Source organism: Streptomyces sp. NPDC030893, from assembly GCF_055571535.1.
The window spans coordinates 1-57,671 of sequence record NZ_JBVIFC010000001.1; the positions used below are offsets into that span (position 1 = coordinate 1).

The 57,671-nt window shown below is 72.9% G+C and carries 43 protein-coding genes, 1 other RNA gene and 2 pseudogenes (1 of these 46 running past the window's edge); 30 read left to right on the top strand and 16 right to left on the bottom strand.

The genetic code is table 11. The features are described from left to right. Positions 1-191 (bottom strand): annotated as a pseudogene (locus ACZ434_RS00005) (ABC transporter permease); the annotation flags it as partial. A gap of 144 nt (positions 192-335) precedes the next feature. On the opposite strand from ACZ434_RS00005, the gene ACZ434_RS00010 reads away from it, so the two are divergent. Then, entirely contained in the window at positions 336-968 is a 633-nt protein-coding gene (locus tag ACZ434_RS00010; protein WP_468450081.1) for a TetR/AcrR family transcriptional regulator, read from the top strand. A 49-nt stretch (positions 969-1,017) separates the two neighbouring features. Here the strand turns inward: ACZ434_RS00010 and ACZ434_RS00015 are convergent. The 3 genes and pseudogenes from ACZ434_RS00015 to ACZ434_RS00025 form a co-directional block, all read right to left on the bottom strand. Next, positions 1,018-1,942: pseudogene (locus ACZ434_RS00015) on the bottom strand (ADP-ribosylglycohydrolase family protein). 29 nt (positions 1,943-1,971) lie between these two features. After that, a complete protein-coding gene (locus ACZ434_RS00020; RefSeq protein ID WP_468450083.1) occupies positions 1,972-3,582 on the bottom strand; it encodes a glycosyltransferase family 2 protein in 1,611 nt (536 codons plus the stop codon). A gap of 84 nt (positions 3,583-3,666) precedes the next feature. Next, complete coding sequence (locus ACZ434_RS00025) at positions 3,667-4,161, bottom strand: MarR family winged helix-turn-helix transcriptional regulator (protein ID WP_468450085.1); 495 nt, start codon at positions 4,159-4,161, stop codon at positions 3,667-3,669. Between the two features lie 144 nt (positions 4,162-4,305). Here ACZ434_RS00025 and ACZ434_RS00030 point away from each other — a divergent pair, with 144 nt between their 5' ends. Beyond that, on the top strand, positions 4,306-4,719 hold the full coding sequence (locus ACZ434_RS00030) for an organic hydroperoxide resistance protein (RefSeq protein WP_468450087.1): 414 nt from the start codon (positions 4,306-4,308) through the stop codon (positions 4,717-4,719). 9 nt (positions 4,720-4,728) lie between these two features. Here ACZ434_RS00030 and ACZ434_RS00035 read toward each other — a convergent pair whose 3' ends face one another. From ACZ434_RS00035 to ACZ434_RS00070, 8 genes are all read right to left on the bottom strand, one after another. Next, on the bottom strand, positions 4,729-6,288 hold the full coding sequence (locus ACZ434_RS00035; protein WP_468450089.1) for a hypothetical protein: 1,560 nt from the start codon (positions 6,286-6,288) through the stop codon (positions 4,729-4,731). A gap of 104 nt (positions 6,289-6,392) precedes the next feature. Then, entirely contained in the window at positions 6,393-7,658 is a 1,266-nt protein-coding gene (locus ACZ434_RS00040; protein ID WP_468450091.1) for a hypothetical protein, read from the bottom strand. After that, entirely contained in the window at positions 7,655-9,868 is a 2,214-nt protein-coding gene (locus tag ACZ434_RS00045; RefSeq protein WP_468450093.1) for a bifunctional glycosyltransferase/CDP-glycerol:glycerophosphate glycerophosphotransferase, read from the bottom strand. Before ACZ434_RS00045 ends, ACZ434_RS00040 begins: the two co-directional genes overlap by 4 nt. A gap of 1 nt (position 9,869) precedes the next feature. Further along, complete coding sequence (locus tag ACZ434_RS00050; protein ID WP_468450095.1) at positions 9,870-12,080, bottom strand: bifunctional glycosyltransferase/CDP-glycerol:glycerophosphate glycerophosphotransferase; 2,211 nt, start codon at positions 12,078-12,080, stop codon at positions 9,870-9,872. 151 nt (positions 12,081-12,231) lie between these two features. Beyond that, on the bottom strand, positions 12,232-14,493 hold the full coding sequence (locus tag ACZ434_RS00055; protein ID WP_468450097.1) for a bifunctional glycosyltransferase/CDP-glycerol:glycerophosphate glycerophosphotransferase: 2,262 nt from the start codon (positions 14,491-14,493) through the stop codon (positions 12,232-12,234). Between the two features lie 147 nt (positions 14,494-14,640). Next, positions 14,641-15,540, bottom strand: coding sequence for a carbohydrate ABC transporter permease (locus ACZ434_RS00060; protein WP_468450099.1), 900 nt, complete (start codon positions 15,538-15,540; stop codon positions 14,641-14,643). Next, positions 15,537-16,886: a carbohydrate ABC transporter permease gene (locus tag ACZ434_RS00065; RefSeq protein ID WP_468450101.1), complete on the bottom strand. Its 1,350-nt coding sequence runs from the start codon at positions 16,884-16,886 to the stop codon at positions 15,537-15,539. The genes ACZ434_RS00060 and ACZ434_RS00065 overlap by 4 nt, the downstream gene beginning before the upstream one ends. Before the next feature lie 7 nt (positions 16,887-16,893). Continuing rightward, positions 16,894-18,261 carry an ABC transporter substrate-binding protein gene (locus ACZ434_RS00070; RefSeq protein ID WP_468450103.1) on the bottom strand — a complete coding sequence of 456 codons (1,368 nt, stop codon included), beginning with the start codon at positions 18,259-18,261 and terminating at the stop codon, positions 16,894-16,896. Positions 18,262-18,526: 265 nt separating this feature from the next. Between ACZ434_RS00070 and ACZ434_RS00075 the strand changes: the two genes are divergently transcribed. Continuing rightward, positions 18,527-19,126, top strand: a complete 600-nt coding sequence (locus tag ACZ434_RS00075; RefSeq protein WP_468450105.1) for a hypothetical protein — start codon at positions 18,527-18,529, stop codon at positions 19,124-19,126. A gap of 25 nt (positions 19,127-19,151) precedes the next feature. Here the strand turns inward: ACZ434_RS00075 and ACZ434_RS00080 are convergent, their stop codons facing one another. After that, positions 19,152-23,174, bottom strand: a complete 4,023-nt coding sequence (locus ACZ434_RS00080) for an FHA domain-containing protein (RefSeq protein ID WP_468451740.1) — start codon at positions 23,172-23,174, stop codon at positions 19,152-19,154. A gap of 489 nt (positions 23,175-23,663) precedes the next feature. Between ACZ434_RS00080 and ACZ434_RS00085 the strand changes: the two genes are divergently transcribed. From ACZ434_RS00085 to ACZ434_RS00100, 4 genes are all read left to right on the top strand, one after another. After that, on the top strand, positions 23,664-25,343 hold the full coding sequence (locus tag ACZ434_RS00085) for a serine/threonine-protein kinase (protein ID WP_468450107.1): 1,680 nt from the start codon (positions 23,664-23,666) through the stop codon (positions 25,341-25,343). A 109-nt stretch (positions 25,344-25,452) separates the two neighbouring features. After that, the gene (locus tag ACZ434_RS00090) at positions 25,453-26,688 is read left to right on the top strand and encodes a serine/threonine-protein kinase (protein ID WP_468450109.1); all 1,236 of its coding nucleotides are present in this window, start codon (positions 25,453-25,455) and stop codon (positions 26,686-26,688) included. Between the two features lie 202 nt (positions 26,689-26,890). After that, complete coding sequence (prfB, locus tag ACZ434_RS00095) at positions 26,891-27,997, top strand: peptide chain release factor 2 (protein WP_468450111.1); 1,107 nt, start codon at positions 26,891-26,893, stop codon at positions 27,995-27,997. Between the two features lie 306 nt (positions 27,998-28,303). Continuing rightward, positions 28,304-28,927: a hypothetical protein gene (locus tag ACZ434_RS00100; protein WP_468450113.1), complete on the top strand. Its 624-nt coding sequence runs from the start codon at positions 28,304-28,306 to the stop codon at positions 28,925-28,927. Positions 28,928-29,030: 103 nt separating this feature from the next. Here ACZ434_RS00100 and ACZ434_RS00105 read toward each other — a convergent pair whose 3' ends face one another. Continuing rightward, entirely contained in the window at positions 29,031-29,222 is a 192-nt protein-coding gene (locus ACZ434_RS00105; RefSeq protein ID WP_468450115.1) for a hypothetical protein, read from the bottom strand. A gap of 301 nt (positions 29,223-29,523) precedes the next feature. Between ACZ434_RS00105 and ftsE the strand changes: the two genes are divergently transcribed. The 5 genes from ftsE to ssrA all read left to right on the top strand — a co-directional run bounded on the left by ftsE (position 29,524) and on the right by ssrA (position 33,508). Next, positions 29,524-30,213 (top strand): cell division ATP-binding protein FtsE, encoded by a 690-nt coding sequence (gene ftsE / locus ACZ434_RS00110; protein WP_030868506.1) that lies wholly within the window; start codon positions 29,524-29,526, stop codon positions 30,211-30,213. 29 nt (positions 30,214-30,242) lie between these two features. Then, positions 30,243-31,160 (top strand): permease-like cell division protein FtsX, encoded by a 918-nt coding sequence (ftsX, locus tag ACZ434_RS00115; RefSeq protein WP_468450118.1) that lies wholly within the window; start codon positions 30,243-30,245, stop codon positions 31,158-31,160. A 67-nt stretch (positions 31,161-31,227) separates the two neighbouring features. Next, positions 31,228-32,394, top strand: coding sequence for a S41 family peptidase (locus ACZ434_RS00120; RefSeq protein ID WP_468450120.1), 1,167 nt, complete (start codon positions 31,228-31,230; stop codon positions 32,392-32,394). Positions 32,395-32,461: 67 nt separating this feature from the next. Then, positions 32,462-32,941, top strand: coding sequence for an SsrA-binding protein SmpB (gene smpB / locus ACZ434_RS00125; protein WP_030834350.1), 480 nt, complete (start codon positions 32,462-32,464; stop codon positions 32,939-32,941). 163 nt (positions 32,942-33,104) lie between these two features. Further along, positions 33,105-33,508, top strand: a transfer-messenger RNA (tmRNA) gene (ssrA, locus tag ACZ434_RS00130). Positions 33,509-33,666: 158 nt separating this feature from the next. Here the strand turns inward: ssrA and ACZ434_RS00135 are convergent. Further along, positions 33,667-34,974, bottom strand: coding sequence for an MFS transporter (locus tag ACZ434_RS00135; RefSeq protein WP_468450122.1), 1,308 nt, complete (start codon positions 34,972-34,974; stop codon positions 33,667-33,669). An 83-nt stretch (positions 34,975-35,057) separates the two neighbouring features. Here ACZ434_RS00135 and ACZ434_RS00140 point away from each other — a divergent pair, with 83 nt between their 5' ends. The 12 genes from ACZ434_RS00140 to ACZ434_RS00195 all read left to right on the top strand — a co-directional run bounded on the left by ACZ434_RS00140 (position 35,058) and on the right by ACZ434_RS00195 (position 51,220). After that, a complete protein-coding gene (locus ACZ434_RS00140) occupies positions 35,058-36,026 on the top strand; it encodes a LysR family transcriptional regulator (RefSeq protein WP_468450124.1) in 969 nt (322 codons plus the stop codon). Between the two features lie 1,025 nt (positions 36,027-37,051). Then, positions 37,052-38,014 carry a hypothetical protein gene (locus tag ACZ434_RS00145; RefSeq protein WP_468450126.1) on the top strand — a complete coding sequence of 321 codons (963 nt, stop codon included), beginning with the start codon at positions 37,052-37,054 and terminating at the stop codon, positions 38,012-38,014. Further along, positions 38,014-40,167, top strand: coding sequence for a polysaccharide deacetylase family protein (locus ACZ434_RS00150; protein ID WP_468450128.1), 2,154 nt, complete (start codon positions 38,014-38,016; stop codon positions 40,165-40,167). Before ACZ434_RS00145 ends, ACZ434_RS00150 begins: the two co-directional genes overlap by 1 nt. Positions 40,168-40,274: 107 nt before the next feature. After that, positions 40,275-41,177, top strand: coding sequence for a hypothetical protein (locus tag ACZ434_RS00155; RefSeq protein WP_468450130.1), 903 nt, complete (start codon positions 40,275-40,277; stop codon positions 41,175-41,177). A gap of 162 nt (positions 41,178-41,339) precedes the next feature. Then, positions 41,340-42,698 (top strand): nitrate/nitrite transporter, encoded by a 1,359-nt coding sequence (locus ACZ434_RS00160; protein ID WP_468450132.1) that lies wholly within the window; start codon positions 41,340-41,342, stop codon positions 42,696-42,698. A 120-nt stretch (positions 42,699-42,818) separates the two neighbouring features. After that, positions 42,819-43,976, top strand: coding sequence for a uroporphyrinogen-III synthase (locus ACZ434_RS00165; protein WP_468450134.1), 1,158 nt, complete (start codon positions 42,819-42,821; stop codon positions 43,974-43,976). Positions 43,977-44,084: 108 nt separating this feature from the next. Then, positions 44,085-44,681, top strand: coding sequence for a CGNR zinc finger domain-containing protein (locus tag ACZ434_RS00170; protein ID WP_468450136.1), 597 nt, complete (start codon positions 44,085-44,087; stop codon positions 44,679-44,681). Between the two features lie 294 nt (positions 44,682-44,975). Further along, positions 44,976-45,560, top strand: coding sequence for a sigma-70 family RNA polymerase sigma factor (locus ACZ434_RS00175; RefSeq protein WP_004930798.1), 585 nt, complete (start codon positions 44,976-44,978; stop codon positions 45,558-45,560). 74 nt (positions 45,561-45,634) lie between these two features. Continuing rightward, positions 45,635-46,399, top strand: a complete 765-nt coding sequence (locus tag ACZ434_RS00180; protein ID WP_468450138.1) for an anti-sigma factor family protein — start codon at positions 45,635-45,637, stop codon at positions 46,397-46,399. A gap of 60 nt (positions 46,400-46,459) precedes the next feature. Next, the gene (locus ACZ434_RS00185) at positions 46,460-48,757 is read left to right on the top strand and encodes a HelD family protein (protein WP_468450140.1); all 2,298 of its coding nucleotides are present in this window, start codon (positions 46,460-46,462) and stop codon (positions 48,755-48,757) included. Between the two features lie 375 nt (positions 48,758-49,132). After that, positions 49,133-50,542: an NAD-dependent malic enzyme gene (locus tag ACZ434_RS00190; protein WP_468450142.1), complete on the top strand. Its 1,410-nt coding sequence runs from the start codon at positions 49,133-49,135 to the stop codon at positions 50,540-50,542. Between the two features lie 396 nt (positions 50,543-50,938). Continuing rightward, complete coding sequence (locus ACZ434_RS00195; RefSeq protein WP_004987462.1) at positions 50,939-51,220, top strand: HU family DNA-binding protein; 282 nt, start codon at positions 50,939-50,941, stop codon at positions 51,218-51,220. A gap of 154 nt (positions 51,221-51,374) precedes the next feature. Here the strand turns inward: ACZ434_RS00195 and murA are convergent, their stop codons facing one another. Continuing rightward, the gene (gene murA / locus ACZ434_RS00200) at positions 51,375-52,721 is read right to left on the bottom strand and encodes a UDP-N-acetylglucosamine 1-carboxyvinyltransferase (RefSeq protein ID WP_468450145.1); all 1,347 of its coding nucleotides are present in this window, start codon (positions 52,719-52,721) and stop codon (positions 51,375-51,377) included. Between the two features lie 236 nt (positions 52,722-52,957). Here murA and ACZ434_RS00205 point away from each other — a divergent pair, with 236 nt between their 5' ends. From ACZ434_RS00205 to ACZ434_RS00230, 6 genes are all read left to right on the top strand, one after another. Continuing rightward, on the top strand, positions 52,958-53,530 hold the full coding sequence (locus ACZ434_RS00205; RefSeq protein ID WP_468450147.1) for a YqgE/AlgH family protein: 573 nt from the start codon (positions 52,958-52,960) through the stop codon (positions 53,528-53,530). Between the two features lie 30 nt (positions 53,531-53,560). Continuing rightward, positions 53,561-53,848, top strand: a complete 288-nt coding sequence (locus ACZ434_RS00210) for a DUF3039 domain-containing protein (RefSeq protein ID WP_019754409.1) — start codon at positions 53,561-53,563, stop codon at positions 53,846-53,848. A 264-nt stretch (positions 53,849-54,112) separates the two neighbouring features. Next, positions 54,113-55,405, top strand: a complete 1,293-nt coding sequence (locus ACZ434_RS00215; RefSeq protein ID WP_468450149.1) for an extracellular solute-binding protein — start codon at positions 54,113-54,115, stop codon at positions 55,403-55,405. A 38-nt stretch (positions 55,406-55,443) separates the two neighbouring features. Then, complete coding sequence (locus ACZ434_RS00220) at positions 55,444-56,388, top strand: carbohydrate ABC transporter permease (protein WP_468451742.1); 945 nt, start codon at positions 55,444-55,446, stop codon at positions 56,386-56,388. A 29-nt stretch (positions 56,389-56,417) separates the two neighbouring features. Further along, the gene (locus tag ACZ434_RS00225; protein WP_468450151.1) at positions 56,418-57,263 is read left to right on the top strand and encodes a carbohydrate ABC transporter permease; all 846 of its coding nucleotides are present in this window, start codon (positions 56,418-56,420) and stop codon (positions 57,261-57,263) included. A gap of 1 nt (position 57,264) precedes the next feature. Further along, positions 57,265-57,671: the start of a beta-N-acetylhexosaminidase gene (locus ACZ434_RS00230; RefSeq protein ID WP_468450153.1), read on the top strand. It continues 1,264 nt past the right edge of the window; 407 of the gene's 1,671 nt are visible here — the first part of the coding sequence; its start codon is at positions 57,265-57,267; its stop codon lies beyond the right edge, outside the window.

The window sequence follows — 57,671 nt, forward strand, 5'->3', positions numbered from 1 at the left end:
GCGGTGAGCTTGGCCCGGGAGAAGGCGAGGATGAAGTGCCGCCGGCCCCAGAGCTGACGGACGTACTCGACGAGGGACGGCCGTGCGCCGCTGACCGTGAGGCCGTGCCGGGCGGCCAGGGCCGCGAGGTCGGCCTCGCCCGGTGACGGGCGCGCCGGTGCGGGGGGCGGTGTGTGAAGGGCCTGACTCACGTCCGCTGCTTTCGCTAGGGGGAGGGGGGCAACGGGGTTTGACGTCGGGACGGGACCGTATCGTCGTAACGGGAGACTAGGTCGAATGTACGTCGGAACGCAACCGTTTCGTCGTGTCGGCGGCGGCTGCCTATGCTGGTCGGCATGACGACGAACGCAGACGAGCCCGAGCCCCGTCCGCGTCCGCGCCGCCGGGCCCCCGCCGGGGCCGCCGTACTGCGGGAGGACGTCACGGAGGCCATCCGGGCGGCCGTCTTCGAGGAGCTCGCGGCCGTCGGCTACGCGCGGATGTCGATCGAGGGGATCGCGCGCCGCGCGGGCGTCGGCAAGACCGCGGTGTACCGCCGCTGGCGTTCCAAGCTGCACCTGGTCCTCGACCTGGTGTCCGCGATCGCCGTCCAGGGCCTGCCCGCGCCGGACACCGGCTCCCTGGAGGGCGACCTGCGCCTGCTGTACGAGGTCACCTCCCGCGCCCTGCGCCACCCGGTCGCCTCCCAGGTCCTCCCCGACCTCCAGGCCGAGGCCGCCCGCAACCCCGACATCGCCGAAGCCCTCCGCAAGGCCCTGCGCGAGGGTCAGGACGGCGTCGCCAAGGGCATCGTCGCGGCGGCGGAGACCCGCGGCGAACTCCGTCCCGGCGTCGACCACGCCCTGGCCCTGGACCTCATCTCGGGCCCCCTGTACTGGCGCTCGGTCGTCATCCGCAACCCGAAGCTCCCGAAGGGCTACCTGGCGGCTCTGGCCCGGGCCACGACGGAGGCGCTGAAGGCCCTGTGAGCGGGCCCCGGCGCCGGCGGCGGGCCCGCCGGCCGTCCCCGCGGCCCGCTCAGCCGCACAACCGCCGGGTGAGGGCGGTCAGGTCGGTTGTGGACAGGACCCGGCCGGCGAAGCCCGGGAGCGGCACGTGCAGGGGTTCGGTCCAGCGGGCGGGCAGGGCGCCTGCGCCGTGCACCGCACCCGCCAGGCCGCCCGTGACGGCCGCCACCGTGTCCGTGTCGCCGCCCAGGTCGATCGCCGCGCGTACGGCGTCCTCGTAGGTGTGCGTCGTGCGCAGCGCCCGGAGCGCGGAACCGAGGCAGGGCCACACCGCGCCGTTGAACTCGGTGGCCGGGTCCGGGTGCCGGTCGGGGGCGAGGACGGTGGCGTAGCGCTCGCGGTGGCCGGGATGCACGGCGGCGAGGGGGTCGCCGCCGTTCAGGGCGCCGCGGATCAGTTCGTGGAAGACGGCCGTGCCCTCCCATGCCGCACGGTCGCCGTGGGTCAGGGCGGCGATGCGGCGGGCGGCGTCCATGGTGGCGTCGCGGCCGAAGGGCGCGAAGTGCACGGCCGAGGGGTGCGGCCCGCATCAGCGCGCCGTTGCCGGCGGCGCGCCCGCCGGCCTGGAAGTGCAGCGCGGCGGCCAGGTCCCACGGGTCGCCGCCGCTCAGCACCGCCTCCGTCGCGAGGCCGATGTCCTTCGGCCCGGCCGCCGCCCACCGCTGGAACCGGCGGAAGACGTCGGGCAGGTCCAGGCCGCCGCGTTCCAGCAGTGACTCGGCGACGAGCACCGCCATCTGCGTGTCGTCGGTCGCCTCCCCCGGCTCCCAGCCGCCGCCCCCGCACATCTCGCCGCCCGCCCCCGCCGCCGGGAAACGGGCGGAGAAGGCGCCCTCGGGACCGAACTCGAAGGGCGCCCCCAGGGCGTCACCGACGGCGGAACCGACGACGGCGCCCAGTGCGCGCTCGATACGGGAAGGGGAGGGCGAGGCCATGCGGGCAGGCTAGCCGGGGGCGCGGCGGGTCAGCGGAGCAGCAGGCGGTGGAGGCGGTGGCGCAGGAGCGGGGTGATGCCGTGTGCGCCCGTCGCCAGGCGCAGGGCCAGGGAGCCGGAGTGGGTGGCGTACGGGCGTACGAGGACGACGCCGTGCCGGGTGCTCGGTACCGCGCGGCGGCGCAGCAGGCCGGGACCCGCGAGGGCGTGGGCGGTGACGCGGCGGGAGGAGCCGTCCCGGAAGCGCAGCCGCAGCCGCAGGTCCCAGGCGCCCGGGGCGAGGGTCGCCAGCCGGTCCAGGGGCAGGGAGGTCTCCGCCGTCCAGGTGCCCCCGGCGGACGACGCCCGCAGCGGCACCGTACGGCGCACGGCCACCCCGGCCCGGTCCCGGTGGCGCCACTCCACCTCCACCTCCGCCGGGCCCGCCGGGGCCGCCCTGCCGTACAGCTCGTGCAGGCGCAGCCGCAGGTGGCCCGCGCGGGGGCGCAGTTCCGCGTCCACGGCGAGGGGGAGCTGCGGCACCGGACGGGTCAGCAGGGGCTCCAGGGTGATGCCCGGCAGGTCCGTCGACCAGCAGGGTGTGCCGTCCGGCGCGCGGACGTACGGCGGCCGGAGCCGGGCCGGCCGGGCCGCGAGCTCCCGCAGCCGGGCCAGGTCGCGCGGCTCGGGGGAGGCCAGCACGACCCGCGCGATGAGCCGTCCCGGGGCGACCGGGTCGCGGGAGAGGTCGGCGGCGTCGTAGTCCGCGAGGAACGCCCGCGTGTGCGCCCACCACTCCCGCCGGTGGGCCTCGTCGCGCAACGGCAACTCCCGCGCGTACATGCGCAGCTCGTGGTCGAGGAACTTGGCCCGGGCCCTGCGCGCCAGCCGTTTCTCCCCGGCGTCCAGCAGGATCCCGTGGGCGGTGCCGCACGCGTGGGTGCGGGAGCGCCAGTTGTCGACGCCCGCGCGGGCCAGCGAGATCGACAGCCGCCGCGCGGAGCGGCGCACGTGCCAGACGTACACCCGGTCGGGGACCAGCGCCACGCGCGGGGCGGCGGCCCACACCCGCGCGGTGAAGACGATGTCCTCGTACGGGAAGCGGCCCTCGGGGAAGCGGATGCCGTGCTCCCGCAGGAACGCCGTGGCGTAGAGCTTGTTGACGCAGAGGGTGTCGTGCACCAGGCGCGGGCGGCGCGCGGGGTGGGGGAGGACGGCGGGCGAGGCGTACAGGCCGGGCTCCCACGGCACCTCGCGGCCCGACGGCAGCTCCCGGCGTACGCACAGGCCGCCCGTGACCTCGGCGCCCGCCCCGGTCGCGGCCGTGAGCAGCGCGTCCACGGCCCCGGACGGCAGGACGTCGTCGCTGTCCAGGAACATCACATAGGGCGCGGTCACCGCGTCCAGGCCGGTATTGCGCGGGGTGCCGCAGCCACCGCTGTTGGCCGGGAGCCGGATCACCCGCAGCCGGGGCTCGTCGGCGGCCAGCCGCTCCAGCAGGCCGGCGCTGCCGTCCGTGGAGCAGTCGTCGACGGCGACGACCTCGCGCACCGCGGGACCCTGCCCGAGCGCCGAGCGCACGGCGTCGCCCACGTGTGCGGCGTCGTCGTATCCGATGACCACGACGGAGACGGCGGCGGGCGGGAGGTGATGGGGGCGCATGACATCCTCGGGCAGTTATGGGCTGTTCATACCCTTTGCCCGCCCGAGGGGGTCTCCTACCCGGCGGGCGCCTCCGGCCCCCCGTCAGGCGCCGTCCGCCGCCGCCCTGTCCAGTGCCGTGGTCAGCTCGTGCAGCCGGGCGCTCAGGGAGCGGATCTCCTCGCCCTGGAAGCCGGTCGCGGCGAGGATCCGGCGCGGTACCTCCTGGGCCCGCTCGCGCAGCGCGGTGCCCTCCTCCGTCGGCCGGACCTCCACCGACCGCTCGTCGCGCGCGCTGCGCTCCCGGCGCACGAGGCCGGCCGTCTCCAGCCGCTTGAGCAGCGGGGACAGCGTGCCGGAGTCGAGTCGCAGATGCTCGCCGAGCTTCTTCACCGGCAGGGTGCCGTGCTCCCACAGCACCAGCATGACCAGGTACTGCGGGTAGGTGAGTCCGAGGTCCTTGAGCACCACCCGGTAGACGCCGTTGAAGGCGCGCGAGGCGGCGTGCAGGCTGAAGCAGATCTGCCGGTCGAGGCGGAGCCAGTCGTCCGCGGCGCCCGGCAGCGGGGGTGTCGCGGGTGGGCTCGGAGTGGCGGTCATGACTCCAGGTTAGCTCTCGCGGGCCATACGGTTGCCAGCAATTCAGTTGCGCACAATTTAATGGCGTGCTCTACTTGTGCTCGCAAGGCGGCCGGAGCCCCTCACCGGGACCCGGCCCCGTCACGCTTCGAGAGGGGTCTTCCCATGGACGCGCTCTACACCGCTGTCGCCACCGCCACCCACGGCCGCGAGGGCCGCGCCGTCACCTCCGACGGCACGCTGGACCTCGGCCTGAGCGCCCCCGTGGAGCTGGGCGGCAACGGGCAGGGCACCAACCCCGAGCAGCTGTTCGCCGCCGGGTACGCGGCCTGCTTCGGCAGCGCCCTCGGCCTGGTCGGCCGGGCCGCGAAGGTCGACGTCAGCGAGGCCGCGGTGACCGCCGAGGTCGGCATCGGCAAGCAGGGCGAGGGCTTCGCGCTCGCCGTGACGCTGCGCATCGAACTGCCCGACAGCGTGGACGAGGCGACCGGCCGCAAGCTGGTCGAGCAGGCCCACCAGGTCTGCCCCTACTCCAACGCCACCCGCGGCAACGTCCCGGTCGACCTCGTCATCGAGTAGCCCCGCCGCTCAGCTCCCGACCCGCGCCAGCACCTCCCCCGTCCGCCGGCTCCACGTCACCACCACCGCCTCCTCCGGCACCCGCTGCCAGGGCGTCAGCAGCAGCCAGCGCGCGTGGTACCGGCGGACGACCGCGGCCCGCTCGGCGCGGGTCGAGCCGGGGTCCAGGTACGCGCGCACGTCGTCCGCCCGCCGCAGCCGCTCCCGCTCGTCCAGCGCCGCGTCCGGCCAGGCCGGCGCCGCGAGGTTCGGCCCGTACCCGGCGAGCGCGTGCACCGCGTGATAGCCGTCGGTGATCACCACCTCGCCCGGACCGACGTACCGCGCGGCCCAGTCGTACGACGGCCAGTCGGGCGGCTGTTCGAAGCCCACCGGATCCGCCGCCGGCGGCACCACCGCCCCCGCGTGCACGGTCAGGAACCCGGCGCACGCGCCCGCGGCCGCCGCCCCGCCCAGCACCCTGCGCCACACCGGCCACGGCCGGGCCGCCGCCAGCTCCACCGCCAGCGCGAACTGCAGCGGCACCAGCGTCAGCCCCAGCACCCTGCCGTAGGTGTAGTGCCCGCTGACCCAGCCGTACGCCACCACCAGGCAGTGCAGCACGAACATCAGCACCAGCGGATCGCGCCACGAGGTGCGCCGCGCCCGCAGCCACAGCACCGGCAGCCCCAGCAGCGCCAGCCCGAACTGACCGGCGAGGTCCAGGTACAGCCGCCGGTGCATCCCGTCCACGCTGCCGTCCCCGGCCAGCGCGAGGACGTCGAAGTACGGCCAGCACGCGGCCACCAGCAGCGCGACGGCGCCGGTCAGCGCCCACCGCGCGGCCACCGCCCACGACCACCCCCGCTGCCATCCCGCGACCAGCGCCACCGCCCCCAGCGCCGCCGCGACCGCCGTGATCGGATGCACCAGCAGGATCAGCCCGTACAGCACGCCCAGCGCCGCGTACCCCGGCAGCGGACGCAGCCCGCCCGGCCCCACGTACCGCACGGCCGCCGCGTCCCGGGCCCACGCGCCCGTCAGCGACCAGGCCCAGAAGGCGAGCCCGATCGCGAACGCCGACGGGTAGGAGAGATTGCCCGTCATCGACATCAGGTTCAGATAGCCGCTCCACCAGGCCCGCTCCACCCCCCACAGCAGCGTCATCGCGGCCAGCGCCAGCACCGGCGCCCACGGGCGCGGGGTCAGCACCCGTACGAAACGGCCGATCCCGGTGAGCAGCACCAGCAGGTTCAGCGGCCCGGTGAGCTTGAGCACCTCCCAGCCGCCGAGACCGGTCAGCCGGGCCACCACCCCCTGCGCCAGCGCGAACGGCGAGTAATAGGGGCTGCCCGCCCCCGGCAGGTCCGCCATCGGATGCCGGGGGTTCAGCAGATCGTCCTTGAGGCGCTCGACGACCGCCGCGTGCTGGCCGGCGTCGCAGCACAGCGGCACCCTCCAGTACGCCAGCGACATCACGAGCCAGAACAGGAAGCCGAAGAGCTGGTACGGGGTGGGGCGCCAGGCCCCGCCGCCGCGCAGCGCCGTGGCACCGCTCACGGTCCGCCGTACGAGGACTCCGGCGCTCATCGGGTGACGGGGAACGAGGGCATTCGGGACATCTGCCGTATGTTCCCGGAGACGTCAGAGGCATGACCCCCTGTCACCTCTTCGAGTGACCCCCGTCCCACCGGTCAGTGGACCCGCTCCAGCGGCGCCCCCTGCGCCGGCACCACGAGCCGCCGCGCCGCCGGCTCCAGCAGCAGCGGCACGCCCAGCACCGGCAGCAGCCAGGCCAGCGTGATCAGCCGGTCGCCCCAGATGTTGATGTCCGGATGCCCGGCCTGGTTGAGGAACCCCGTACAGGCCGCGGCGACCAGGAAGGCGCCGAACGCCGGCCGCCGCCGCGCGCCCAGCGCGCCGGCCGCCAGCGCCGCCACGAACAGCGGCTCCCACAGCTGCCTGCGCAGCCACTCCATCCAGAAGTTCCCCTGGAGCTGGAAGAACTCCGCCCACGGACGCTCCCGGTCGGGGCGGGCGAAGTGATCCGTCAGCAGGTCCTGCACGCTCTCCGACACCGACGGATAGTGCAGCAGCCGGGACAGCAGCACCGTGCCCAGCATCCCCGCGCACCCCGCCCCGGCCGCCGCGAGCACCCCGCGCCCCGCCGGGAGGCCCCGCCACCGGCGCCGTACGGCGACCGCCGTTCCCGCGCCCGCCAGGCACAGCCCGAGGAACAGCGCCTGCGAGTGCTTCACCGCGAACAGCGCGGCCACCGCGGCGCACACGAGCACCGGGCCCGCCCGTCCGCCGCGTCCCTCCAGCACCAGCGCACAGCCCCACAGCGCGGCCAGGGTGAGGGCCAGCAGCAGCCCCTCGGTCATCGGGCGCATCGCCGTCGTCCCGCACGGCAGGACGTAGAACAGCACCTGCCCGGTGAGCGCGAGCGGCACCGGCACCGACAGGGTGCGCAGCACCAGGAAGGCCAGCACCCCGCCCGCGCAGGTGATCACCACGCCCGCCGCCCACAGGCCCCACGTCGCCCCCAGGAGGCCGACGAACGGCACCAGGAACACCGGGTAACCGGGACGCACCTCGAAGATCCGCATGAACCGCTCCGGCATGAACGGCACGGTGTGCCCGGCGCTCTGCCCGGCCGCCAGCCCGGCCTCGACCGCCCGCCACTCCTGCTCCCGGCACTCCTGAAGGACCCGCGGGGCGGGGTCCGGGGCGTGGAAGCGCACCACGTCCACGTTCTGGTCGCGGTGGGCGATCGCCGCCCGGCCCGCGCAGTAGTGGTCGATCGTGACGGCCGCCGCCTCCCGCTTGCCGGCGCCGCCCAGACTCAGCGCGTACGAGAGGTAGTTCTTGCTGTCGGGGGTGTCCCGGCCGGAGACGTTCGCCAGCTGCAGCAGGGCGAAGACCGCGGCCAGGAGCAGCATCCAGGTACGCGGCCTCACGACGCGACCGGCCTGCCCCGGCCGGCGGTCTGGGCGGGCACCAGGGCGGCGTCCGGCTCCCGTTCGGGCAGCGGCTCGCCCAGCATCAGGGTCCGCACCACCCGCTCGGCGGCCCGCCCGTCGTCGAACTCGCAGTACCGCCGGCGGAACGCGGACCGCAGCCGCGCCGCCTCCTCGTCCCGCCAGGTCCCCGAGTCGAACAGCCACGCCAGCTCCCGGTAGGAGCGCGCCACATGGCCCGGCGCCTCGGCGACGATGTCGAGGTAGGCGCCCCGGCTGGCCCGGTAGGCGTCCCAGTCGTCGGCGTGGAGGACGATCGGGCGGTCCAGGTTGGCGTAGTCGAACATCAGGGCCGAGTAGTCGGTGACCAGGACGTCGGCGGCGAGCAGCACGTCCTGCACCTCCGGTTCGTCCGTGGCGTCCACGAGCACACCGCGCCGGTGCAGCTCCGCGAGGCCGAGACCGCGCGCCGGTCCGTCGGCGAGCGAGGGGTGCAGCCGGACCACGAGGGTGCGGCCCTCGCCCAGGTCGGCGGCGAACCGGGCCAGGTCGATCCGCTCCACCAGCCCGTCCCTGCGGTAGTCCCGGCGGGTCGGCGCGTACAGCACCACCGTGTCGCCCTCCGGGATGCCGAGCCGCGCGCGGACCGCACGGCCGCTGTCGGGGCCCGCGCCGACCAGGACGTCGTTGCGGGGGCTGCCGGAGCGCAGGGAGGTGAAGTGGCAGGGGAAGGCCCGCTCCCACACCAGCTCGGAGTGCCGGTTGGCGACCAGGCTGTGGTCCCAGCGGTCGGACCGGCGCAGCATCTGCGGCACGTCGAAGCCGTGCCGGGCGCCGGGCTTGCCCAGCAGGTCGGCGCCCATGAACTTCAGCGGCGTGCCCTGATGGGTGTGGATGTGCACACTCCCCGGGCGTTTGACCAGCGCCCCGGACCAGTTGACGTTGTTGACGAAGAAGGTGGCCCGCTCGGTCACCCTGCGGTATCCGGGCGAGTCGAGCAGCACGTACTCGGTGCCGGGCGGCAGCCCGGCCGCCCTCTCCTCGTCGGCCAGCACCCAGACGCCCCTGATGTGCGGGGCGACGTCGCGCGCCGCGCGGTGGATCGCCGCCGGGTCGCCGAGCACCCCCCGGTGGGAGAACGCCGAGTACACGGCGAGGTCGGGGTCCAGCGGGCGGCGCAGCGCCGACCGGGCCCGTACCGCCCGGGCCGCCGTCGCCGTACGCGCCCGGCGGGCCCGCCGCCCCAGCTCCCGGCCCGCCCGCCCGGCCTGCCGCCGCAGCACGTAACCGGCGTAGCTCCCCTCCAGCACCCGCAGCTCGGCGGGGACCCGGACGCCCTCGGGCCGGTGGGCGTGGAACATCTCGGCCGTACGGCGGAAGAACTCGGCCTTGTCGGACGGGGGCAGCCGGTCCGGTTTGGAGAGGATGTCGAGACAGTGCTCGCCCATCTTGGCGTGCAGGAACGGCCGCCAGTGCGCCAGCGCCGGGCGGGCGTCGACGAAGCGGAACACCCGCGCGTACTGCTCGTGGACGTCGAAGTGCTTGCGGCTGGTGGTGGACAGGATGCTGCCCTGACGGCGCTGCCGGTAGTACAGGCAGATCCGGTCCAGCGTGGCGATGCGCTCCGCGCTGAGCAGCACCGGGAACGTCCAGGGCGTGTCCTCGTAGTAGCCGGGCGGGAAGCTGAATTCCTCCCGTTCGACGAAGTCGCGGCGGTAGGCCTTGTTCCACACCACCATCAGCAGATCGAGGATCTCCGGCCGTTCGGCGGCCGTGAAGGTGGAGTCCGGTCCCGCCAGGACGTGGGCCAGGGCGTTGCGGCGGGTGCCGCCCCACCAGTAGGTGCGGGCGTAGTCGAAGACCAGGACGTCCGGGTCGCCGGTCTCGTCGAGCCGGTCGGCCAGGGCGCGCAGCGCGCCCGGGGTGAGGGTGTCGTCGCTGTCCAGGAAGAGCAGGTAGTCACCCGTCGCGTGCGGCATCCCGGCGTTGCGGGCCCGCCCGAGGCCCACGTTCTCCGGCAGGTGCAGCACCCGGACCCGCTCGTCGCGGGCCGCGTACGCGTCGAGGATCGCCCCGCAGCCGTCGGGGGAGCGGTCGTCGACGGCGATCACCTCGATGTCCCGGTACGACTGCCCGAGCACCGAGTCGAGACAGGCGTGCAGGTACGCCTGCACGTTGTGGACGGGGACGATGACGCTGAAGCGGGGCACGTCAGCTCCTCACCGGGGTGGCGGCGGCCGCGGGCGCGGGGACACGCTCCGCGAGCGGGATCACGGGGGGCAGCGCCTCGGGCGGCTCGCCGAGCAGCACCCGGCGCACGACCCGCTCGGCGGCCCGGCCGTCGTCGAAGGCGCAGAACCGCTCCCGGAACCGGGCCCGCAGCGCGGCCGACTCCGCGCCCGCGTACGAGCCGTCGCGGAACACCCGGGCCAGCTCGTCGGGGGTGCGCACGACCGGCCCCGGCGGTACGTCCATCAGGTCGAAGCAGACGCCCCGGACCTCCCGGTAGACGTCCCAGTCGTCGGCGTAGACCACGATCGGGCGGTCCAGGGCGGCGTAGTCGAACATGATCGACGAGTAGTCGGTGATCAGCGCGTCGGCGGCCAGGCACACGTCCTCCGAGGAGCGGTGCGCGGACACGTCGATGACCCGGGTGTTCCGGCCGCTCTCGCGTGCGCCCCGGTCGTAGAAGTAGTGGGCGCGCAGCAGCACCACGACGTCCTCGCCGGCCGCCGCGCAGAACGCCTCCAGGTCGAGGCCGGGCTCGAAGCCGGTGTGGTGGTCGCGGTGGGTGGGCGCGTACAGCACGGCCGTCGCGCCCTCGGGGACGCCCAGCTCCGCGCGGACGCGCGCCACGTCGCCGGCCGTGGCGGTCAGATACACGTCGTTGCGCGGATAGCCGTACTCCAGGTGCTCGTAGGCGCCGGGGAAGGCGCGCTCCCACACCCGGGTGGAGTGCGGGTTGGAGGACAGGTTGTAGTCCCAGCGGTCCACCCGGCCCAGCAGCTTGGTGAAGCTGCCGGTCGCCGCGGCCACCACCGGGTACGTCGACTGGTCGACGCCCATGGTCTTCAGCGGGGTGCCGTGCTGCGTCTGGAGGTGGACGCTGCCCGGCCGTTTGACGACGCCCTCCGCGAAGTTGGCGTTGTTGACGAGGTACTTGGCGCGGGCCAGCACCTCCCAGTAGCGGCGGCTGCCGATGACCGCGTACGCGACGCCGTCCGGCACGGTGTGCGCCTGGTCGGCCTCGACCAGGAACACCGAGCGGATGTGCGGGGCGAGTTCCCGGGCCTTCGCGTGGATCGCGGCCGGGTTGCAGGCGTAGCCGCGGCCCCAGTACGCGCAGTACACGGCGAGGTTCGGATCCAGCGGGCGGCGCAGGTGCAGCCGGTACAGCAGCCGGGTGCGCAGGCCCCGGGGCCGCGGCAGTGCCGCCACCGCGCGGGACGCCGTACGGCGGGCGCCGCGCAGGGCGGCGAAGGCCGCGTAGGACCCGGCCGCCAGCAGCCGGTGCTGCACGCCGAGGCTGCCGCCCGGGGGCCGGAACCCGGCGGGGCGGTGGCGGCGGTACAGGGCGCTCGCCCGGCGGAAGAAGGCCCGGCGGCCGGACGGGAGCCGCCGGGGGTGGGCGGCCGTCTTCAGGATGATGGCGAACAGCTGCTCGAACAGCGGTCCCGACCGGTCCGCGGGCAGCTCCAGGTCGGCGGCCCGGGAGAGCACCAGCCCGGCCTGGTCCAGCAGGTCGCCGTGGTGCTCGCCGGGCAGGTTCAGCCGGTTGCCCTGCCGGCGCACCTGATGCCGTACGGCCACCGCGCGGAGCACCGCCACGCGTTCGGCGGCGAGCAGGGCGAGTCCGCCCCAGCCGATGTCGGTGAAGTGCCCCGGCGGGAAGGCCAGGCACTGCTCGGCGGCGAAGGCACGGCGCCAGGCCGCGCTCCACGCCGGGAGGTGCACGCCGGTGAGCCGGGGGGCCCGCCCGGGTGCGAAGGCGCCGTCCGGGGCGCCCGCGAGCAGGGGGGCGGCCGGATTGGTGGGCTCGCCCTCCCACCAGGGCACCCGTTCGTGTTCGAAGAGGAGCACGTCCACCTGCCCGGTCTCCTCCAGCCGCGCGTCCAGGGCGGCCAGCGCGCCCGGGACCAGGACGTCGTCGCCGTCGAGGAACAGCAGATACGTCCCGGTCGCCGCCCGCATCCCCGCGTTGCGCGCCCCCGCCAGCCCTTGCGACGGCGGCGCGTGCACGGGCGCCACCCGGGAATCCCGCTCGGCGTGCCGGGCGGCCACGTCGGCCGCCGGGGACCCGGGGGCGTCACAGACCGGGATCAGCTCGAAGTCACCGAAGGACTGGGCGCGGACCGAGTCCAGCGCCTGGCCCAGCCGACCTGCGACCCCGTGGGACGGGACGATGATGCTGAAGCGGGGCATTCTGCTCTTTCCGTAGGGGATGGCGTGGCGCGGCCGTCTCAGCGTGCGGGGCGCCGGCCGGGCCGCCCCGCCGGCCGCCAGGTGCGCGGCCGGGCCGGGGCGGGCCGCGACGAGCCGGGGGGCATGGGATCTCCCGAGGGGGGAACGACGGTCAGCCGCCGTCGGTGACGGTCAGCAGTCCGGCGGCCCGCCGCGGCGGCACCGGCGCGAGCGGCGGCACCTCGATCACGGCGGCGGCCGGCGGGGCGGGGAGCCGCTCGTCCAGCGGTACGACCGGGGGGACGGCCGTCTCCCCGAGCACGACCCGGCGCACGACCCGCTCGGCGGCCCGGCCGTCGTCGTGCGGGCAGAAACGGTCACGGAACGCCGCGCGCAGCCGCGCGGAGCGGGCTCCGCACCAGTGGCCGGAGGAGAAGACGTCGATCAGCTCGTCCTCGCTGCCGGCGACGGCGCCCGGCGGGGAGCACCGCGGATCGAAGTAGAGGCCGTGGGCCGCCTCGTACGCCTCCCAGTCGTCGGCGTGCAGGACGACCGGCCGGTTCAGGACCGCGTAGTCGCACATCAGCGGGGAGAAGTCGGTGACCAGGGCGTCGGAGGCCAGGCAGAGCGCGGTCACGTCCGGATGCCCGCTCACGTCCAGCACCCGGTCGGAGGCGGCCTCCAGCGGCCCGTCGTGGGGCCGGCCGGCGCGGGCCAGGACGACGAACCGCGGGCCGAGCCGGCGCGCCACGCGCTCCAGGTCGAGCAGCCGGGGCTGGGTGCGGACGTAGTCGCGGTGGGCCGGCGCGTACAGGATCGCCACCGCACCCTTCGGGATGCCCAGCGACTCGCGCAGCAGCGCGACGTCCGCGCCGGTCGCGGTGTGGAAGCGGTCGGTGCGCGGCCTGCCGTACTCCAGGGTGGTGTAGCGGCCGGGGTGCACGCGTTCCCAGGTCAGGGTGGAGTGGCGGTCGGCGGAGACGACGTAGTCCCACTGGTCGACGTCCCGCAGCAGCCGGGCGAAGTCGGTGCGGCGGGCCGCCGCCGGACGCTCCTGGAGGTCCAGGCCCACATGCCCGAGCGGGGTGCCGTCCTGCACCCGGACCAGGGTCTGGCCCCCGCGCTTGACCAGGCCGGGCTCCGTCTCCGTGTCGGTCACCAGGTACGCGGCCCGGGCGAGCGCGGTCCAGTGGGCGGCCGTGCCGGGGACGAGACGCTGGGTGCCCGGCGCGAGGGTGTGATGGTGTTCGGGACCGGCCGCCCAGGCGGTGCGGATGTGCGGGGCGAGGTCGCGCACCGCGGCCTCCAGGGCGCCCGGGTCGCCGCCGCGTCCCGCGCGGGCGGTGAACAGGGCGAGGTCGGTGCGCAGCGGGAGCAGCCGCTGGAGGCGGTAGTGCCCGCGCAGTGCGGCGCGGCGCAGGACGCCCAGCAGCCGCCCGGTGGTGCGGGCCGTGCCGCGGCTCGCGGACGCCGTCAGCCGCAGGGCCCGGTAGGTGCGGTGCAGGCCGAACCGGACCAGTGTGTGGTGGACACGGGCGCGCGCCGGGACGGGCGCGCCGGGTGCCCGGTGGCGCCAGTACTGGGCCCGGGCCCGGCGCAGGAACGCGGCCCGCGAACCCTGCGGCAGCCGGTCCCGACGGGTGTACACCGTCACCAGGTGGTCCACCATGCGGCGGAACAGCACCGGGCGCCAGCGCTCCAGTTCGGGCCGCCCGTCGAGGAACGCGAAGACCCGGTCGTACTGGGCGAAGACGTCGAAGTGCCGGTCACTGGTGGTGCGCAGGATGCAGCCGGTCCGCCGCTGCCGGTAGTGCACGCACACCCGGTCGAGCGTGGCGATCGACTCGGCCGTCATCAGGGCCGGGTACGTCCACGGGGTGTCCTCGTAGTAGCCGGGCGGGAAGGCGAGGCCCGAGCGCTGGACGAACTCCCGCCGGTAGGCCTTGTTCCAGGCCACCATCAGCAGGTTCATCAGCCCCGGCCGGTCGGTGAGCCGGAACGGCGCAGGGCCCCGCTCGGTGAGTTCGGCGGCGACCCGGTTGCGCACGGTCTCGCCCGACCAGTACGTGCGCGCGTAGTCGTAGACCAGGACGTCCGGGTCGCCGGTCTCCTTCAGCCGGTCGGCGAGGGCGAGCAGCGCGTCGGGGGTGAGGGTGTCGTCGCCGTCGAGGAAGACCAGGTAGTCGCCGGTCGCCCGCTCGATCCCCGCGTTGCGGGCCCGCCCGAGCCCGGTGTTCTCCGGCAGGTGCACGACCCGCACGCGAGGGTCACGGGCCGCGAACTCGTCGATCACCGCGCCGCAGGCGTCCGGCGAGCAGTCGTCGACGGCGATCAGTTCCAGATCGGGGTACGACTGCGACAGCACCGATTCCAGGCACTCGTGCAGATACGCCTGAACCTGGTACGCGGGGACAATGACACTGAACCTGGGCAAGAGGCATCCAACGGTCGGTGCGGGCGTTCTGCCCGGCAACGGCCGCTGGGCCGACTTGGTTACGCCCCCTGCGGCATCCGGGGGACGCCCGTCACACGAAGGGGCGGATCTCGCCGGTCCGCCCCTCCAACTGCGTAACCCCGACCGCTACTTGACGGCGCCCGCCATCACGCCGGAGACGAACTGCCGCTGGAACGCGAAGAACACGACCAGCGGGACCACCATGGAGATGAACGCGCCGGGCGCCAGGACGTCGATGTTGTTGCCGAACTGCCGTACCTGGGTCTGGAGGGCGACCGTGATCGGCTGGCTCCCCGAGTCGGTGAAGATCAGCGCGACCAGCATGTCGTTCCACACCCACAGGAACTGGAAGATGCCGAGCGCGGCGATGGCCGGACCGGCGAGCGGCATCACGACCCGCACGAACAGCCGCAGTTCGCCCGCGCCGTCCAGCCGGGCCGCCTCCAGCAGCTCCTTCGGGATCTCCGCGAAGAAGTTCCGCAGCAGGAACACCGCGAACGGCAGTCCGAAACCGACGTGGAAGAGGACCACACCGGTCAGGGAGCCGAAGATGCCCAGGTTGCCGAAGAGTTCGGCGATCGGGATCAGCGCCACCTGCACCGGCACCACCAGCAGCCCCACGACCGCAAGGAACCACCAGTCGCGGCCCGGGAACTCCATCCAGGCGAAGGCGTAGCCGGCGAGCGAGCCGATCACCACCACCAGCACGGTCGCCGGGACGGTGATGTACACCGTGTTCAGCAGCGAGCCGGTGATGTCGTCGTTCTCCAGCAGCGTCTCGTAGGCGCCGAAGGTGAGTCGGGAGGGCTCGGTGAACACCGTCCACCAGCCGTCGGCGGCCATGTCCTGCGGGGTGCGCAGGCTGGCCAGCAGCAGCCCGATCGTCGGCACCAGCCAGAACAGGCCGACGACGATCAGGAACACCCGGACCAGACCGCCGCTCACCCACTGACCGAGCCGCGAGCCCAGCGACGGCTCCGCCTTGACGGTGGGGACGGCCGGGGCACCGGCCTTGGTGGCACTCATCGCCTGACCTCCCGCCGCAGCCGCCGTACGTTGAACCACATCACCGGGATCACCAGCAGCAGCAGGAACACCGCGATGGCGCTGGCGATGCCCGGCTGGTCCGCCGAGAAGCCCTGGCGGTAGAGCTCCAGCGCCAGCACGTTGGCGTCGTCCTGGGAGGAGCCCGGGGCGATGATGAAGACCAGGTCGAACACCTTCAGCACGTTGATCATCAGGGTGACGGTGACCACCGCGAGGACCGGAGCCAGCAGGGGCACCGTGACCCGTCTGAACACCTGCCACTCGTTCGCGCCGTCCACCCGCGCGGCCTCCAGCAGCTCCCGCGGCAGCCCCGCGAGCCCGGCCGCGATCAGCACCATCGCGAACCCCGCCCACATCCAGATGTACGAGCCGATGATCGCCGGCGTGACCAGCGACGGGCCCAGCCAGTCGAGCCCGTTGTACGGCGCGTCGAAGTTGTCGGCCGGGAGCCGCAGCCGCGCCCCGTCGGCCTTCGACGACAGGGAGAACGTGCCGTCGCCGCCCGCCGTGGCCGTCTCCACCACCTCGCCGTCCTTGACGGCCTCGATCCGCATCCCCGGATAGCCCAGCTCGGAGGAGTCGACCTGGTTCAGCGTGCCGACGCCCTCGCCGCGGGTGAAGTCCTGCCAGGTCGTGCCGGTGATCCGGTCGTCCTCCGGCTTCGGCGCCGCCGCCGGCTTCGCGTCGTCCGGCATCAGATCGGGGGCGACCCCGACCAGCGGCAGCGTGACCGTGTCACCGGCGCTCACCGTGCCCCTGGTGATGAACGCGCCCCCGCCGGCCGGTTCCAGCGGCGACTCGCGGCCCGGGTGCGCCTTGGGGAACGCCGAGGACTGGGCGAAGGTGTCGTGCACCCCCACCCACACCGCGTTCGCGACGCCCTTGTCCGGGTCCTGGTCGTACACCAGGCGGAAGATGATCCCGGCCGCCAGCATGGAGATCGCCATCGGCATGAAGACGACCAGTTTGAACGCGGTGCCCCAGCGCACCCGTTCAGTCAGCACCGCGAAGATCAGTCCGAGCGCGGTCGCGACCGTCGGCGCGAACACCACCCAGATGATGTTGTTCTTCAGGGCGGTGCGGATGCCGTCGTCGGTGAACAGCGCCTGGTAGTTGTCGAATCCGGCGAACCCGTCGCCGGACTGGTCGTAGAAGCTGCGGACGACGGAGTACCCGATCGGGTAGACCACGAGCGCACCGAGCAGCACGAGCGCGGGCAGCAGGAACAGCGCCGCGACCGTTCTCCGGGTGCCGGTGACGCTCTTGCGCGACTTGGGAGCGGCAGGGGCCGTCTTCCGGGCCCCCGCCGCCGTGTCCGACGCCATCGCCGGATCAGTTCCCGTACGCCGCGGCCGCGTCGGCCTCCAGCTTGGCCTGCGTCCCCGCGACGTCCTCCGGGTTCTTCAGGAAGTCCTGGAGCGCCTTCCACTCGCCCTTGCCGGGCGTCCCGCCGAAGGCCTGCGGGGCCTGGTCGGACATGTCGAAGCGGAAGTCGTCCCCGGCGTCGATCAGCGCCTTGGCCATCTTCTGCTGGACCTCGTTGGGGTACGCGGAGTTCGGCACGTTCTTGTTCGGCGAGAGGTAGCCGCCGAGCTTCGCCTGGATGGCCGCCGCGTCCGGGGAGGCGAGGAAGGTCGCCAGCGCCTGTGCCGCGGGCGAGTCCTCGAGGATCACCGCCGCGTCGCCGCCGGACACCACGGGCGGGGCGTCGCCGACCGCCGGGAACGGGAACACCTTCGCGTCCGTGCCCACCTCGGCCTCGGTCTCGGCGATGTTCACCTGCACGAAGTCGCCCTCGTAGACCATGCCGGCCTTGGGCTGGTCGCCGCCGGTGAACGTCTGGGTGACGGACGCCGGGAACTCCGTCTGCAGCGCGCCGGAGGCACCGCCCGCGACGTAGTCCTGCTTGCCCCAGATCCCGGCGAGCGTGGTCAGGGCCTCCGCGACGGAGGGGTCCGTCCACTTGATCTCGTGCCTGGCCAGCTGGTCGTACTTCTCCGGTCCCGCCTGGGAGAGGTACACGTTCTCGAACCAGTCGGTCAGCGTCCAGCCGTCGGCGCCGCCGACGGAGAACGGGGTGACACCGGAGTCGTACACCGTCTGCGCGGTGGTGAGCAGTTCGTCCCATGTGGTGGGCTCGGCGGCGCCGGCGTTCTCGAAGACCTGGGCGTTGTACCAGATCAGCGACTTGTTGGCGGCCTTGTAGTAGACGCCGTACTGCTCGCCGTCGACCTTGCCGATGTCCTGCCAGCCCTGCGAGTAGTTCTCGGTGAGCTCCTTGGTCGCCTCCGGGCCCAGCGGTTTCGCCCAGTCCTTCTCCACGGCCTGCTTGATGGCGCCCGGCTGCGGCAGCATCGCCACGTCCGGCGGGGCGCCACCCGCGATCTTCGAACCGAGGAAGTTGATGATCGGGTCCTGGGCGGGGACGAAGGTCACCTTGGCGCCGGTGCGCTTCTCGAACTCCGCGAGGACCTTCTTGAAGTTCTCCTGCTCGGTGCCGGTCCACACGGCGGCGACCTCCAGGGTCTCGCCGTCCAGTTTCGGCAGGGTGACGGTGGTGCCGGTGTCGCCGGTCCCTCCGCCCTTGTCGTCGTCGCCGCCGTCGTCGTCGCCTCCGCAGGCGGTGAGCGACACGGCGAGCACACCCGCGGCGAGCGCCGCGGCGGCTCTGGTGGCCCTGCGGGAGCGGGGGGTTGCCATGGGGTTGCCGGGCGACCTGCGTATCCGGATGATCCTGCTCGTCCTGCGCATCACTGCCCCGTTCTTCGTACTCCGTCGTACTCCGTCGTACTTCGCCGAACGTTCGAGCGCTGTCCCGTGCGCTCTGGTCTACGCCCGGGGGGTGGGGGTGGCAAGAGCGCGTCCCGTGTCAAGTCCGCGATCGTGACCCCGTCGTGACCAGGAGTCACGGCGGGTGAGTATCCGGGCTCATGACGCCCGCGGCGCGGGGCGGAATGCTGAGGGCATGTCGATCGGACGAACAGTCACCACGGTCGCTCTCCTCGCCGTCACCCTGACCGCGTGCGGGACCGAGCGGAGCGGCGGGCAGGCGGCACCGGCGGAGAGCCCCCGGCAGTCGGAGAGCCCCCGGCCGTCCTCCGGCGCCCGGCCGACGTGCGCGCGGCCCGCCGAGGCGCCCACGGTGCGCCCCTCGCCCTCCGCCGGGAACACGGACGGCCGGCCGGAGGGGAACGGGGACGGCGCTCCCCACTACGCCGAGAACCACGCCTACCGGATGCCGGCGCCGCTGACCCCGGAGAAGCGGGCCTGGGGAGAGGCGTCGGCGAAGCTCGTCCGCGCGGAACTGGAAAAGGTGCGCGAGGAGGGCGGGGCCGGCGCGTACGGCGCCTACGCCGAGGAGCGGATCGCCGCGGCCCTGGCCCGCCTCGGCTGCGGCGAGGAGCACGGGATCCACATCAACAACGGCTTCTACAGCGTCCACACCGGGGCGGCCTGTGTCTCCGGGCGGGTGACGGAGGACGAACTGACCACCGAGGTGCACGGCGCCTACATCGAGCCCCAGCCCGGGACCGGCCCCTGTGTGAGGAACCGGGGAGGCCACTGACCGGACTCGGGCCCGCTCCGGCCGGTCACAGCAGGGACGGCACCTCCGCCGCCGAGACCTGACGGGCCGCCCGCTCCAGCGCGCTGGCCAGCAGCGCCAGATCGGTCGGGCCGTTGCCGAGTTCGCGGACCTGGCGGCGGGCCGGGGGGTCGCCCATCCGGTGCCACTCCAGGGGGACGACCGTCGGCCGCAGCGTCGCCGTGCGCGGGATGCGGCCGGTCACCCGGCCGCCCTGGAACGCCGTCCCCCCACCGTCCGGGAGGGTCAGCCGGCCACGGCCCGGCGCCGGGTCGTCCGGGCCGCCGCCCGGCACGGGCGCGTCGAGCGCGACCCGCAGCGACGCCTGCCGCACCGGCTCGGTCTGCGCCGTGCGGGCACAGGGACCGGTCGCCGCGACCAGGTGCACACCCAGCCGCTCGCCGTCCCGCGCCACGGCCTCCAGCGCCCGCATCACCGACCCGGCGGCGGGCCGCCCCGGCGAGCCGAGCGCGGGCGACACCAGCGCGTCCAGGTCGTCCACGACCACCACCAGCCGGGGCAGCGGCGGCGCGGCCTCCGTCTTGCGCCGGTCCGCTCCCGGCCGCAGCCGCAGGGTCGTACTCGGCGGGGCGTCCAGGTCGCCGTTCTGCTCGCCCGCTCCCGCGCGGGAGACGGCCGTGCGCTGGGCGACCATACGGTCCGACAGTTCGCGTCCGGTGTGCCACTCCGCGAAGTCCGAACGGCCCAGCAGCTCCGCGCGCCGCTTCAGCTCGGCGCTCAGCGACTGCGCGAACTCCCGCATCCGCACCGGGTCGTTGGCGCACAGGTGCGTGGTGACGTGCGGTACGTCCGTACACACCCGCAGGCCTTCACCGTGCCCGGTGCCCGGCGTGGGGCCGCCCCTGCCGTCGACCAGCACGATGGCCAGCCGGTCGGGGCGCTCGGCGGCGGCCAGCGAGGCGACGACCGCCCGCAGCAGTTCCGTACGGCCGCTGCCGGGCGGCCCCTCGACCAGCAGATGCGGTCCGTCGGCGGCGAGGTCGGTGACGACCGGGCCGCGCGGTCCGGCGCCCAGTATGGCGGTGACACGCCCGCCGAGCGCCTGGGTGTCGTCGGCCGCGTCCGCCCAGCGGGCCATCAGCGAGGCCGGGGTGGCCCGGGCCAGGCCCAGCTCGTCCAGCAGCCGTGCCGCCCGGGGCAGCGGGGCGGACACACGCGCGTGCCGCTCGCCGGGGGAGCCGTCGGTGCGCAGCGGCGCGAGCGCCCGCGCGAACCGCTCGGCCCAGGCGGGGGAGACCGCGTCGACGGTGGCGAGGGTGCCGTGGCCCACGGGCCCCGGAGGCGTCCCGGAGCCGCTGCCGGCCACCCGCAGCAGCCGCAGCGCGGTCGCCACGTCACCGCTGAGCAGGGCGACCGCCCCGCACGCGCGGAACGACGGCGCCACCGCGCAGGCCGCCTCGTACGTCTCCGTCACCGGGGACGCGGGGGAGGCGGCGGCCGTCTCGGCGAGGCACACCACGTGGATCCCGGCCCGCGGGCCGTCCAGGGCCAGCCGGTCCACCGCCTCGCGGACCTCCGCACCACCGGGGTCGCCGTCCACCACGACCACGGTGTACGGCCCGTCGCCGCGCGGTGCGGGCGCGCCCGCGTGGTCGTGGTCCGCCAGGCGGCGCAGCAGCTCGTCCGCGCGGGCCGCGGCCTGCTCGCGGTCGTGCGCCAGCAGCAGGCGGCAGTCCTGGCCGTGCCCCGGGCGCAGATGGGGAAGCCAGCCCAGCCAGGACCACTCCGCGGTGCGCTCCGCCGGCGGGCGGGAGTGGTCGGCGGCGATCAGGACGATCTCCAGGGAGTCGGGGGAGTGCAGCGCGGCGAGCTGGGCCAGCACCGCGCGGGCCAGCCCGGCGAGGCGGTCACGCGGTCCGGCCAGGCCCAGCGCGCCCACCTCGCGCAGGTCCGACGTCACCGGCACGGCGGGCAGCAGGCCCGAGCCGTCCGGCGCGGACCGGTCCGTGGTGCCGAGCCGCACGGTGAGCGCCTCGGGGTGACCCGGCCCGCGCTCCCACAGCCGGGGGCCGGGACCGAGCGCGGTCAGCAGCAGCGTGGCGGGGTCCGGCCAGGTCTCGGGCTGTACGGGGGCGGCGGGGGCCGACTGCGGCGCGGGCCCGTCCGGCCGCGCGGCGTACGCGTCCCGCACGCCCGCCGTGGCGTCCCGCTCCGCCCGGCCCCCGGTCAGGCGCCGGGCCCAGGCCCCGATCCCGCCCCGCTTCCGCCCGACGGGGGGCTCGGGGAGGTCGGTGCCGCGGAGGGGGGTGCCCTTGCGGCGGGGCGCGTCGGCGCCGGTTCCACGCGGGCGCGGGGAGTCGGGTCCGGCCCCGGCCGCATCGCCGTACCGCCCGTCACGCACCGGACCCGTCGTGCCGGCGGTGGGGCCCTGGGGGGTGCGGGGGGTGCCGTGGTGCCTGTCGGGTGTCGGGGTGGCTGTGCGGGCGGTGTCGTAGGGCCCGTGGCCGGTTGAGCCGGCGGTCGGTGCGTTGGGGGTGTGGGCCGGGGAGGGAGGTGTGCCGTGGTGTCCGTCGGGGGTCGGGTCGGCTGTGTGGGTGTCGTGGTGCCCGTGGCGGGTCGAGCCGCTGGTGGGTCCTCCGGGTGCGCGACCAGGGGAGGCGGATGTGCCGTGGTGTCCGTCGCGTGCATCGCCGGCCGTGGGGGCGGTGCCGTAGCGCCCGTGGCCGGTTGAGCCGCGGCTCGGTCCTCCGGGTGCCCGGGCGGGGGAGGGCGTCGTGCCGTGGTCACCGTCGCGTGCATCGCCGGTTGTGCGGGCGGTGTCGTAGGGCCCGTGGCCGGTGGAGCTGCCGGTCGGTGCGCTGGGGGAGGGGGTCGGACCTCCGGGTGTGTGGGCCGGGAAGGGCGGTGTGTCGTCGCGCCCGTCGTGTGTCGTGCCGTCGGGGAGGGATCCGGGCGCCCGACCGGCGCCGGGTGCCTCGCCGTGAACGGCGTCGGGGGCCCGGTGCCCCGCGGCACCGGCACCGGCGTCGAGAGGCCCGCGCCCCGTCTCGCCGGTCACCGGCCTCGGCTGCGAGACGCGCCGCCCCTTCGGCACCCGGGGCACATCACCGCGCGTGGCGATCCGCACCGTACGGTCCCCGGAGCCGCTTCCCCGCCGCTCGACCGCCGGTGCCCCGCCCTGCCCCGGCACCAGCGGCCCCTCACCCGCGTAAGAGCCGCCCACGGCCTGCCCCTGGGCAGCGCCTCCGTCGGGACCCTCGCTCACCGCCCAGCTCGCCGAGCCGTACGCGTGATGGGTCCGTCCCCGCGGTACGTCCGCCGGCCGCCCCCGTGTGCCCGGGCCCTCCGCGCCGGCTTCCGTCCGTTCGGACGTCCCGGCGCCGCCCCCCGGCAGCCGAGGTCCCGGCACCCGGACGTGCCCCTCCCCGTCCGGTGTCGTCACCGCCCGCGCGTGCGGTCCCGCCGCCGGTGTCAGGCGCAGCGCCGACTCGCCGATGCGCAGCAGCGCGCCCGGGGTCAGCCGGACCGGGCGGGGGCCCACGCGACGTCCGTCCAGGGTCGTGCCGTTGGTGGAGCCGAGGTCGGCGACGGAGACGCGGCCGTCCGCCGCGACCGTCACCGCGCAGTGCAGCCGGGAGACGTCCGGGTCGTCGAGCGGTACGTCGGCGTCGGCCGAGCGGCCTATGCGGATCTCGCCGCCGTGCAACAGGTGCACCCCGCCCGCGTCCGGGCCGGCGACGACATGCAGCCGGGTCGGGGCCTCGTCCAGCTCGGGATGCGGTTCGGGCTCGCCGGGGGCGCCCACGGCCAGCACCGCCCCGTCGATCAGCGGCGGCTCGCCCAGCGTGCAGCGCTGCGCGTCGAGCCGCTGGTCGCCCGCGTACAGCACCGGCGCGCCCGTGGAGCCGGACGTGCCGTCGCCGCCGGAGACCGCGGAGGCCAGCGCGGAGGCCACCGCGGCGAGGGCCGTGCCCGCGGGCGCCGTGACCAGCACGTCGCAGCTCGTGGCCCGCTCCCGCGCGGGGGAGGAGGGGCCCAGCGGGTCTACGACGGTCAGCCGGATCTGCATCGCCGTCAGCGGTCCCTTCTGCGCGGGCGCCCGCGGCACGGGGGGACGAGAACCGCCCCGCGGTCCCCCAACCGCGGCCTTCCCCCACCGCCACACGCGCACGTACGGCCAGTACTGCACGCATCCTCGCACCTGACACCGACAACGCGCCCGCCGCCCGCCATTGAATGATCTTGATTGGTCGGCTCTGCCCGTAAAAGTGCCTGACCAGTGACGGGCCGATGATCGTTCCGGGCCCACTTGAGATCGGTCACGTCCGCCGCGCGGCAACCAACGGACCGAGTGGAGCGTCTTTCCTGCGAACCGTCGAACACCGACGGGAACCGGTACGTAAGACCCACCGAGACAGATCGGTCCGACCACCGGAAAGGCGGCCTCGAAGACGACCGGCCGGTATCCCGCGCGGCGGCACTACAGTGGGTCGGAACATTCCGCAGCAGGGTGGACCACGGTGTACGCCAGCCAAGCAAGCAGCAGGGAGCGCATGACGTGCGGCCGGTAGGGAGCAAGTACCTGCTCGAGGAGCCGCTCGGTCGCGGCGCCACGGGCACCGTCTGGCGAGCCCGCCAGCGGGAGACCGCGGGCGCCGAGGCGGCCGTACCGGGACAGCCCGGCGAGACCGTCGCGATCAAGGTCCTCAAGGAGGAGCTCGCGAGCGACGCCGACGTCGTGATGCGGTTCCTGCGCGAGCGCTCGGTCCTGCTGCGGCTCACCCACCCGAACATCGTCCGGGTCCGCGACCTGGTGGTCGAGGGTGACCTGCTGGCGCTGGTCATGGACCTCATCGAGGGTCCCGACCTGCACCGCCACCTCCGCGAGAACGGCCCGTTCACCCCGGTCGCCGCGGCCCTGCTGACCGCGCAGATCGCCGACGCGCTCGGCGCCAGCCACGCCGACGGCGTGGTGCACCGCGACCTGAAGCCCGCCAACGTCCTGCTGAAGCAGACCGGCGGCCAGATGCACCCGATGCTCACCGACTTCGGCATCGCCCGCCTCGCCGACTCCCCGGGCCTGACCCGCACCCACGAGTTCGTCGGCACGCCCGCGTACATCGCGCCCGAGTCCGCCGAGGGCCGCCCGCAGACCTCCGCCGTCGACATCTACGGCGCCGGCATCCTGCTGTACGAGCTGGTCACCGGCCGCCCGCCGTTCTCCGGGGGCTCCGCCCTCGAAGTGCTGCACCAGCATCTGAGCGCCGAACCGCGCCGCCCCTCCACGGTTCCCGACCCGCTGTGGACGGTCATCGAGCGCTGTCTGCGCAAGAACCCCGACGAGCGGCCCAGCGCGGAGAACCTCGCGCGCGGCCTGCGCGTCGTCGCCGAGGGCATCGGGGTGCACGCGAACTCCGCGCAGATCGGTGCCGCGGAAAACGTCGGCGCGCTCCTCGCCCCCGACCCGGCGCCCGCACCGGTGCCCGACGCCCCCGGTGCCGCGGACCCCACGCAGGTCCTGCCGCACGGCGCCGGCGCCTACGACCCCAACGGTGCCACCAGCGTCCTCCCGCAGACCGGCGGACCGGCCGGCGCCGCCGACCCGACGGCCGTGATGCCGCCGGTGCCGCCCGGGCAGCCGGGGCAGTCCGGCGGACCGGGACCCGAGGACCCGCACCCCTGGCAGAACCAGCTCCGCGCGGCCCGCGACCGCAACGAGCAGACCCAGGTCCAGTACCTCGACCCGAACCAGGACCCGCTGCGCCGCCGCCCCCAGCGGCAGGTCGCCCGGCCCCCGCAGCAGCCCCCGCAGCAGCCGCCGCAGCGCCGCCCCCAGCCGCAGCCGCAGCCCGGCCCGGGGTACGGCTACCCGCAGCAGCAGCACCAGCCCCAGCAGTACGCCCCGCCCCCGCCACCGCCTCAGCGGCCGCAGCAGCCCCAGCCGCAGCGGTACGCGCCGGAGCCGCAGCGCCCCGCGCGGGAGCCCCGGCCGCCCCGGCAGCGCAGCGCCAACCCGATGCGCATCCCCGGGCTCGGCTGCCTCAAGGGCTGCCTTTTCACGATCATCATCCTGTTCGTCGCGGGCTGGCTGATCTGGGAGCTGAGCCCGCTCCAGGACTGGATCGGCACCGGAAAGGGCTACTGGGAGCAGCTCAGCGACTGGTTCGGCTCGGTGACGGGCTGGATCGAGGACCTGGGCGGCCCCGACGAACCCTCGACGCCCTCCGGGACCAACTGAGCCTGTTCGTTGATTTGTCGACATCCGGAGGGTGATTTCCGTATCCCCGGTGAAGGCCGGCTGCCCGGACGCGTAGCTTTGGCGACAACACGCGTCGGTAGGAGCAGTCTTGGCACGGAGAATCGGCAGCCGGTACACCGCCCATCAGATCCTCGGGCGGGGCAGCGCCGGCACGGTGTGGCTGGGCGACGGCCCCGACGGGCCCGTCGCCATCAAGCTGCTGCGTGAGGATCTCTCCTCGGACCAGGAGCTCGTCGGCCGTTTCGTGCAGGAGCGGACGGCGCTGCTGGGCCTGGAGCACCCGCACGTCGTCTCGGTGCGCGACCTGGTGGTCGACGGCAACGATCTCGCGCTGGTCATGGACCTCGTCCGGGGCACGGACCTGCGCACCCGCCTCGACCGGGAACGCAGGCTGGCCCCGGAGGCCGCGGTGGCGATCGTCGCCGACGTCGCGGACGGTCTGGCGGCGGCGCACGCGGCCGGGGTCGTGCACCGCGACGTGAAGCCGGAGAACGTCCTGCTGGACATGCAGGGCCCGCTCGGCCCCGGCGGCTCGCACCGCGCCCTGCTCACGGACTTCGGCGTGGCGAAACTCATCGACACCCCGCGCCGCACCCGGGCCACCAAGATCATCGGCACGCCGGACTACCTGGCCCCGGAGATCGTCGAGGGCCTCCCCCCGCGCGCCTCGGTCGACATCTACGCCCTCGCCACGGTCCTGTACGAGCTGCTCGCGGGCTTCACACCGTTCGGCGGCGGACACCCGGGCGCGGTACTGCGCCGCCATGTCACCGAGACGGTCGTCCCCCTGCCCGGCATCCCGGACGAGCTGTGGCAGCTGCTGGTGCAGTGCCTGGCGAAGGCCCCGGCGTCCCGGCTGCGCGCCTCCGAGCTGGGCGCACGGCTGCGGGAGCTGCTGCCGCTGCTGGAGGGGATGCCCCCGCTGGACGTGGACGAGCCGGACACCGAGCCGGAGGACGCGCCGGGTGAGACGGCCGTCCCGTCCCCGGCCGCCGGTGAACCCGCGCGGCGCCGCGGAGCGGTCCCCCTGGTGCCGGGTGCCAAGCCGTCCGACTCCAACCGGGACACACATACGTCGATGAGGGTGCCCGCCCCCGACGAACTGGCCGGCGGCGCCCGCGGCACGGCCCGTGCCCCCCGCGCGTCCGGCTCCCCCCGCCCCGGCTCGGCCCGCAACCGCGCGGTGACCCGCCGACGCCGCCTGACCCTGGCGCTGGCGGCGGTCCTCCTGACCGCAGCCGGCGCGGCCACCTGGCTCGCCACCACCGACGACACCCCCACCCCACCCCAGGACACCCAGAACTCCGCCCCGACCACCCCCTGACCCCTCAGGGGCGCGGGGCTGTATCGATATGCGGCTCCGCCGCGTGGGCGCACGGGGGTCTGGGGGCGAAGCCCCCAGGGACGGGACGGGAAGGGGCGGCGGGGGCGAACAAAGCCCTGCGCCCACCCCCGGCCCTCCCACCCCCCGCTCCCCGCCCTCCGCCCGGCAAGGGCCACCGCGTGGAACCGTTACGCTGGAGGGCGTGGCAGTCGTCGATGTATCCGAAGAGCTGAAGTCCCTCTCCTCGACCATGGAGTCGATCGAGGCCGTCCTGGACCTCGACAGGATGAGGGCAGACATCGCCGTGCTCGAGGAGCAGGCGGCCGCGCCGTCCCTCTGGGACAACCCGGAAGAGGCGCAGAAGATCACGAGCAGGCTCTCCCACCTCCAGGCCGAGGTGCGCAAGGCCGAGGCGCTGCGCGGCCGGATCGACGATCTCGCCGTGCTCTTCGAGATGGCCGAGGAGGAGGACGACCCGGACACCCGCGAGGAGGCCGAGGCCGAGCTCGCCCTCGTCAAGAAGGCGCTGGACGAGATGGAGGTCCGGACGCTGCTCAGCGGTGAGTACGACGCGCGTGAGGCGCTCGTCAACATCCGCGCGGAGGCCGGCGGCGTCGACGCCGCCGACTTCGCCGAGAAGCTCCAGCGCATGTACCTGCGCTGGGCCGAGCAGCACGGCTACAAGACCGAGGTCTACGAGACGTCGTACGCGGAAGAGGCCGGCATCAAGTCGACCACCTTCGCCGTCCAGGCGCCGTACGCCTACGGCACCCTCTCCGTCGAACAGGGCACGCACCGCCTGGTGCGCATCTCGCCGTTCGACAACCAGGGCCGCCGCCAGACCTCCTTCGCGGGCGTCGAGATCCTCCCCGTGGTCGAGCAGACCGACCACATCGACATCGACGAGTCCGAGCTGCGCGTGGACGTCTACCGCTCCTCCGGCCCCGGCGGGCAGGGCGTCAACACCACCGACTCCGCGGTGCGCCTCACCCACATCCCCACCGGCATCGTCGTCTCCTGCCAGAACGAGCGGTCGCAGATCCAGAACAAGGCCACCGCGATGAACGTCCTCCAGGCCAAGCTGCTGGAGCGGCGCCGTCAGGAGGAGCAGGCCAAGATGGACGCCCTCAAGGGCGACGGCGGAAACTCCTGGGGCAACCAGATGCGTTCGTACGTGCTGCACCCGTACCAGATGGTCAAGGACCTGCGCACGGAGCACGAAGTCGGCAACCCCGAGGCCGTGTTCAACGGTGAGATCGACGCGTTCCTGGAGGCCGGGATTCGCTGGCGCAAGCAGCGGGAGAAGTAGGCCTCCACGCGAACAGTGATTTGTCGACAAGGCAACTGCCGCCCACCGGGCGGCAGTTGCCTTTCCGTGTCGGGGGTGCCGACGTTTACGTCACAGTCACGGCTTCCTTCTCTCCCAAAGCACGCTTAGCAGGACATCGCGTGCGCAACGGCCTTGACGTTCTTTTGGAAAGTGGGAAGGGTGAAGCGTGGCATGCGTATCTCTGGGGCGCATGTGGACCGGGGGGCGTTTCATCACAGGTACCCCCGTTGATCACGGCCCCGAGCGCCGCCTCATTGACGATCAGCTACTGGGGGTAGCACACACATGACGAAGAAGACGCGGATCCGCGTCGCACGCATCGCAGCCGGCGCCGTGATCGCCGCGGGTGCGTCGCTGATGGTGGCGGGCGTCGCCCAGGCGGACCCGAACGACCCGAGCTGCGGAATCGGAGCCGGCCCGGAATGCGAGAACCCGGACCAGCCGGGCAACCCGGACCCCGACCCGGACCCGGACCCGGACCCGGACCCGGACCCCGAGCCGGACCCGGAGCCGGAGATCCCCGAGATCCCCGAGATCCCCGAGGTCCCGGAGACTCCGGAGCAGCCGGAGACTCCCGAGACCCCGGAAGAGCCCGGCGGTGAGGACCCCGTAGAGGAGCCCACCGAGAAGCCGACCACCCCGGGTAACGGCAATGGTGGCGGCAACGGCGGCAACGCTGCCGACCCCGCCGGTGGCGCCTCGCCGCAGGAGAAGGGCTCCTCCGCCCTCACCGACACCGGCGACCCCGCCCCGGCCACCTCCGCCCAGGGCAACGGCAAGGAGCTCGCCGAGACCGGTGCCATGGAGACCACCTTCCTGGTGATCGGCGCCGCCACGATGATCGCCGGCGGTGTCGGCTTCCGTGTGCTCCCGCGCCTGATGACCGGCCGCGGCGGTGCCGCCGCCTGACGGTGGCGACACGCGTACGGACCGTACGCATGACGTAGCGAAGGGCCCGGAGCGCGAGCGCGCTCCGGGCCCTTCGTACATCCCTACGCCCCTGTCCCGGGCGTCAGACCGTGTGCTGGGCGAGCAGCGCCAACGCCGCGATCAGCACCGCCAGCAGGGCGATCAGCGCCATCGGGTTGAGTCCCGCGAAGAAGTTCTCCTGCTGCAGCCGCTCGCGGTTCGCGCGGCACACCGGGCACCGGCCCTCGCTCACGGGCGCGGCGCAGTTCGCGCACACCAGCCGGTCGTACGTCATGCGCTCGCCCTCCTCACACCGATTCCTGACACACAACGCCCACGTCCACGTGAACGTTCCCCCTACCCACTGTGCCAGGTTCCCGCGGAAGCTGCGCCGGGTCGCTCCGGGAGGGGTGGTTTCGGGGTTCTCGCGGCTGCGGCGGCGTGGGGGCTGGTCGCGCAGTTCCCCGCGCCCCTGGGAGTTTCCGGCACCCGGAACAAAGGGTGCATCTCTTACACAACCCCTCCGGTGACTGCGCTCGCCTCCCCGGTTCGCGTAGGGTCACGCTCATCTACCCCCGGCTACCCGTGGTGCATCCGTGATCCGATTCGACAACGTGTCCAAGGCCTACCCCAAACAGAACCGTCCAGCCCTCAGGGATGTCTCCCTGGAGGTCGAGAAGGGCGAGTTCGTGTTCCTCGTGGGGTCCTCCGGCTCCGGAAAGTCCACCTTCCTGCGGCTGATCCTCCGCGAGGAGCGGGCCAGCCACGGGCAGGTGCACGTCCTGGGCAAGGATCTCGCCCGCGTCTCCAACTGGAAGGTGCCGCAGATCCGGCGCCAGCTGGGGACCGTGTTCCAGGACTTCCGCCTGCTGCCGAACAAGACGGTCGCCGAGAACGTCGCCTTCGCGCAGGAGGTCATCGGCAAGTCGCGCGGTGAGATCCGCAAGTCCGTGCCGCAGGTGCTCGACCTCGTCGGGCTCGGCGGCAAGGAGGAGCGGATGCCGGGCGAGCTCTCCGGCGGTGAGCAGCAGCGCGTCGCCATCGCGCGGGCCTTCGTCAACCGGCCCAAGCTGCTCATCTGCGACGAGCCCACCGGCAACCTCGACCCGCAGACCTCCGTCGGCATCATGAAGCTGCTCGACCGGATCAACCGGACGGGCACCACCGTGGTGATGGCGACGCACGACCAGAACATCGTGGACCAGATGCGCAAGCGCGTCATCGAGCTGGAGAAGGGCCGTCTCGTCCGCGACCAGGCACGCGGCGTCTACGGCTACCAGCACTGACGCTCCACGGAAAGGCTTGATCAGACGCCATGCGCGCCCAGTTCGTCCTGTCGGAGATCGGCGTAGGTCTCCGCCGCAACCTGACGATGACCTTCGCCGTCGTCGTCTCCGTCGCCCTGTCGCTCGCCCTGTTCGGCGGGTCGCTCCTGATGAGCGACCAGGTCAACAGCATGAAGGGCTACTGGTACGACAAGGTCAACGTCTCCATCTTCCTGTGCAACAAGAGTGACGCCGAGTCCGACCCCAACTGCGCCAAGGGCGCGGTGACCGACGACCAGAAAGGCCTGATCAAGGCCGACCTGGAGAAGATGTCGGTCGTCGACACGGTGACGTACGAGTCGCAGGACGAGGCGTACAAGCACTACAAGGAGCAGTTCGGCGACTCGCCGCTGGCCAGTTCCCTCACGCCGGACCAGATGCAGGAGTCGTACCGCATCAAGCTGAAGGACCCGGAGAAGTACCAGGTCATCGCGACCGCCTTCGACGGGCGCGACGGCGTGCAGTCGGTGCAGGACCAGAAGGGCATCCTCGACAACCTCTTCGAGCTGCTGAACGGCATGAACTGGGCCGCCCGCATGGTGATGGCGCTGATGCTCGTGGTGGCCCTGATGCTGATCGTGAACACGGTGCGCGTCTCCGCGTTCAGCCGCCGCCGCGAGACCGGCATCATGCGGCTGGTCGGCGCGTCCGGCTTCTACATCCAGGCGCCGTTCATCATGGAGGCCGCGGTCGCCGGACTCATCGGCGGCACGCTCGCCTGCGGGTTCCTGCTGCTCGGGCGGTACTTCATCATCGACAACGGGCTGGCCCTGTCCGAGAAGCTGAACCTGATCAACTTCATCGGCTGGGACGCCGTGCTGACGAAGCTTCCGCTCATCCTCGCGACCAGTCTGCTGATGCCGGCGCTGGCCGCGTTCTTCGCGCTGCGCAAGTATCTGAAGGTGTGACTCTTGCCAAGAGGGGCGTGCGGCCAACCGGCCGTGCGCCCCTTCGCGTTGTCCTAGACTCACCGGCATGTCAGGTCGTGCCCTGTTCTGTCAGCCCCGCCGCATCGGCCGCGGGGCCGCCCTGACCTTGGTGTTCGCGAGCGTGCTGGCCGCCGGTGCGGCCACCGGCAGCCTTCCCGGCGCCGGCCGCGAGGACGTGGCGGACGGGGCCCCGCAGACCGCTCCCGTGAGCCGCCACTCGGAGGTCGCCCGCGCGGCCGAGGAGGCCGCCGCCCACGGCGCGTCGCCCATGGAGGCCGCCCAGCGGGCCGTCAGCCGCAGCGGGGACCGCTGGGCGGCCGTCTACTCCCCGGGCGAGTACGAGGAGTTCGAGCGGTCCCTGGACGGCCGCTACACCGGCGTCGGCCTGTGGGCCCGCGAGCGGGACGGCCGGATCGAGGTGACGAAGGTGGGCAGCGACACGCCCGCTGCCGAAGCGGGCATCCGCGCGGGGGACCGGCTGCGCAGCGTCGACGGCGAACGGGTCGACGGCCGGCCCGTCACCGAGGTCGTCTCCTTACTGCGCGGTGACACCGCGGGCGACAGCGCCGGCACCACCGTCCGCCTCGGTCTGGAACGCGGCACGCGCGAGTGGAGCGAGACCGTGCGACGGGCCCGGCTCTCCCGCGACACCGTCACCGTCCGCACCCTCGCCACCGGCGCCACCCTCCTCGAGGTCGGCGCCTTCACCCGGGGCTCCGGCGAGGAGGTCCGCACCGCCGTACGGCAGGCCCCGGCCGGTGCCGGGATCGTCCTCGACCTGCGGGGCAACTCCGGCGGGCTGGTCGCCGAGGCGGTCACCGCGGCCTCCGCCTTCCTCGACGGCGGCCTCGTCGCCACCTACGACGTCGACGGGGAGCAGCGCGCCCTGCACGCCGAGCCCGGCGGCGACACCTCCAGACCCCTGGTCGCGCTCGTCGACGGCGGGACGATGAGCGCGGCCGAGCTCCTCACCGGAGCCCTCCAGGACCGCGGACGGGCGGTCGTCGTGGGCTCCCGCACCTTCGGCAAGGGCTCGGTCCAGATGCCGACCGAGCTGCCCGACGGCTCCGTCGCCGAGCTGACCGTCGGCCACTACCGCACCCCCTCCGGCCGGGGCGTCGACGGCCAGGGCCTTACCCCCGACCTGGAGGCCGACGACGAGGCGCTCCAGCGGGCCGAGACGGTCCTCGGCGGACTCGGCAGCCAGGAGTGACCGTTCGGGACCGCCGGTAAATCGGCTTCCCGCCGACCCCCTCCGTAGTGCGAAAATGGGCGGCACTATGGCTAAGGAAAAAGGGCGCAAGCTGATCGCGCAGAACAAGAAGGCGCGGCACGACTACCTCATCATCGACACCTACGAGGCCGGCCTGGTCCTCACCGGCACCGAGGTGAAGTCCCTGCGTCAGGGGCGGGCGTCGCTGGTGGACGGCTTCGTCCAGCTGGACGGCAACGAGGCGTGGCTGCACAACGTGCACGTACCGGAGTACAGCCAGGGCACCTGGACCAACCACAGCGCGCGGCGCAAGCGCAAGCTGCTGCTGCACCGCGAGGAGATCGACAAGCTGGAGTCCAAGTCCCAGGAGACGGGGCACACGATCGTGCCGCTCGCCCTGTACTTCAAGGACGGCCGGGCGAAGGTGGAGATCGCGCTGGCCAAGGGCAAGAAGGAGTACGACAAGCGGCAGACGCTCCGGGAGAAGCAGGACCGGCGCGAGACCGAGCGGGCGATCTCGGCGGTGCGCAGGAAGCAGCGCGCCTGAGCGGGAACAACCCGGACCGGGCCCGCGTTGGACCCGGTGACGGTGGGAAGACCGCCGGAAAGCGGCGGGGTGACCGCCGGGAATGCGGTGGCATCGTCGGGCGTTGTTCACGTACGATGGCACCAGCACCTCACAGCGGGTGCGCACCTTGAGAAGAAAACATGGGGATGATCGGTTTCGACAGCGGCTGTCGAAGCAGGGGAAGCGTGTCGAGGAAGCGGCCATGATCTCGTAAACCACAGGCCGAAAAAAATAATCGCCAATTCCAAGCGATCTGTCTCCCAGGGCGAGCTCGCCCTCGCTGCCTGATTTTCAGGTAGCGAGCAGCGGCTCCCCTACTTAAGGGAGTGTCAGCCCGGGGATGTTCCCGACCCGGATCCTGGCATCAGCTAGGGGACTAAACCTTGATCCCGGTCACGGGGTGAAGAGGGAAACCAAACAGTGACTGGGCCCGTCGGAGACTTGTCGGCGTGATCTCCGGGGCCGAGAAAAGCACAGCCGACTGCACACGGAGAAGCCCTGGTTCCGCACCGTTGGACGCGGGTTCGATTCCCGCCATCTCCACTCATCCCATGTGGGCACAGGCCCCGTCGCTGCGAGCGACGGGGCCTTTGTCATGCGACCACATGGTCGGGGCCGGCCGTTGTGGGGCCCCGCCCCATACGGAGGGGTGGTTCACGCCTCTCCGTCGTGGCCCCGGCGCGCCGGGGCCACATCCGTGATCTTCACCATCGGGAGTCGCGGCTCGACGGCCCGAACGGGACGAGGACGCACAGGGCGACGAGGAGGGCGGTCGTTGCCGCCACCACCGGGACGCCGTACCCGGCCGTCGCCGAGACGTGCTCCACCGTCCAGCCGCCGGCCGCGCTGCCGCAGGCGATCCCGCCGAGCAGACCGGTGACCGCGAGCGTCATGCCCTCGTTCAGCCGCCCCTCGGGGGTGTACCGCTGCACCAGGGTCATGGTGGTCACCATCGTCGGCGCGGTCGCCATCCCGGCGACCAGGAGCGCCCCCGCCAGCACCGGCAGCGAGCCGGTGAGACCGGCCGCGAGCAGCGGCAGGGTCATCAGCACGGCCATCGCGGTCAGACACCACGGCAACAGGGAGCGCGCGGACCCGGCCGGGCGTACCGCCCCGTACAGCAGTCCCGCGGCACAGGAACCGGCCGCCTGGAGCGCGAGCACCACACCGGATGCCGCGCGGTGCCCCTGCGCGTCCGCGAACGCGATGGTCACGACCTCCATCGAGCCGAACACCGCACCCGTCGCCAGGCACACCGCCAGCAGCGGACGCATGCCGGGCGCCCGGAACGGCGCCCGCGCGGTGGAACGCCGGACGGCCGGCGGCTCGGTCGACCGCTGGGCGGTGAACAGGGCGACGCCCGTCAGCAGCAGCACGGTGCCCACGAGCGTGCCGGCCTCCGGGAAGAACGCCGTGCACAGGAAGGCCGCGAGGACCGGGCCGAGCATGAAGCACAGTTCGTCCGCGGCCTGTTCGAAGGAGTTGGCGGTGTGCAGCGCCTCGGGGTCCCCCTTCAGCAGATGCGCCCAGCGGGCCCGGGACATGCCGCCGGTGTTGGGAGTGGTGGCCGTGGCGGCGTACGAGACGAACAGGGCCCAGTCCGGGGCGCCGTGACGCACGCAGAGCACCAGCGCGAGGGAGCCGAGTACGGCGAACACCGTGGCGGGCAGGGCGACACGTGCCTGCCCGTACCGGTCGACCAGACGCGCGGTCCACGGCGCGACCACCGCCGTCGACGCCAGACCGGTCGCGGTGACGGCGCCGGCGAGGGCGTACGAATCCCGCGTCCCGGCGATCATCACCACCGCGCTCACCCCGAACATGCCCATCGGCAGCCGGGCGATCAGATTGCCCGCCGTGAAGGCGCGGGCGCCGGGCAGCGCGAGGAGACGGCGGTACGGGCCCTTCGCGCGGGGCTCGCTCCGGGCGCGCGGGCCGAAGTCGACGGCGACGAGGGTGTCGGCGGTGACCGTGAGCAGGGGAGTGTCCCGGGAGGTCGGCTGAGGAGGCATGACACCACCGTCGCCCCTGCCCGCACGGCCGGTCCAACACCTTCCCGGTGCCGATTCACGCGGCTGTGTTGTAAGTTCGCGGGATGTCCGCACCCGCTCACCTCGACCCGCGCCTGCTCCGCGCCTTCGTGACCGTCGCCGACGAACTGCACTTCACGCGTGCCGCCGCGCGCCTCTACGTCGCCCAGCAGGCGCTCAGCCGGGACGTACGGCGGCTGGAACGGGAACTGGGCAGCGAACTCTTCGTCCGGACCACGCGCCGGGTGACGCTCACCGCCGACGGCGAACGGCTGCTGCCGTACGCCCGCGCGGTGCTCCAGGCGCAGGACGACCTGCTCGCCGCCGCCGGACAGGCGCGTCCCCTGCTGGTCGACCTCAACTCCCCGGGACTCCGCACCCCGCGGCAGGTGCTGCACCGGGCCCGTGAACTCGCCCCCGGCCACGAGCTGATGGCCCGCTACGAGAGCGGGCTGGCCTGGGCGGCCGGGGAACTGCTCGCGGGGCGGCTCGACGCGTCATTCGGACGGTTCGCGGGTCTCGCCCCCGCGCTGCGGTCCGGACTCGACCAGCAGCCGGTGCGGTACGAGCCGATGGCGGTCGTGCTGCCCGAGGACCACCCGCTGGCCCCGCTGCCCGAGGTGCCGCTGGCCGCGCTGGCCGGCGAGACGGTGTACGCCGGGGCCGGGAACCCCCGGACGACGGAGTGGACCGACCTGGCCCGCCGGCTGTTCCAGGGGCGGGGCATCGCGCTCGCGCCGCCCGCTCCGCTGGCCGTCGGGGAGGAGGAGTTCGAGCGCGTCATGGCCAGGAGCCGTCACCCGATCCTCGCCGTCGTGGACTTCCCGCCGTTGACGGCGACCGTGCTGCGGCCTCTCGTGGACCCGGTTCCGCTGTCGCCCGTGTCCCTGGTCTGGCGGAAAGGGCTGACCCACCCCGGACTGCGGGCACTTCGGCGGGCCGCGGCGGTCGTCGGTGCGGAACAGGGCTGGTTGCGGGCGCCGGAGGAGGGATGGATTCCGGCCGACGACTCTGTCGTGATGGCGTCTTCATGATGTCCCGCATTTGATACGAACGGCTACACGGCAAACACGGAACCTCCGCGTGCGCTACATTCAATGTCCGAGCACAGTGTGATAAACGGGGCGCTCGGGGCGGGTGGGGGCCCGGTCCGGCGACGAGTGCTCAGGTCGTACGCGCACCCTGTTCTGTTCCTGGGGGGAAGTGCGTGCGCGTGGAGAAGTGGCGGAAAGACGCCCAACCCGGAGAGTTCGAGGACGCAACGGCGGCCGGGCTCCCGGACAGTGAAGAAGCAGACGGGGACTCCACGGAGACCGACTCGATCGAGGACCGCTGGGCCCGCATCGGAGTCTTCCCCACCGTGACCGGCAAGCCTCTGCGCGGCCCCGGCCGAGACGCGGACCACACGCTGACCCTGCGGGGCGACGCCCCGCGCGGGGAGCGTACACGGGACGCGGGGGACACCGGCCCCGCCGAACCGGCCGACGGTCCTGCACCGCGCGACCCGCGCACCGGGGACCACACCGTCCACCTCCGCGCGGACGCGGCGAAGACCCCGCGCGACGAGCCCGGGCCGGAGCCCGAGGCGCGGAATGAGGAGCCGGACGACGCCCGCGCGGGGGCGCGCCCGTCCGTCGCATCGCGCAAGCACCGCGCGGTCGCTCCGCGCGGTGAGTCGAAGCCCGGGGCGCGGGGCGAGGGACGGCCGGCGAAGCCGGGTGGTGCCCGCGCGAACGCCGGTGTGTCCGTTGCTCGGCGCGACGAGCGCCCGGCTGCCCCCGGCGGTGAGCCGGAAGCCGGTGCGCGGAGTGCGGGCGGGGCGGTGGGGCCGGGTGATGCCGGCGCGAACGCTGGTGTGTCCGTTGCGCGGCGCGGCGAGCGTTCGGTCGCCCCTGGTGGTGAGCCGGAAGCCGGTGCGCGGAGTGCGGGCGGGGTGGTGGGGCCGGGTGGTGCCCGCGCGAACAGCGGTGTGTCCGTTGCTCGGCGCGAGGAGCGTTCGGTTGTTCCGGGCGGTGCGGACCGGGCCGGGGACGGTACGGGTGAGGGTGGACGGACCGCCGTGTTCCGTAAGGAGCCCGCCGATGCCCCGCGCGGTGAGCGGGCGACCGGCTCGCGCGACGGCGGAGCGGGCCGGTCCCCGGCCGCGCGTGACAAGGACGCCGATCGCACCACCGTGCTGCGCGTTCCCGCCGCCGCCCCCGAGATCGCCGCGGGTGTCTCCGTCCGGGACCCGTGGCAGGACGAGCCCGCCGGTGAGCCCGTCGCGGTCACGCACGATCCGCACGAGGTGACCGTCCAGCTCGACGCCGTACAGATCGGCGAGGGCGGCGTGCTGCGCCGGGCCCCCGCCCGGCCGAACGGGGGCCAGGACAGCGCCGACGGGCCCGTGTTCGTCGACGAGTCCGGCCGCCGCAGCCGCAGATACCGCCGTATCGGCATGGCCGTCGGCCTCGCCTGCGCCGGCTACGCCGCCGTCATCGTCGCCACCCTGCTGTCCGGCAACTCCGACGCCCCCTGGCTGCCCGTACCCGGACAGCAGCCGAAGGAGCAGCCCGCGGGGAAGGTCGAGACGTCCCCGCAGCCCGGCGAGACCGACGCGACCCCCGGCTCCGGCACGAGCCTCCTGCCCGGAGGGTCCCCGAGCGCCGGCGCCCCCGCCCTCCCCGAGCCCGGCGCCACCGTCCCCGCGCCCGGTGCGACCGTCAGCCGGGACGAACCCGGCGCGGCCGGCGACCCGGAACCGACCCCGACCCGCGGGACCCAGCAGCCGCGCACCCCCGTCGGCGGCACCCCCACGCCGGAAGCCTCCGCGGAAACGCCGGGCACCCCGCCGGCCGCCCCGCCGCCCCCGCCGGCCGACGACCCCGCTCCGGCGACCAGCGCCCCCACGGGCGACGGCGGCACCGGCACCGACAACGCCGCCGCCCCCGCCGCGCAGCCGGCCGTCGCCGCCGAGAACCCCGGCGCCGGGCCCGCACCCTCCGCCACGTCCGCCGCACCGTCCCCGGAGTACGTCCTCTGATGGCATCCCGAACCCGCCGTCGCCGCCTGCCCCTGCGGCTGCTGCTTCCGGTGCTCTTCCTCGTCGCCCTGATGGCGATGCTCATGCTGCGCGGCTACGTGCACAGCGAGATCCTCGCCGACCACCGCGTCCAGTCCCCGGCCCCCGCCGACCAGGTGCCGGAGAAGGTCCTGGAGGGCGGCCCCGTCATAGACACCCGGGGCGGTCGCGCCGAGACCCTGCGCGTGCCCGACGGGCATGTCGTCCTCACCTTCGACGACGGCCCGGACCCGACCTGGACCCCCAAGGTCCTCGACGTACTGAAGAAGCACGACGCGCACGCCGTCTTCTTCGTCACCGGCACGATGGCCTCCCGCTACCCGGACCTGGTCCGCCGCATCGTCGACGAGGGCCACGAGGTCGGCCTGCACACCTTCAACCACCCCGACCTCTCCCTGCAGTCGAAGGACCGCATCGACTGGGAGCTGTCCCAGACCCAGCTCGCCATCACGGGCGCCGCGGGCATCCGCACCTCCCTGTTCCGGCCGCCGTACTCCTCCCAGGCCGGCGCCATGGACAACAGCACCTGGCCGGTCACCCAGTACATCGGCGACCGCGGCTACATCACCGTCGTCAACACCCAGGACAGCGAGGACTGGCGCAAGCCCGGCGTCGAGGAGATCATCCGCCGCTCCACGCCCGAGGACGGCAAGGGCGGAGTCGTCCTGATGCACGACTCCGGCGGCGACCGCGGGCAGACCGTCCAGGCGCTGGACCGGATGCTGCCCGACCTGAAGGACAAGGGCTACGCGTTCGAGAACCTCACCGAGACCCTCGACGCGCCGAGCGCGCACTCGCAAGTGACCGGCACGGAGCTGTGGAAGGGCAAGGCCTGGGTGTTCCTCGTCCAGGTCTCCGACAACCTCACCGCCGTCCTCGTCGTCGGCCTGGCGATCATCGGCTTCCTGGTCATCGCCCGCTTCGTGCTGATGCTCGTGCTGTCCGCCGTCCACGCCCGCAAGGTGCGCCGCAAGGACTTCAGCTGGGGGCCGGCGGTCACCGAACCGGTGACGGTGCTGGTGCCGGCGTACAACGAGGCGAAGTGCATCGAGAACACGGTGCGTTCCCTCGTGGCGAGCGACCACCCCGTCGAGGTCATCGTCGTCGACGACGGCTCCAGCGACGGCACCGCGCGGATCGTGGAGTCGCTCGGCCTGCCGGGCGTCCGGGTGGTCCGCCAGCTCAACGCCGGCAAGCCCGCGGCCCTCAACCGGGGTGTGGCCAACGCACGTCACGACCTCATCGTGATGATGGACGGCGACACCGTCTTCGAGCCGACCACCGTCCGCGAACTGGTGCAGCCCTTCGGCGACCCGCGCGTCGGCGCGGTCGCGGGCAACGCCAAGGTCGGCAACAAGGACAAGCTGATCGGCTCCTGGCAGCACATCGAGTACGTGATGGGCTTCAACCTCGACCGCCGGATGTACGACGTCCTGCAGTGCATGCCCACCATCCCCGGGGCGGTCGGCGCGTTCCGCCGCTCCGCGCTCGAGCGGGTCGGCGGCATGAGCGACGACACGCTGGCCGAGGACACCGACATCACCATGGCCATCCACCGCGACGGCTGGAAGGTCGTCTACGCGGAGAACGCCCGCGCGTGGACCGAGGCCCCCGAGTCGGTGCAGCAGCTGTGGTCCCAGCGCTACCGCTGGTCGTACGGCACCATGCAGGCGATCTGGAAGCACCGCCGCGCGGTGATCGAGCGGGGCCCCTCGGGCCGCTTCGGCCGGGTCGGACTGCCGCTGGTCTCGCTGTTCATGGTCCTCGCCCCGCTGCTGGCGCCGCTCATCGACGTGTTCCTCGTCTACGGCCTGATCTTCGGACCGACCGGCGAGACGATCCTGGCCTGGTTCGCCGTCCTCGCCCTCCAGGCGGCCTGCGCGGCCTACTCCTTCTTCCTCGACAAGGAGAGACTCACCCCGCTCCTGTCGCTGCCGTTGCAGCAGATCCTCTACCGGCAGCTGATGTACGTGGTGCTGCTCCAGTCGTGGATCACGGCGCTCACCGGTGGCCGGCTGCGCTGGCAGAAGCTGCGGCGCAAGGGAGGCGTCTCCGCCCCGCCGGGCGCCTCCGCCCAGCAGCCGCAGGCTGTGGGCGGCAGCCCGGTGGCGTGACGTCCACCGGCCGCCGGCCGGTACCGCCGGGGCGTACGCCCGTGCGAGACTGCCCCGGTTGCGAGGGTGAACCGGGGCGACCGGTCGGCACGGGGGAGCGGGTGCGGATGAGCAAGCGGCAGACGCGGAAGATGCTGCGGTTGATGGCGAGCGGGGAGCCGGTCGAGCTCACCAGCGCGATGGCGTCCGTGAAGAAGCTCGCCCGACTCGCCTTCATCGCCCAGCAGTTCGGGTACGAGTACGCGGACGTACGGCAGGGCGGCGGGAACAACAGCCAACTGAGGATGGTGATCGTGCCGGATCACAGCCCCCAGGCCCGCGCCCGCGCCGCGCAGAACTGGGCGCAGTACCCGAACGCCGGCGACGGGGTGTCGGTGCCGCCCCTGGTGCCGGACGCCTTCGAACTCCTCAAGGCCCGCATCAACTTCGACCTCACCGGCAAGAGCGCCGAGAAGCGGATGGGGTACGGGGCGATCGGCGTCACCATCGGCTGCGCGATCCTCGCCTTCCGGTTCGGGGGCGAGTCCACGGACTTCGCCGTCGCGGGCGTGATCTGGCTGGTCCTCATGGCCGTGTTCGGTGTCGGCCTCGCCGTCAACCGCAAGCGCAACGCCAAGTTCGCGGCCCGGCTCCAGGCGGCCGGATTCGCCCCGGTGACGGACGAGACGGGCCGGGTCCGCTACCTGCCCCCGGGCGGGCAGTTGCCGGGCGGGCAGGGCAATCCCTTCGGCGGCGGCCCGTACGGGCCCCCGGCGCCCGCACCGGGGATGCCGGCGCCCGCACCGGGGATGCCGGCACCGGCGCCGGGGATGCCGGCACCGGCGCCGGGGTACGGCTACGGTCACCAGCCCGCTCAGCCCCCGATGCCGTACGGACAGCCCCAGGCCCCCGGCCCCTACACACAGCCCCAGACCCCCCACGCCCCCGGCCCCTACGCCCAGCCCCAGCCCCACCCTCCGTACGGGCCCCCCGCCCAGCAGAACCCCTACGGGCAGCCCCCGCAGCGCTGAAGCCACCGCGCCGTGCCGCACCTCTCACCCGGCCCCCGGCACGGGTGAGAGCAACGTTCCCTGCCGGTCACCGCGTGCCACAGCGCCGAAACCCCGCCTCCCTACCTTCGGGACCATCCCCTCGCGGCACCCGTCCGCGCCCCGGAGAACAGTGGAGGCCCCATGACAGCCCCCAGCGGCCGCTGGATCGAGCAGTGGGACCCGGAGGACGAGACCTTCTGGAACCGCACCGGAGAGCGGATCGCCCGCCGCAATCTCCTCTTCTCCGTGCTCTCCGAGCACATCGGCTTCTCCGTCTGGACGATGTGGTCCGTGCTGGTGCTCTTCATGGGCCCGGAGTACGGGCTCACCCCGGCCGACAAGTTCCTGCTCACCTCGATGGTCACCCTGGTCGGCGCCGTCGTCCGGATCCCGTACACCTTCGCCGTCGCGGTCTTCGGCGGGCGGAACTGGACGGTGATCAGCGCCGCGCTGCTGCTCGTGCCCACCGTCGCCGCGTTCGCCGTGATGGAGCCGGGCACGTCCTTCAGCACGTTCCTGCTCGTCGGCCTGCTGGCCGGCATCGGCGGCGGCAACTTCGCCTCCTCCATGACCAACATCAACGCCTTCTTCCCGCTCCGGAAGAAGGGCTGGGCGCTCGGACTGAACGCCGGCGGCGGCAACATCGGCGTCCCGGTGATCCAGCTCGTCGCGCTGGCGATCATCGGTGCGAGCGGGGGACCGCGCGTGCTGCTCGGCCTCTACATCCCGCTGATCGTCGTCGCCGCCGTGCTCGCCGCGCGGTACATGGACAACCTCGCCTCGGTGCGCAACGACACCGGTGCCGCGAAGGACGCCGCGCGGGACCCGCACACGTGGATCATGTCCTTCCTCTACATCGGCACCTTCGGGTCGTTCATCGGCTACAGCTTCGCCTTCGGGCAGGTGCTCCAGAGCCAGTTCGGCCGTACGCCGCTCCAGGCCGCCTACGTCACCTTCATCGGCCCGCTGCTCGGCTCCCTGATCCGGCCGGTGGGCGGATGGCTCGCCGACCGGTACGGCGGTGCCCGGATCACGCTGGGGAACTTCGTCGCCATGGGCGCGGCGACGGCCGTGCTGATCACCGCGTCCATGCAGAAGTCGCTCGCGCTGTTCACCGCCGCCTTCGTGGTCCTGTTCGTGCTGACCGGTCTCGGCAACGGATCGACGTACAAGATGATCCCCGGCATCTTCCAGGCGAAGGCGCTGGCCCGGGGGCTCGGGGGCGAGGAGGCGGCCGCGTACGGGCGGCGGCTGTCCGGGGCGGCCATGGGGCTCATCGGCGCGGTGGGCGCGCTCGGCGGGGTCGGGATCAACCTGGCGTTCCGCCAGTCCTTCCTCTCCTACGGCTCCGGCACCGGAGCGTTCGTGGCGTTCCTCGCCTGCTACGCGGTCTGTTTCGCGGTCACGTGGGCCGTATACCTGCGCCGCGCGGCGGCCCGGCCGACGGACCCGCATGCCGCCCCGGAGGAGAAGCCGCAGCTCAGCTACGCCAGGGTGTGACGTAACACTGGTGACACGAAGCCGAACCGAGCCCGTCATGGATCGTTGACAGGCTCGGCCGGTGTGGAGGGCGAGCCGCATCTCCGCGCGGTACGCCGACTCGAGCGCGGGACGAGAGCCATGGACGACGAACAAGAGCAGTCACCGGAGCAGCACGGGCCACTCGCGGGGTTCACCGTGGGGGTGACCGCGGCGCGCCGGGCCGACGAGCTCGGCGCGCTGCTGGAGCGGCGCGGAGCCGCCGTGCTGCACGCCCCCGCCCTGCGGATCGTGCCGCTCGCCGACGACAGCGAACTGCTGGCCGCCACCAAGGACCTCATCGGGCGGGCCCCGGACATCGCGGTCGCCACCACCGCCATCGGCTTCCGGGGCTGGGTGGAGGCCGCCGACGGCTGGGGGCTGGGCGAGGACCTGCTGGCGCGGCTGCGCGGGGTGCGGATCCTGGCGCGCGGGCCGAAGGTGAAGGGCGCGATCAGGGCCGCCGGACTGACCGAGGAGTGGTCGCCGGCCTCGGAGTCCCTGGCGGAGGTGCTCGACCGGCTCCTCGAGGAGGGCGTCGACGGGCAGCGGATCGCCGTACAGCTGCACGGTGAGCCGCTGCCGGGGTTCGTGGAGGCGCTGCGGGAGGGGGGAGCGGAGGTGGTCGGGGTGCCGGTCTACCGGTGGCTGCCGCCGGAGGACCTCGGCCCCGTCGACCGCCTCATCGACGCGACCGTCGCCCGCACCCTGGACGCGGTCACCTTCACCAGCGCGCCCGCCGCCGCGTCCCTGCTGTCCCGCGCGGAGGAGCGCGGACTGCTCGACGACCTGCTCGCCGCCCTCGGCCACGGGGTGCTGCCCGCGTGCGTCGGCCCGGTCACCGCGCTGCCGTTGCAGGCCCGCGGCATCGGCACGGTCCAGCCCGAACGCTTCCGGCTCGGCCCGCTGGTCCAGCTGCTGTGCCGGGAACTGCCCGCGCGGGCGCGCGCGTTGCCCGTCGCCGGGCACCGGATCGAGATCCGGGGGCACGCGGTCCTGGTGGACGGCGCGCTCAAACCCGTACCACCGGCCGGGATGTCCCTGCTGCGGGCGCTGTCCCGGCAGCCCGGCTGGGTCGTCTCCCGCGCGGAGCTGCTGCGCGCCCTGCCGGGCGCGGGCCGCGACGAGCACGCGGTGGAGTCCGCGATGGCCCGTCTGCGTTCCGCCCTCGGCGCCCCGAAAGTGATCCAGACGGTCGTCAAACGCGGCTACCGCCTCGCCCTGGAACCGACGTCGGAGCCCGGTCGCGGGGACGGCTGAGCACGGGGGGTTCCGGGGGCGGGGGCGGGCGGGCACTGTGGGAGGTGAACGGTTTCCCGGATCGCTCACCGGCCCCGCGCGCGGGGCCACCTAGGCGGTGGCAGGAACATGACACTGGGTACGGTCACGGCGTCCTACGAGCTGAGGTTCGACACCGGGCGGGTCTGCCTGGATCTGCTCGCGACCACCCATCCCGAGGAACGGCTCGACTCCGTACCGGTGCTGCGCGCCTGGATCACCGGTTCCGGACTCGTGCCGGAGGACACCACGCTGGCCCACGCGGACCCCTCCTGGCTGCCTGCCTTCCGCGAACTGCGCACACACCTCGCCCCGTTGGTGCGCGGCCGCCCCGCGCCCGGTGTCCCCTCGTACGATCTCGCGCTCGCCCGGGTGAACGAACTCGCCCGCGCGGCGCCCCCGGCGCCCCGCGCGGTGCCCGGCGAGGACGGCGCGCTGGTGCGCCGCCTGGACGCACCGCCCGGCCGGGCCGCGCTGCTCGCGGCCCTCGCGCGGGACGCGGTGGACCTGCTCACCGACCCCGCCGCCCGCGCGAGCCTCAGGCAGTGCGAGGGCGACAACTGCCCCATCGTCTACGTCGACACCTCCCGGGGACGCAGGCGGCGCTGGTGCTCCAGCGAGATCTGCGGCAACCGCGAACGCGTGGCCCGCCACCGCCGCCGCGCGGCTGCCCTCGCCCGCGCCTGACGGGTGTCCGGATTCGACAACCTCCGCCGCCTGTGCGGCTTCTGTGCGCCGCGTGGGGCGTATGGCGTTGAAGTGACGTCCGTTACACCCGCGTTCGACCCCGCCGGGTCACGGCAGGCGCGACCGCCTCCACCGCTGTGTCGGAAATGTAAAGAAGTGGCGGGGAGAATGTGCACTCATGTCCCGGTCGGCGCCCCGGCCCGCAGAAATCCGCCGACTTCCGTTGAACACCCCGCCCCCGCCGTCCGTACCGGTTGTCGAGCGACCGACTGGGGGATCCCCCGGACACCGGAGGTGGGCGTGCGCAAGGATGCGGCCGTGGCCAATGAACGTGGAGCGAGGGCCCGACATCGCATGTCCTCACAGCCCTCGGAACCCGACGAGGAGTTGATGCGTGCGCTGTATCGCGAGCACGCCGGGCCGTTGCTGGCCTACGTCCTGCGGCTGGTCGCCGGAGACCGGCAGCGCGCCGAGGACGTCGTACAGGAAACGCTCATCCGTGCCTGGAAGAACGCCGGTCAGCTCAATCGGGCGACCGGTTCGGTACGCCCCTGGCTGGTGACGGTCGCCCGGCGCATCGTCATCGACGGCCACCGCAGCCGGCAGGCCCGGCCGCAGGAGGTCGATCCGTCGCCGCTGGAGGTCATCCCCGCGGAGGACGAGATCGACAAGGCGCTGTGGCTGATGACGCTGTCGGACGCGCTCGACGACCTGACCCCGGCCCACCGGGAGGTCCTCGTCGAGACGTACTTCAAAGGGCGTACCGTCAATGAGGCGGCGCAGACACTCGGCATACCCAGCGGCACCGTCCGCTCCCGGGTGTTCTACGCCCTGCGGTCGATGAAGCTGGCTCTGGAGGAGCGGGGGGTGACGGCGTGATGAGTGTGTACGGGGGAAACCAGGGATTCGGCACGGGCGGTACGGGTATGTCTGGTGCCATGGAGGGATCACCGGTGCCGAACGAGCACGAGACCGTCGGTGCTTACGCCCTCGGTATCCTCGACGACGCCGAAGCCACCGCTTTCGAGGCCCACCTCGCGTCCTGCGAATGGTGCGCCCAGCAACTCGACGAACTCGCCGGTATGGAACCGATGCTGGCCGCGCTCGCCGACCTGCCCGGCACCGGGACGCCCGCCCTGGGCGAGTCCCTGTCCGCCAAGCCCTCGCCCCGCGTGGTGGAGAAACTGGTCGACGAGGTCGCCGAGCGCCGCGCCAGGAAGCGCCGCCGCAACTTCTACATGGTGGCCGCCGCGGGCGCCCTGATCGTCAGCGGCCCGTTCGTCGCCGTCGCCGCGAGCGGCGGGAGCGACGAGAGCGGCGGAGGCGGGAGCGGTACCAACCGGACGCTCGCGGCCGACTCCGCCAAGGACGCCTTCGACCGCGCCCCCGACAAGATCTCCGCCACCGACCCCGGCACCAAGGTCTCCGCGACCGTGGCGCTGGAGGAGAAGACCTGGGGCACCGGCGCGGTGCTGGAGCTGAAGAACGTCACGGGCGCGCAGAAGTGCTCCCTGATCGCCGTCGGCAAGAACGGCGAGCGGGAGACCGTCACGTCCTGGTCCGTCCCGGAGTGGGGCTACGGCCTGCCGGACGCCAAGACCGACAAGGCCCGCCAGCCGCTCTACATCGAGGGCGGCGCCGCGTTCGAGCCCAACGAGATCGACCACTTCGAGGTCATGACCTTCGACGGCAAGCTGCTGGTGGAAGTGGACGCGTAGCCTCGACGGGCCCCCTTCGCGTACGGTTGACGGCTGCCCAGCACGTCAGAAGGGGGCCCGGTGGCCGCTCAGGCGCAACAGGAAACCGCGGTCGAACCGGTTCACGACTCCGTTCGGGACCGGGAGATCCGAGTCGAACAGGAACACCTGGACCGGGTGTACCGGCGCCTCGAGGAGAAGATCCACGAGGCGGAGTTCCTCATGGCCGACGCCGCCCGGCGCGGCCACGTCGGCACGCCCGGCGCCCTCGCCGAGCGGGACGCCCAGGTGTTCCGGGCCGGCATCCACCTCAACCGGCTGAACAACGAGTACGAGGACTTCCTCTTCGGCCGGATCGACCTGCTGCCCGGCAAGGACGGCAAGAAGGGCCCGGACGGCGCGTACACCGCCGTGGAACCGGCCGACGGGGCCATCAGGCCCGACAACACCGCCGACATCGCCGAGACCCTGCACATCGGCCGGATCGGCGTCCTCGACGAGGACTACGCCCCGCTGGTCATCGACTGGCGGGCGCCCGCGGCCGCCCCCTTCTACCGCTCCACCCCGGTCGACCCCGGCCGGGTCGTGCGGCGCCGCGTCATCCGCTCCAAGGGGCGCAAGGTCCAGAGCGTCGAGGACGACCTGATGCGCCCCGAGCTGACGGCGTCCCTGGACGGACGCGAACTGCCGGTGATCGGCGACGGCGCCCTCATGGCCGCGCTGGGCCAGGCCCGTACGCACACCATGCGCGACATCGTCGCCTCCATCCAGGCCGAGCAGGACCTGGTGATCCGCGCCCCCGCCGCCTCCGTGACGTACGTCGAGGGCGGGCCCGGCACCGGCAAGACCGCCGTCGCCCTGCACCGCGCGGCCTACCTGCTCTACCAGGACCGGCGCCGGTACGCGGGCGGCATCCTGATCGTCTCGCCCACCCCGCTCCTCGTCGCCTACACCGAGGGCGTGCTGCCCTCCCTCGGCGAGGAGGGCCAGGTCGCCATCCGCGCCATCGGCTCCCTGGTCGACGGCGCCGAGGCCACGCTGTACGACTCCCCGTCGGTGGCCCGCGCCAAGGGCTCGTACCGCATGCTCAAGGTGCTGCGGAAGGCCGCGCGCGGAGCACTCGAAACGAACGATTCACCCCAGCGGCTGCGCGTCGTCGCGTTCGGCCGCCGGCTGGAACTGGAGGCCGAGGAGCTGGCGGACATCCGCCGCACCGCCCTCGGCGGCACCGCCCCGGTCAACCTGCTGCGCCCCCGTGCCCGCAAGCTGCTCCTGGACGCCCTCTGGGAGCGCTCCGGAGCCGGCCACCGGCACACCGACCCGGAGCTGGCCGCCGAGCTGCGCGCCTCCTTCGACGAGGACATCACCTCCGAGGACGACTTCACCGGCTTCCTCGACGCCTGGTGGCCCGAGCTGACCCCGGCCGCCGTCCTCGACGCCATGGCCGACGAGAAGCGCCTGGGCCGCTGGGCCCGGCGGATCCTCAACCCGGGCGAGGTGCGCAAGGTCGCCCGTTCGCTGAAGCGGGACGGGCACTCCGTGCACGACGTCGCGATGCTCGACGAGCTCCAGGCGATCCTCGGCGCCCCGGCCAAGCCCCGCAGGAAGCGCGAGCTCGACCCGCTGGACCAGCTCACCGGCCTGGAGGAGCTGATGCCGGTGCGTGAGGAGAGCCAGCGCGAGCGGGCCGAGCGGCTCGCCCAGGAACGCGTCGAGTACGCGCACGTCATCGTCGACGAGGCGCAGGACCTCACCCCGCTGCAGTGGCGCATGGTCGGCCGTCGTGGCCGGCACGCCACCTGGACGATCGTCGGGGACCCGGCCCAGTCCTCCTGGTCCGACCCCGACGAGGCCGCCCAGGCCCGCGACGAGGCGCTCGGCACCCGGCCGCGCCGCCGTTTCGAGCTGACCGTGAACTACCGCAACCCGGCGGAGATCGCCGAGCTGGCGTCGCGGGTGCTCGCCCTCGCCATGCCCGGCTCCCCGTCGCCGAGGGCCGTACGCTCCACCGGCGTCGAGCCGCGGTTCGCCGTCACGGAGGGCTCCCTGGGGGAGACCGTGCGCGCGGAGGCGGCCCGGCTGCTGGAGCGGGTGGACGGCACCGTCGGCGTGGTGGTCGCCATGCAGCGCCGCGCGGAGGCCCGGCGCTGGCTCGAAGGGCTCGGAGACCGTGTGGTGGCGCTCGGCAGCCTGGAGGCCAAGGGCCTGGAGTACGACGCGTCGATCGTCGTCTCCCCCGCGGAGATCGCCGACGAGTCCCCGGCCGGGCTGCGCGTGCTCTACGTCGCCCTCACCCGGGCCACCCAGCAGCTCACGGTCGTCTCCGCGGACCGCGACGAACCGGACGCCGACGGGGTGCCCGATCTGCTGAGGGAGTGAGGGTGCCGGACCCGCGGGAAAAGCGCGGGTGCCACGGGAATGGTCCCGCGGCATCCGTTTGTTAGCCTGGATGTGGCACCGGCCCGATCCAAGCCCCCGGGCCCAACCTTCGTCGCTACGAGCGACCACTTGCCGCGAGGCGAGCATGGCGGGTCGGTGTCACCAAGCGTGTGAGAGGCCCACGTCACTTCCGAAGTGACGTGGGCCTCTTTTGCTGCCGTCTCTCCTCTCGTATGGTGGAAACTGTTTTCCGGTAGACGGCACGTGCCAGTGAACAAAACGTCCGCAATCCCAGGCGGCTACCACGTACTCGGGGGTAGGTGCGACGATCGGACGGCACATTTCGCGACACGGTAAAAGCAGAGGAAGTCGGCCATGGCAACGGCGCCCAGCGTCTCCTACTCGATGACCATCCGGCTGGAGGTGCCCGCGGGCGGAACCGCGGTCTCCCAGCTCACCGGGGCAGTCGAGTCCCACGGAGGCTCGGTGACCGGCCTCGACGTGACGGCGTCCGGCCACGAGCGACTGCGCATCGACGTCACCATCGCCGCCACCTCCACCGCCCACGCCGAGGAGATCGTCGAACAGCTGCGCGCCATCGAGGGCGTCACGCTGGGCAAGGTCTCCGACCGTACGTTCCTGATGCACCTCGGCGGCAAGATCGAGATGGCGTCGAAGCACCCCATCCGCAACCGTGACGACCTCTCCATGGTCTACACCCCCGGTGTGGCCCGGGTCTGCATGGCGATCGCCGAGAACCCCGAGGACGCCCGCCGCCTCACCATCAAGCGCAACTCCGTTGCGGTCGTGACGGACGGCTCCGCCGTACTGGGCCTGGGCAACATCGGCCCCAAGGCCGCGCTGCCGGTCATGGAGGGCAAGGCCGCCCTGTTCAAGCGGTTCGCCGGCATCGACGCCTGGCCGCTCTGCCTGGACACCCAGGACACCGACGCGATCGTGGAGATCGTCAAGGCCATTGCCCCGGGCTTCGCCGGCATCAACCTGGAGGACATCTCCGCGCCGCGCTGCTTCGAGATCGAGGCCCGGCTGCGCGAGGCCCTCGACATCCCCGTCTTCCACGACGACCAGCACGGCACCGCGATCGTCGTCCTGTCGGCGCTCACCAACGCGCTGCGCGTCACCGGCAAGTCGATCGACGGCATCCGCGTCGTGATGTCCGGTGCCGGCGCGGCCGGTACGGCCATTCTGAAGCTGCTGCTCGCCGCCGGTGTGAAGAACGCCGTGGTGGCCGACATCCACGGTGTGGTGCACGCCGGCCGCGAGGACCTGGTGGACGCCGTCCCCGGTTCCGCCCTGTGCTGGATCGCCGACAACACCAACCCCGAGAACCTCACCGGCACGCTGAAGGAGGCCGTGCGCGGCGCGGACGTCTTCATCGGCGTCTCCGCCCCCAACGTCCTCGACGGCGAGGACGTCGCGGCGATGGCCGAGGGCGCCATCGTGTTCGCGCTCGCGAACCCCGATCCGGAGGTCGACCCGGCAATCGCCCGCGAGACGGCGGCCGTTGTGGCCACCGGCCGCTCCGACTTCCCCAACCAGATCAACAACGTGCTGGTGTTCCCGGGGGTGTTCCGCGGTCTGCTGGACGCGCAGTCCCGCACCGTCAACACGGAGATGATGCTGGCCGCCGCGAAGGCGCTGGCCGATGTGGTCACCGAGGACGAGCTGAACCCGAACTACATCATCCCCAGCGTGTTCAACGACAAGGTCGCGGGCGCGGTCGCCGGCGCGGTGCGCGACGCGGCGAAGGCCGTGGGGGCGTAGACACCCGGCGGTGCGGGGGCTGTGAGGATCACCACGGCCGGTTTCACCCGGCGCGTCGTGGAACCCGTAGGTCCTGGCGGCCCTCTATCGTGGCGGCCAGACCCGGGCTCCGGCCCCTGCTGTCCGCTGCCGGAAGCGGACGGAGCGTCACCGCATCCCGCCCGTGCCGCTCGTCGTGTGACTCCCACGGGTGTACGCACGACTCCCTGCGGGTGGCCGGATTGGCGCTACCACCGCTGGTAGAGGCAGGATGCGTCCCTGGGCGCGAGGGTCTGACGACGGACCCGGGTCCGGGGACTCACCGAGGAACCTGGCAGCATCGGCTTCGCCGTGCCCCACACGCGGCTCGTGCCGCGTGGCACGCCTCAACGGCAAGAAGAACACGGGAGTAAGAACATGAACCGCAGTGAGCTGGTGGCCGCGCTGGCCGACCGCGCCGAGGTGACCCGCAAGGACGCCGACGCCGTGCTGGCCGCGTTCGCCGAGGTCGTCGGCGACATCGTCTCCAAGGGCGACGAGAAGGTCACCGTCCCCGGCTTCCTGACCTTCGAGCGCACCCACCGGGCCGCTCGTACCGCGCGCAACCCGCAGACCGGTGAGCCGATCCAGATCCCCGCGGGGTACAGCGTGAAGGTGTCGGCGGGCTCGAAGCTCAAGGAAGCGGCCAAGGGCAAGTAAGCGCTCCGCTGAGAGCGCGGTGGGCAACTGCGGGTCCGTTGTGGCTGGTCGCGCAGTTCCCCGCGCCCCTCGCGCACGTTCCACATACGCCGTTGGGGCGGTCACCGGTATCAGGTGACCGCCCCAACGGCGTATGTGTTCGTGCGGGGCGGGACTATCCGAGGGCCTTGCCGGGGAGTTCGACCTTGGCGCCCAGTTCCACGAGCTTCTCCATGAAGTTCTCGTAGCCTCGGTTGATCAGGTCGATGCCGTGGACGCGGGAGGTGCCCTGGGCGGCGAGGGCGGCGATGAGGTAGGAGAAGCCGCCGCGCAGGTCGGGGATGACCAGGTCGGCGCCCTGGAGGCGGGTCGGGCCCGAGACGACCGCCGAGTGCAGGAAGTTGCGCTGGCCGAAGCGGCAGTCGGAGCCGCCCAGGCACTCGCGGTACAGCTGGATGTGCGCGCCCATCTGGTTGAGCGCGGAGGTGAAGCCGAGGCGGGACTCGTAGACCGTCTCGTGGATGATCGACAGGCCCGTCGCCTGGGTCAGCGCCACCACCAGCGGCTGCTGCCAGTCCGTCTGGAAGCCGGGGTGCACGTCCGTCTCGAGCGCGATGGACTTCAACTGCCCGCCGGGGTGCCAGAAACGGATGCCCTCGTCGTCGATCTCGAAGGCGCCGCCGACCTTCCGGTAGGTGTTCAGGAACGTCATCATCGAGCGCTGCTGGGCGCCGTGGACGTAGATGTTGCCCTCGGTCGCCAGCGCGGCGGACGCCCACGAGGCGGCCTCCAGGCGGTCCGGGAGGGCGCGGTGGGTGTAGCCGCCGAGTTTGTCCACACCGGTGATGCGGATCGTCCGGTCGGTGTCCATCGCGATGATCGCGCCCATCTTCTGCAGGACGCAGATCAGGTCCTCGATCTCCGGCTCCACCGCCGCGTTGGACAGCTCGGTGACGCCTTCCGCGAGCACCGCCGTCAGCAGCACCTGCTCGGTCGTCCCGACGGACGGGTACGGCAGCCGGATCTTGGTGCCGCGCAGCCGCTGCGGGGCCTCCAGGTACTGGCCGTCCGCCCGCTTCTCGATGGTCGCGCCGAACTGGCGCAGCACGTCGAAGTGGAAGTCGATCGGCCGGCCGCCGATGTCGCAGCCGCCCAGACCCGGGATGAACGCGTGCCCGAGCCGGTGCAGCAGCGGACCGCAGAACAGGATCGGGATCCGCGAGGAACCGGCATGGGCATCGATGTCAGCGACGTTGGCGCTCTCCACGTGCGTGGGGTCGAGCACCAGTTCACCCGGCTCGTCACCGGGACGGACCGTCACGCCGTGCAGCTGCAGCAGACCCCGTACGACCCGGACGTCGCGGATGTCCGGAACATTGCGCAGCCGGCTCGGGGCGCTGCCCAGCAGGGCGGCGACCATGGCCTTCGGTACGAGGTTCTTCGCACCGCGGACACGGATCTCGCCCTCCAGCGGGGTTCCGCCGTGGACAAGCAGTACGTCATCGACGTCGTTGACGGTCATGGATCTCGCGTTCCGTGGTGAGTGGGGCAGGGGTTCGAAGCCACAGCGTAATCGCCCCGGACCCCCCTTCCGTAAGCCCGCGTACGGACTGGGACCGTCATGGATCTGTCACAACACGAACCGTTCCGGAGCGGCCACGGCCCGTCACCTCCGCGGCCCCCGTTTTCCCGGCCGCATTCACCCCCGTACCCGCATTGCCTCCCCCTGCGGGGGGAAGATGCGGGATCATGTCTGGCATGACCGAGGTGTCCTCGCTCACAGGGCGGCTGCTCGTGGCCACTCCCGCTCTGGCGGACCCGAACTTCGACCGCGCGGTGGTGCTCCTCCTCGACCACGACGAGGAGGGCTCCCTCGGTGTCGTCCTCAACCGTCCGACGCCGGTGGACGTGGGCGACATCCTCGAGGGCTGGGCGGATCTGGCCGGCGAACCAGGGGTGGTCTTCCAGGGCGGCCCGGTGTCGCTGGACTCCGCCCTCGGGGTCGCCGTCGTCCCGGGCGGGACGGCGGAGGAGGCCGCGCCGCTGGGCTGGCGCCGGGTGCACGGCGCGATCGGGCTGGTCGACCTGGAGGCCCCGCCGGAGCTGCTCGCCTCCGTCCTCGGCTCCCTGCGGATCTTCGCCGGATACGCGGGCTGGGGCCCCGGCCAGCTGGAGGACGAGCTGGTGGACGGCGCCTGGTACGTCGTGGAGTCGGAGCCCGGCGACGTCTCCTCGCCGTCCCCCGAGCGGCTCTGGCGGGAGGTGCTGCGCCGCCAGCGCAGCGAACTGGCGATGGTCGCCACGTATCCGGACGACCCGTCGCTCAACTGATGGCTGTGAGCTTCAGTACCCTTGGCTGTTATGAGCACTCTTGAGCCCGAGCGCGGGACTGGTACGGGGACCCTCGTCGAGCCGACGCCGCAGACCTCCCACGGCGACGGCGACCACGAGCGCTTCGCCCATTACGTCCAGAAGGACAAGATCATGGCGAGCGCCCTCGACGGCACGCCCGTCGTGGCGCTGTGCGGCAAGGTGTGGGTGCCCGGCCGCGACCCGAAGAAGTACCCGGTCTGCCCCATGTGCAAGGAGATCTACGAGTCCATGGGCGCCGGCGGCGACGACAAGGGCAAGGGCAAGGGCGACAAGTAGTCACCCTTCCTCCTCCTCACTCGTCCGCTTTCCTCGCCGGTCCGGGCTTCGTCCGACCGTTCTGATGTTCCTCAGGCCCCCAGGGTGCGCTTTGCGTGCCGTGGGGGCCTTTGTGCTGTCCGCGCGTTGCGCAGGGTGCGTCCGCCGGTCACAGAGTGGTTGAGACCTCTTGTGGCGCGGTTCACCCAGTCCCTAGCCTCCGATGTGTTGTGCACAGCGAAACAGCTGTTGCATATAATGCAACGCGTTCGGAGGAGCGACTCCATGAAGCTGTCCGCCCGCCTGGTCGCCGTCGCGGCCGTCCTCGCCACCGCCGCCTGCGCCCCCCAGACCTCCGGCAACTCCTCCTCCGACAAGGACGAGAAGACCGGCACCCTGCGCGTCTGGCTCTTCCAGGAGGTCAGCAACAAGCCCAAGGAACAGGTCGTGGACACCGTCCTCGCCGAGTTCGAGAAGGCGCACAAGGACACCGAGGTCACCGTCGAGTACATACCCGTCGAGACCCGCGCCCAGCGCATCAAGGCCGCCTTCAACGACCCGAAGTCCGCGCCCGACCTCATCGAGTACGGCAACACCGACACCGCCGGCTATGTCAAGGACGGCGGACTCGCCGACGTCACCGAGGAGTTCGGCGCCTGGGACGAGGCCAAGGACACCGACCCCACCGCCAGACAGTCGGTCACCGTCGACGGCAAGGTGTACGGGGCCCCGTACTTCGTCGGCGTCCGCGCGCTGTACTACCGCACCGACGTCTTCGAGGAACTCGGTCTCGACGTCCCCGGGACGCAGGCCGAGTTGATCTCCACCGCCAAGGAGATCCGCGCCGCCAGGCCCGAGTTGTACGGCATCGCGGTCGGCGGCGCCTACACCTACGGGGCGATGCCCTTCATCTGGGCGCACGGCGGCGAACTCGCCACCGGCAAGGGGGGTTCGTACGCCTCCGCCATCGACAGCGCGGACGCCCGCAAGGGCATCGAGGCCTACACCTCGCTCTTCGGCGACGACAACTGCCCCGCCGCCAAGTGCGCCGGCATGGGCGGCAACGACACGGTGACCGCCTTCGCCTCCGGCAAGGCGGCCATGGCGATCGGCGGCGACTTCAGCCACGCGGCCGTCGAGGCCGGGAAGGTCAAGGGCAAGTACGCCGTCGTACCGTTGCCGGGCGTCGAGGCCGGCTCCATCGCCCCCGCGTTCGCCGGCGGGAACAACCTCGGCGTGCTGAAGTCCACCTCGCACCGCACCCTCGCCGTCGACCTGATGAAGCGGCTCGCGTCGAAGGAGGCGCAGGGTGCGCTGTTCGAGGGCATGGGGTTCCTGCCGACCTTCTCCGACGTGCGGGAGCAGGTGGCCGCGAAGGAGGCCTTCGTGAAGCCGTTCGTCGAGACGCTCGCGGCGGACACGAAGTTCGTGCCGGCCTCGCCGGCGTGGGCGCAGATCGACTCGTCGCTGGTGCTGCCGACGATGTTCCAGGAGATCGTCGCCGGTAAGAAGGATGTGGCGACGGCCTCGGGCGATGCGGCGAAGAAGATGAACGAGGCGTTTGGCTCCGTCGGATGACGGTGCCCACCAGCTCGCGGGGCGCGGATCGGGTGCGGATGCCGGTAGCCGGCGGCTCGTCGCGCCCACGCGGCGGTCACCGCACATCCGGAAAGGCCCCGCGCCCCCGGGGGGCTTCCCGCACCCCCTGGTTGTATCTCGCGCCCGCTCTCGTGGTCCTCGGGGGGCTGCTTGCCTACCCGATCTACCAGCTGGGGCTCATTTCGGTCTTCCACTACACCCAGGCGCAGGTCAGTGGTGGGGAGCCGACCACGTTCGTGGGGTTCGGGAACTACGCCGAGCTCTTCCGTGACGAGCAGTTCTGGCAGGTGTTGCTGGCCACCGTGGTGTTCGCGGCGGCCTGTGTGGTGTGCACGCTGGCCGTGGGGTGCGCGCTCGCCGTGCTGCTCACGCGGGTGCGGGCCGTGCCGCGGCTGGCGTTGATGCTGGCCGCGCTCGGCGCCTGGGCGACCCCGGCGATCACCGGGTCCACCGTGTGGCTGTTCCTCTTCGACGCCGACTTCGGGCCCGTCAACCGGGTGCTGGGCCTCGGCGACCACTCCTGGACGTACGGGCGGTTCAGCGCCTTCTTCCTGGTGCTGCTCGAAGTGGTCTGGTGCTCCTTCCCGTTCGTGATGGTGACGGTCTACGCCGGTATCCGCGCCATCCCGTCCGAGGTGCTGGAGGCGGCCTCCCTGGACGGGGCCTCGCAGTGGCGCATCTGGCGCTCCGTCCTCGCGCCGATGCTCCGGCCGATCCTGGTGGTCGTCACCATCCAGTCGATCATCTGGGACTTCAAGGTTTTCACCCAGATCTACGTCATGACCAACGGCGGCGGCATCGCGGGCCAGAACCTGGTCCTCAACGTCTACGCCTACCAGGAGGCGTTCGCGTCCTCGCAGTACAGCCTCGGCGCGGCGATCGGCGTGGTGATGCTGCTGATCCTGCTCGCCGTGACGCTGGTGTACCTGCGGCTGCTGCGCCGGCAGGGGGAGGAACTGTGAGCCTTGTGAGCCGGGACGGGGAACCCCGGGTGAATCCTTCGCGCCGGTTCGTACGGCGTCCGGGACGGCTGGCGGCCGAGTCGGCGGCGCTGCTGATCGCCGCGGTGGTGGCCTTCCCGCTGTACTGGATGGTGCTGAGCGCCTTCAAACCGGCCGGGGAGATCGAGTCGACCGAGCCGCGCCCCTGGACGCTCGCGCCGACGCTGGACTCCTTCCGGCGGGTGTTCGGACAGCAGGAATTCGGCCGGTACTTCGTCAACAGTGTCGTCGTCGCGGTCGCCGTGGTGGTCGCCTCCGCGCTGATCGCGTTTCTCGCCGCGACCGCCGTGACGCGCTTCCGCTTCCGTATGCGGACCACGCTGCTCATCATGTTTCTGGTGGCCCAGATGGTGCCCGTGGAGGCACTGACCATCCCCCTGTTCTTCACCATGCGCGACCTCGGCCAGCTGAACACGCTGTGGTCGCTGATCCTGCCCCACATCGCTTTCTCCCTGCCGTTCGCGATCTGGATGCTCAGGGGGTTCGTGAAAGCCGTTCCGGAGGCCCTGGAGGAGGCCGCCTACATCGACGGGGCGAGCCGCGCCCGTTTTCTCTGGCAGATCCTTTTCCCGCTCGTCCTGCCGGGCCTGGTCGCCACGAGCGTGTTTTCCTTCATCTCCACCTGGAACGACTTCCTGTTCGCCAAGTCGTTCATCATCAGCGACATCTCGCAGTCCACCCTGCCGATGGCGCTGCTGGTCTTCTACAAACCCGACGACCCGGACTGGGGCGGGGTCATGGCGGCGTCCACCGTGATGACGATTCCCGTCCTGGTCTTCTTCGTACTCGTGCAGCGGCGTCTGGTCTCCGGACTGGGCGGCGCGGTAAAGGACTGACGTGACCGAACTGATTCCAGCGCCCCGCAGCGTCGTCGCCGGTTCCGGCGAGGTACGGCTGACGGCGCACTCCCGCATTTACGTCGGCCCTGGGACGGAGGGCGTCGGTCACTGGCTGCGCACCGTCCTGTGGCAGGCGACCGGGCTGCCGCTGCGCGAGGGGCGACACCCCGACGGACCCGACGGACCCGACGGACCCGAGGGCACGGACGGGGACGGCATCGGGCTCCGGCTCGACTCCGGACTCGGCCCCGAGGAGTACCGCCTCGTCAGCGACTCGACGGGCGTCCTCGTCGAGGGCGGCAGCGCCGCCGGCGTCTTCCGCGGCGCCCAGACGCTGCGGCAGCTCCTCGGCCCCGACGCGTTCCGCAGGGCCCCGCTCCTCCGCGACCGGGTGTGGGCGGTGCC

Bases quoted from the DNA above. Each gene is read 5' to 3' on its own strand.
- ACZ434_RS00010 (WP_468450081.1), top strand. From the start codon at position 336: ATGACGACGAACGCAGACGAGCCCGAGCCCCGTCCGCGTCCGCGCCGC.
- ACZ434_RS00020 (WP_468450083.1), bottom strand. From the start codon at position 3,582: ATGCGCCCCCATCACCTCCCGCCCGCCGCCGTCTCCGTCGTGGTCATC.
- ACZ434_RS00025 (WP_468450085.1), bottom strand. From the start codon at position 4,161: ATGACCGCCACTCCGAGCCCACCCGCGACACCCCCGCTGCCGGGCGCC.
- ACZ434_RS00030 (WP_468450087.1), top strand. From the start codon at position 4,306: ATGGACGCGCTCTACACCGCTGTCGCCACCGCCACCCACGGCCGCGAG.
- ACZ434_RS00035 (WP_468450089.1), bottom strand. From the start codon at position 6,288: ATGAGCGCCGGAGTCCTCGTACGGCGGACCGTGAGCGGTGCCACGGCG.
- ACZ434_RS00050 (WP_468450095.1), bottom strand. From the start codon at position 12,080: ATGCCCCGCTTCAGCATCATCGTCCCGTCCCACGGGGTCGCAGGTCGG.
- ACZ434_RS00060 (WP_468450099.1), bottom strand. From the start codon at position 15,540: ATGAGTGCCACCAAGGCCGGTGCCCCGGCCGTCCCCACCGTCAAGGCG.
- ACZ434_RS00065 (WP_468450101.1), bottom strand. From the start codon at position 16,886: ATGGCGTCGGACACGGCGGCGGGGGCCCGGAAGACGGCCCCTGCCGCT.
- ACZ434_RS00070 (WP_468450103.1), bottom strand. From the start codon at position 18,261: ATGGCAACCCCCCGCTCCCGCAGGGCCACCAGAGCCGCCGCGGCGCTC.
- ACZ434_RS00075 (WP_468450105.1), top strand. From the start codon at position 18,527: ATGTCGATCGGACGAACAGTCACCACGGTCGCTCTCCTCGCCGTCACC.
- ACZ434_RS00080 (WP_468451740.1), bottom strand. From the start codon at position 23,174: ATGCAGATCCGGCTGACCGTCGTAGACCCGCTGGGCCCCTCCTCCCCC.
- ACZ434_RS00100 (WP_468450113.1), top strand. From the start codon at position 28,304: ATGACGAAGAAGACGCGGATCCGCGTCGCACGCATCGCAGCCGGCGCC.
- ACZ434_RS00105 (WP_468450115.1), bottom strand. From the start codon at position 29,222: ATGACGTACGACCGGCTGGTGTGCGCGAACTGCGCCGCGCCCGTGAGC.
- ftsX (WP_468450118.1), top strand. From the start codon at position 30,243: ATGCGCGCCCAGTTCGTCCTGTCGGAGATCGGCGTAGGTCTCCGCCGC.
- ACZ434_RS00120 (WP_468450120.1), top strand. From the start codon at position 31,228: ATGTCAGGTCGTGCCCTGTTCTGTCAGCCCCGCCGCATCGGCCGCGGG.
- smpB (WP_030834350.1), top strand. From the start codon at position 32,462: ATGGCTAAGGAAAAAGGGCGCAAGCTGATCGCGCAGAACAAGAAGGCG.
- ACZ434_RS00135 (WP_468450122.1), bottom strand. From the start codon at position 34,974: ATGCCTCCTCAGCCGACCTCCCGGGACACTCCCCTGCTCACGGTCACC.
- ACZ434_RS00140 (WP_468450124.1), top strand. From the start codon at position 35,058: ATGTCCGCACCCGCTCACCTCGACCCGCGCCTGCTCCGCGCCTTCGTG.
- ACZ434_RS00150 (WP_468450128.1), top strand. From the start codon at position 38,014: ATGGCATCCCGAACCCGCCGTCGCCGCCTGCCCCTGCGGCTGCTGCTT.
- ACZ434_RS00155 (WP_468450130.1), top strand. From the start codon at position 40,275: ATGAGCAAGCGGCAGACGCGGAAGATGCTGCGGTTGATGGCGAGCGGG.
- ACZ434_RS00160 (WP_468450132.1), top strand. From the start codon at position 41,340: ATGACAGCCCCCAGCGGCCGCTGGATCGAGCAGTGGGACCCGGAGGAC.
- ACZ434_RS00165 (WP_468450134.1), top strand. From the start codon at position 42,819: ATGGACGACGAACAAGAGCAGTCACCGGAGCAGCACGGGCCACTCGCG.
- ACZ434_RS00170 (WP_468450136.1), top strand. From the start codon at position 44,085: ATGACACTGGGTACGGTCACGGCGTCCTACGAGCTGAGGTTCGACACC.
- ACZ434_RS00190 (WP_468450142.1), top strand. From the start codon at position 49,133: ATGGCAACGGCGCCCAGCGTCTCCTACTCGATGACCATCCGGCTGGAG.
- ACZ434_RS00195 (WP_004987462.1), top strand. From the start codon at position 50,939: ATGAACCGCAGTGAGCTGGTGGCCGCGCTGGCCGACCGCGCCGAGGTG.
- murA (WP_468450145.1), bottom strand. From the start codon at position 52,721: ATGACCGTCAACGACGTCGATGACGTACTGCTTGTCCACGGCGGAACC.
- ACZ434_RS00205 (WP_468450147.1), top strand. From the start codon at position 52,958: ATGACCGAGGTGTCCTCGCTCACAGGGCGGCTGCTCGTGGCCACTCCC.
- ACZ434_RS00210 (WP_019754409.1), top strand. From the start codon at position 53,561: ATGAGCACTCTTGAGCCCGAGCGCGGGACTGGTACGGGGACCCTCGTC.
- ACZ434_RS00215 (WP_468450149.1), top strand. From the start codon at position 54,113: ATGAAGCTGTCCGCCCGCCTGGTCGCCGTCGCGGCCGTCCTCGCCACC.
- ACZ434_RS00220 (WP_468451742.1), top strand. From the start codon at position 55,444: ATGCCGGTAGCCGGCGGCTCGTCGCGCCCACGCGGCGGTCACCGCACA.